The sequence below is a fragment of the Achromobacter sp. Root83 genome, from assembly GCF_001428845.1.
Lineage (GTDB): Bacteria > Pseudomonadota > Gammaproteobacteria > Burkholderiales > Burkholderiaceae_B > Achromobacter.
In genome coordinates, this window is the sequence record NZ_LMIU01000023.1 from 1 (window position 1) to 57671 (window position 57671).

Annotated in this window: 51 protein-coding genes and 3 tRNA genes (1 of these 54 running past the window's edge); 21 read left to right on the top strand and 33 right to left on the bottom strand. The window is 63.0% G+C overall.

Annotated features, from left to right (window positions below):
* The 12 genes from ASE30_RS19600 to ASE30_RS19655 all read right to left on the bottom strand — a co-directional run.
* Positions 1-98 (bottom strand): GTP-binding protein (locus ASE30_RS19600; protein WP_033453371.1); only part of this gene is annotated, 98 nt, incomplete at its 3' end.
* Positions 99-154: 56 nt separating this feature from the next.
* Positions 155-229, bottom strand: a tRNA-Thr gene (locus ASE30_RS19605).
* 12 nt (positions 230-241) lie between these two features.
* Positions 242-315, bottom strand: a tRNA-Gly gene (locus tag ASE30_RS19610).
* Between the two features lie 146 nt (positions 316-461).
* Positions 462-548 (bottom strand) — tRNA-Tyr (locus ASE30_RS19615).
* Positions 549-658: 110 nt separating this feature from the next.
* Positions 659-1822 (bottom strand): iron-containing alcohol dehydrogenase, encoded by a 1164-nt coding sequence (locus tag ASE30_RS19620; RefSeq protein WP_057285959.1) that lies wholly within the window; start codon positions 1820-1822, stop codon positions 659-661.
* Between the two features lie 24 nt (positions 1823-1846).
* The gene (locus ASE30_RS19625) at positions 1847-3235 is read right to left on the bottom strand and encodes an aldehyde dehydrogenase family protein (protein WP_057285960.1); all 1389 of its coding nucleotides are present in this window, start codon (positions 3233-3235) and stop codon (positions 1847-1849) included.
* A gap of 30 nt (positions 3236-3265) precedes the next feature.
* The gene (locus ASE30_RS19630) at positions 3266-4651 is read right to left on the bottom strand and encodes a glutamine synthetase family protein (RefSeq protein ID WP_057285961.1); all 1386 of its coding nucleotides are present in this window, start codon (positions 4649-4651) and stop codon (positions 3266-3268) included.
* 57 nt (positions 4652-4708) lie between these two features.
* Positions 4709-5515 carry a histidinol-phosphatase gene (gene hisN / locus ASE30_RS19635; protein WP_057285962.1) on the bottom strand — a complete coding sequence of 269 codons (807 nt, stop codon included), beginning with the start codon at positions 5513-5515 and terminating at the stop codon, positions 4709-4711.
* Positions 5516-5646: 131 nt separating this feature from the next.
* Positions 5647-6648 (bottom strand): tripartite tricarboxylate transporter substrate binding protein, encoded by a 1002-nt coding sequence (locus tag ASE30_RS19640; protein ID WP_057285963.1) that lies wholly within the window; start codon positions 6646-6648, stop codon positions 5647-5649.
* 152 nt (positions 6649-6800) lie between these two features.
* Positions 6801-8399, bottom strand: a complete 1599-nt coding sequence (locus tag ASE30_RS19645; protein ID WP_057285964.1) for a rhodanese-like domain-containing protein — start codon at positions 8397-8399, stop codon at positions 6801-6803.
* Complete coding sequence (gene metC / locus ASE30_RS19650; protein ID WP_057285965.1) at positions 8396-9586, bottom strand: cystathionine beta-lyase; 1191 nt, start codon at positions 9584-9586, stop codon at positions 8396-8398. Before metC ends, ASE30_RS19645 begins: the two co-directional genes overlap by 4 nt.
* 2 nt (positions 9587-9588) lie before the next feature.
* Positions 9589-10176: a cysteine dioxygenase family protein gene (locus ASE30_RS19655; RefSeq protein ID WP_057285966.1), complete on the bottom strand. Its 588-nt coding sequence runs from the start codon at positions 10174-10176 to the stop codon at positions 9589-9591.
* A gap of 153 nt (positions 10177-10329) precedes the next feature.
* Here ASE30_RS19655 and ASE30_RS19660 point away from each other — a divergent pair, with 153 nt between their 5' ends.
* On the top strand, positions 10330-11205 hold the full coding sequence (locus ASE30_RS19660; protein WP_057285967.1) for a LysR substrate-binding domain-containing protein: 876 nt from the start codon (positions 10330-10332) through the stop codon (positions 11203-11205).
* 16 nt (positions 11206-11221) lie between these two features.
* Here the strand turns inward: ASE30_RS19660 and ASE30_RS19665 are convergent, their stop codons facing one another.
* From ASE30_RS19665 to ASE30_RS19700, 8 genes are all read right to left on the bottom strand, one after another.
* Positions 11222-12226 carry an asparaginase gene (locus ASE30_RS19665; protein ID WP_057285968.1) on the bottom strand — a complete coding sequence of 335 codons (1005 nt, stop codon included), beginning with the start codon at positions 12224-12226 and terminating at the stop codon, positions 11222-11224.
* On the bottom strand, positions 12219-13139 hold the full coding sequence (locus ASE30_RS19670; RefSeq protein ID WP_057285969.1) for a ParB/RepB/Spo0J family partition protein: 921 nt from the start codon (positions 13137-13139) through the stop codon (positions 12219-12221). The genes ASE30_RS19665 and ASE30_RS19670 overlap by 8 nt, the downstream gene beginning before the upstream one ends.
* A gap of 43 nt (positions 13140-13182) precedes the next feature.
* Positions 13183-14007 (bottom strand): N-acetyltransferase, encoded by an 825-nt coding sequence (locus ASE30_RS19675; RefSeq protein WP_082601653.1) that lies wholly within the window; start codon positions 14005-14007, stop codon positions 13183-13185.
* A gap of 10 nt (positions 14008-14017) precedes the next feature.
* Positions 14018-14818: a ParA family protein gene (locus tag ASE30_RS19680; RefSeq protein ID WP_057285970.1), complete on the bottom strand. Its 801-nt coding sequence runs from the start codon at positions 14816-14818 to the stop codon at positions 14018-14020.
* Positions 14815-15504, bottom strand: coding sequence for a 16S rRNA (guanine(527)-N(7))-methyltransferase RsmG (gene rsmG / locus ASE30_RS19685; RefSeq protein WP_057285971.1), 690 nt, complete (start codon positions 15502-15504; stop codon positions 14815-14817). Before rsmG ends, ASE30_RS19680 begins: the two co-directional genes overlap by 4 nt.
* A complete protein-coding gene (gene mnmG / locus ASE30_RS19690; RefSeq protein WP_057285972.1) occupies positions 15501-17420 on the bottom strand; it encodes a tRNA uridine-5-carboxymethylaminomethyl(34) synthesis enzyme MnmG in 1920 nt (639 codons plus the stop codon). The genes rsmG and mnmG overlap by 4 nt, the downstream gene beginning before the upstream one ends.
* A 2664-nt stretch (positions 17421-20084) precedes the next feature.
* A complete protein-coding gene (locus ASE30_RS19695) occupies positions 20085-20291 on the bottom strand; it encodes a cold-shock protein (RefSeq protein WP_008157480.1) in 207 nt (68 codons plus the stop codon).
* A gap of 223 nt (positions 20292-20514) precedes the next feature.
* On the bottom strand, positions 20515-21549 hold the full coding sequence (locus ASE30_RS19700) for an AbrB family transcriptional regulator (RefSeq protein ID WP_057285973.1): 1035 nt from the start codon (positions 21547-21549) through the stop codon (positions 20515-20517).
* Between the two features lie 112 nt (positions 21550-21661).
* Between ASE30_RS19700 and ASE30_RS19705 the strand changes: the two genes are divergently transcribed.
* The gene (locus tag ASE30_RS19705; RefSeq protein ID WP_057285974.1) at positions 21662-22828 is read left to right on the top strand and encodes a pyridoxal phosphate-dependent aminotransferase; all 1167 of its coding nucleotides are present in this window, start codon (positions 21662-21664) and stop codon (positions 22826-22828) included.
* A gap of 153 nt (positions 22829-22981) precedes the next feature.
* Here the strand turns inward: ASE30_RS19705 and ASE30_RS19710 are convergent, their stop codons facing one another.
* From ASE30_RS19710 to ASE30_RS19730, 5 genes are all read right to left on the bottom strand, one after another.
* Positions 22982-24508 (bottom strand): tripartite tricarboxylate transporter permease, encoded by a 1527-nt coding sequence (locus tag ASE30_RS19710; protein WP_057285975.1) that lies wholly within the window; start codon positions 24506-24508, stop codon positions 22982-22984.
* Entirely contained in the window at positions 24505-24942 is a 438-nt protein-coding gene (locus tag ASE30_RS19715) for a tripartite tricarboxylate transporter TctB family protein (RefSeq protein WP_057285976.1), read from the bottom strand. The genes ASE30_RS19710 and ASE30_RS19715 overlap by 4 nt, the downstream gene beginning before the upstream one ends.
* A 117-nt stretch (positions 24943-25059) precedes the next feature.
* The gene (locus tag ASE30_RS19720; RefSeq protein ID WP_057285977.1) at positions 25060-26058 is read right to left on the bottom strand and encodes a tripartite tricarboxylate transporter substrate binding protein; all 999 of its coding nucleotides are present in this window, start codon (positions 26056-26058) and stop codon (positions 25060-25062) included.
* 118 nt (positions 26059-26176) lie between these two features.
* Positions 26177-27661 (bottom strand): sensor histidine kinase, encoded by a 1485-nt coding sequence (locus ASE30_RS19725; protein WP_156407717.1) that lies wholly within the window; start codon positions 27659-27661, stop codon positions 26177-26179.
* Positions 27651-28328 carry a response regulator gene (locus tag ASE30_RS19730; RefSeq protein ID WP_057285978.1) on the bottom strand — a complete coding sequence of 226 codons (678 nt, stop codon included), beginning with the start codon at positions 28326-28328 and terminating at the stop codon, positions 27651-27653. Before ASE30_RS19730 ends, ASE30_RS19725 begins: the two co-directional genes overlap by 11 nt.
* 489 nt (positions 28329-28817) lie before the next feature.
* Between ASE30_RS19730 and ASE30_RS19735 the strand changes: the two genes are divergently transcribed.
* Positions 28818-30194: a ClcB-like voltage-gated chloride channel protein gene (locus ASE30_RS19735; protein WP_057285979.1), complete on the top strand. Its 1377-nt coding sequence runs from the start codon at positions 28818-28820 to the stop codon at positions 30192-30194.
* A 90-nt stretch (positions 30195-30284) separates the two neighbouring features.
* On the opposite strand, the gene ASE30_RS19740 is transcribed toward ASE30_RS19735, so the two are convergent.
* Complete coding sequence (locus ASE30_RS19740) at positions 30285-30755, bottom strand: GNAT family N-acetyltransferase (protein WP_057285980.1); 471 nt, start codon at positions 30753-30755, stop codon at positions 30285-30287.
* 19 nt (positions 30756-30774) lie between these two features.
* Positions 30775-32127: a tRNA uridine-5-carboxymethylaminomethyl(34) synthesis GTPase MnmE gene (mnmE, locus tag ASE30_RS19745; protein ID WP_057285981.1), complete on the bottom strand. Its 1353-nt coding sequence runs from the start codon at positions 32125-32127 to the stop codon at positions 30775-30777.
* Positions 32128-32242: 115 nt separating this feature from the next.
* On the opposite strand from mnmE, the gene ASE30_RS19750 reads away from it, so the two are divergent.
* The 10 genes from ASE30_RS19750 to ASE30_RS19795 all read left to right on the top strand — a co-directional run bounded on the left by ASE30_RS19750 (position 32243) and on the right by ASE30_RS19795 (position 43002).
* The gene (locus ASE30_RS19750) at positions 32243-33829 is read left to right on the top strand and encodes an ABC transporter substrate-binding protein (RefSeq protein ID WP_057285982.1); all 1587 of its coding nucleotides are present in this window, start codon (positions 32243-32245) and stop codon (positions 33827-33829) included.
* A gap of 22 nt (positions 33830-33851) precedes the next feature.
* Positions 33852-34826, top strand: coding sequence for an ABC transporter permease (locus tag ASE30_RS19755; protein ID WP_057285983.1), 975 nt, complete (start codon positions 33852-33854; stop codon positions 34824-34826).
* Positions 34823-35752 (top strand): ABC transporter permease, encoded by a 930-nt coding sequence (locus ASE30_RS19760; RefSeq protein WP_057285984.1) that lies wholly within the window; start codon positions 34823-34825, stop codon positions 35750-35752. The genes ASE30_RS19755 and ASE30_RS19760 overlap by 4 nt, the downstream gene beginning before the upstream one ends.
* 11 nt (positions 35753-35763) lie before the next feature.
* Positions 35764-36774, top strand: a complete 1011-nt coding sequence (locus tag ASE30_RS19765; RefSeq protein ID WP_057285985.1) for an ABC transporter ATP-binding protein — start codon at positions 35764-35766, stop codon at positions 36772-36774.
* Positions 36771-37790 carry an ABC transporter ATP-binding protein gene (locus tag ASE30_RS19770; protein ID WP_057285986.1) on the top strand — a complete coding sequence of 340 codons (1020 nt, stop codon included), beginning with the start codon at positions 36771-36773 and terminating at the stop codon, positions 37788-37790. Before ASE30_RS19765 ends, ASE30_RS19770 begins: the two co-directional genes overlap by 4 nt.
* A gap of 111 nt (positions 37791-37901) precedes the next feature.
* Positions 37902-39101, top strand: a complete 1200-nt coding sequence (locus tag ASE30_RS19775; RefSeq protein ID WP_057285987.1) for a M20 aminoacylase family protein — start codon at positions 37902-37904, stop codon at positions 39099-39101.
* Positions 39102-39278: 177 nt separating this feature from the next.
* Positions 39279-40190 carry a TauD/TfdA family dioxygenase gene (locus tag ASE30_RS19780; RefSeq protein WP_057285988.1) on the top strand — a complete coding sequence of 304 codons (912 nt, stop codon included), beginning with the start codon at positions 39279-39281 and terminating at the stop codon, positions 40188-40190.
* 47 nt (positions 40191-40237) lie between these two features.
* Positions 40238-41281 carry an ABC transporter substrate-binding protein gene (locus ASE30_RS19785; RefSeq protein WP_057285989.1) on the top strand — a complete coding sequence of 348 codons (1044 nt, stop codon included), beginning with the start codon at positions 40238-40240 and terminating at the stop codon, positions 41279-41281.
* A 1-nt stretch (position 41282) separates the two neighbouring features.
* Entirely contained in the window at positions 41283-42113 is an 831-nt protein-coding gene (locus ASE30_RS19790) for an ABC transporter ATP-binding protein (RefSeq protein WP_057285990.1), read from the top strand.
* Between the two features lie 10 nt (positions 42114-42123).
* Positions 42124-43002, top strand: coding sequence for an ABC transporter permease (locus ASE30_RS19795; protein WP_057285991.1), 879 nt, complete (start codon positions 42124-42126; stop codon positions 43000-43002).
* Positions 43003-43085: 83 nt separating this feature from the next.
* Here ASE30_RS19795 and ASE30_RS19800 read toward each other — a convergent pair whose 3' ends face one another.
* From ASE30_RS19800 to rpmH, 5 genes are all read right to left on the bottom strand, one after another.
* Complete coding sequence (locus ASE30_RS19800) at positions 43086-44531, bottom strand: catalase (RefSeq protein WP_057285992.1); 1446 nt, start codon at positions 44529-44531, stop codon at positions 43086-43088.
* Between the two features lie 286 nt (positions 44532-44817).
* Positions 44818-46497 carry a membrane protein insertase YidC gene (gene yidC, locus ASE30_RS19805; RefSeq protein ID WP_057285993.1) on the bottom strand — a complete coding sequence of 560 codons (1680 nt, stop codon included), beginning with the start codon at positions 46495-46497 and terminating at the stop codon, positions 44818-44820.
* Positions 46498-46545: 48 nt separating this feature from the next.
* Entirely contained in the window at positions 46546-46818 is a 273-nt protein-coding gene (gene yidD, locus ASE30_RS19810) for a membrane protein insertion efficiency factor YidD (RefSeq protein ID WP_057285994.1), read from the bottom strand.
* Complete coding sequence (locus tag ASE30_RS19815) at positions 46815-47186, bottom strand: ribonuclease P protein component (protein WP_057285995.1); 372 nt, start codon at positions 47184-47186, stop codon at positions 46815-46817. The genes yidD and ASE30_RS19815 overlap by 4 nt, the downstream gene beginning before the upstream one ends.
* Positions 47187-47296: 110 nt before the next feature.
* Positions 47297-47431, bottom strand: a complete 135-nt coding sequence (rpmH, locus tag ASE30_RS19820; RefSeq protein ID WP_006228069.1) for a 50S ribosomal protein L34 — start codon at positions 47429-47431, stop codon at positions 47297-47299.
* A gap of 472 nt (positions 47432-47903) precedes the next feature.
* Here rpmH and dnaA point away from each other — a divergent pair, with 472 nt between their 5' ends.
* From dnaA to gyrB, 3 genes are all read left to right on the top strand, one after another.
* Positions 47904-49361, top strand: a complete 1458-nt coding sequence (dnaA, locus tag ASE30_RS19825; RefSeq protein ID WP_057285996.1) for a chromosomal replication initiator protein DnaA — start codon at positions 47904-47906, stop codon at positions 49359-49361.
* Positions 49362-49363: 2 nt separating this feature from the next.
* Positions 49364-50473, top strand: a complete 1110-nt coding sequence (dnaN, locus tag ASE30_RS19830; protein ID WP_057286307.1) for a DNA polymerase III subunit beta — start codon at positions 49364-49366, stop codon at positions 50471-50473.
* A gap of 97 nt (positions 50474-50570) precedes the next feature.
* Positions 50571-53018 (top strand): DNA topoisomerase (ATP-hydrolyzing) subunit B, encoded by a 2448-nt coding sequence (gene gyrB, locus ASE30_RS19835; protein WP_057285997.1) that lies wholly within the window; start codon positions 50571-50573, stop codon positions 53016-53018.
* A 97-nt stretch (positions 53019-53115) separates the two neighbouring features.
* Here gyrB and ASE30_RS19840 read toward each other — a convergent pair whose 3' ends face one another.
* Entirely contained in the window at positions 53116-54048 is a 933-nt protein-coding gene (locus ASE30_RS19840; protein ID WP_082601654.1) for a LysR substrate-binding domain-containing protein, read from the bottom strand.
* A 171-nt stretch (positions 54049-54219) separates the two neighbouring features.
* On the opposite strand from ASE30_RS19840, the gene ASE30_RS19845 reads away from it, so the two are divergent.
* The 5 genes from ASE30_RS19845 to ASE30_RS19865 all read left to right on the top strand — a co-directional run.
* Entirely contained in the window at positions 54220-55131 is a 912-nt protein-coding gene (locus ASE30_RS19845; RefSeq protein WP_057285999.1) for an amino acid ABC transporter substrate-binding protein, read from the top strand.
* Positions 55132-55229: 98 nt separating this feature from the next.
* Complete coding sequence (locus ASE30_RS19850) at positions 55230-55997, top strand: amino acid ABC transporter permease (RefSeq protein ID WP_057286000.1); 768 nt, start codon at positions 55230-55232, stop codon at positions 55995-55997.
* Positions 55998-56006: 9 nt separating this feature from the next.
* On the top strand, positions 56007-56696 hold the full coding sequence (locus ASE30_RS19855) for an amino acid ABC transporter permease (protein ID WP_057286001.1): 690 nt from the start codon (positions 56007-56009) through the stop codon (positions 56694-56696).
* Between the two features lie 64 nt (positions 56697-56760).
* Positions 56761-57495: an amino acid ABC transporter ATP-binding protein gene (locus ASE30_RS19860; protein WP_057286002.1), complete on the top strand. Its 735-nt coding sequence runs from the start codon at positions 56761-56763 to the stop codon at positions 57493-57495.
* A gap of 5 nt (positions 57496-57500) precedes the next feature.
* On the top strand, positions 57501-57671 hold the beginning of the coding sequence (locus ASE30_RS19865) for a low specificity L-threonine aldolase (protein ID WP_057286003.1). 888 nt of this gene lie beyond the right edge of the window; 171 of the gene's 1059 nt are visible here — the first part of the coding sequence; the start codon lies at positions 57501-57503; its stop codon lies beyond the right edge, outside the window.

A 57671-nucleotide genomic window follows, 5' to 3' on the forward strand; every position in this document is an offset into this window, starting at 1 on the left:
GTGATAGCTGCCGTCAACGTCGTTTTGCCGTGGTCAACGTGACCAATCGTACCCACGTTCACGTGCGGCTTGGTACGTTCAAACTTGCCTTTTGCCATGGCTGACTCCTGACCTGGATTGCGCTTCAGACTGAAGAAAAGAACTTGGAAATTTGTGGTGCCCATGGCGCGGATCGAACGCGCGACCTCTCCCTTACCAAGGGAGTGCTCTACCACTGAGCCACATGGGCATTTCAAAATCTTGGAGCGGGTGAAGGGAATCGAACCCTCGTCGTAAGCTTGGAAGGCTTCTGCTCTACCATTGAGCTACACCCGCGGCAAACCCTTTCACCTTCTCTTACCCAAACCCTTCGAAACCAAGGCCTGGGGAAACTTACAACCTTCTTTGCGAAGGCCGCCCAGTTCCCTAGGCCTTACATTGCAAATCCAGGCAAACAGCGCCTGGATTTAGGTATGGGTCTCTGGTGGAGGAGGTTGGATTCGAACCAACGTAGGCGCAAGGCCAACAGATTTACAGTCTGCCCCCTTTAACCACTCGGGCACCCCTCCAGCGGAGAACTTGAGATTATGAACACTTTCAAATCCGCTGTCAAACCATTCGGACGAAATCTTCAAAATTTCTGTTCTGCCAACGCGTTTCCGCGCAGAGGGGGCGAAGCTTACAGGTTTCCGTGAACGGCTGCACGAAAAAGCGCAGAATATTTTTCGGCCGTGTATGCCACGGGGTTGGTTCCGGCGGACGCATCCTCGATAGCCATGCGCCCCACCCGCTCCGCCTGGGCCTCGTCGATGCCGATATCGGCCAGCGTATGCGGGATGCCGACGGCCTCGCGCAGGCCGAGCACCCAGTCCAGGACCGCGGCCGGTCCGGTTTGCGGCAAGCCCAGGTAACGGGCCAAGGCCTCCAACCGCGGCGCCACCGCCTGCTGGTTCGCCTTCAACACATACGGCATGAGGATCGCATTGAGCATCCCGTGATGCGCGTCGTAAAGCGCGCCTAGCGGATGCGCCAGCGCGTGCATGGCCCCCAGCCCCCGCTGGAATGCGGTGGCTCCCATGCTGGATGCCACCAGCATCTGCTGGCGGGCCTGCACATCGCGGCCATCGGCCACCGCCTGCGGCAGGTATTCCTTGATCAGGCGCATGCCTTCGACGGCCACGCCAGCCGCCATCGGATGAAAGAACGGCGAACAGTAGGCCTCTAGATTGTGGGATAGCGCATCCATGCCGGTGGCCGCGGTGACCCTCGGCGGCAGGCCGACGGTCAGCTCCGGATCCAGAATGACGATGGAAGGCAGCATGCGCGCGTGGAAGATGATGCGCTTTACCTGGGCGGACTCATCGGTGATGACCGAGGCCCGGCCGACTTCGGAGCCCGTGCCGGCGGTCGTCGGCACGGCGACTACCGGGGCCATGCCGGACTCATTCACGCGAAGGTGGTTGTCGCCGATGTCTTCGAAGTCCCACAGGGGCCGCGTCTGGCCCGCCATCAGGGCGATGGCCTTTGCGGCATCCAGCGCGGACCCGCCGCCGAATGCGATCACGCCGTCATGGCGGCCCTTGCGATAAGCCATCACCCCGTCGTCGACGTTGCGACCCGTGGGATTGCCCTTGATTTCATGAAACGTGCCGCAGTCCAGGCCGGCCTCGCGGCAAGCAAGCACCGCATCGCCCACCATTGGCAGGGAAGCCAGAGCAGGATCCGTGACCAGCAAGGGGCGCGCCATGCCAAGTTGGCGGCACCAATCGGGCAGCTCCCTGACGCGGCCGGGGCCGACCTTGATGGCGGTGGGGTAGTTCCAGTTGACTGAAGGCACGGTCATGGTTTGCTTCCCGAATTCGTCGTTTCAGATATTGCGCAGATGAAAGGACTTGGCTTGCGTGAGCGGCTCGTACCCGACGGCCGACAACGATACGCCCCGCCCCGAGTTCTTGACCCCCGTCCAGGCAAGCGCCGGGTCGAGGTAATCGCAGCGGTTCATAAAGAAGGTTCCAGTTCGGACTTGCCTGCCGATATGCAGCGCGGCCTCCTCGTCCTGCGTGAACGCCGCGGCGGTAAGGCCATACGGGCTGTCGTTCATCAGCGCGATGGCTTCCTCGTCGGTGTCGACCGGCATGATTCCAACCACCGGGCCAAAGCACTCGTCGCTCATGACGCGCATGCGGTGGTCGACTTGCGTCAACACGGCCGGCGCCACATAAAGCGAGCTTTCACTCGCTTCTGTGAAATGTGAAGGATCAATCATGTTCTTGGCGCCGGCCGACACCGCCTGGGCAATGACACCCCGTATCTCGGCGGCGGCGCTCGCGCGCACGACCGGACCCAATGTGGTGTCCGCGTTCAGCGGGTTCCCCAGCACATAGCCTTGAGTCAAGGCGGTCGCGCGTTCGACGAATTCCTCGTACCGCTTGCGCGCCACATAGATGCGCTGGATACCACAGCAAGACTGGCCAGAATTGAAGAACGCACCGTCCACCAGCGTCTCCACGGCATGACCGATCCGGGCGTCGGCTCTGACGTAAGCGGGATCGTTGCCGCCCAATTCAAGGCCCACGCCGATGAAACGCCCGGCGGCGCTTTCCTCGATGACTCGACCACCCCGCACCGAGCCGGTGAACGACACATAACCGATCTCGGGCGCTCGGATGAGCCGCTGCACGGTGTCATGGCTGGCATGCAGATACTGGAACACGCCTTTCGGCGCGCCAGCTTCGCGAAACGCGCGGTCCATCAGTTCCGCGCACAAAGGAGTCTGGTTCGAATGCTTGAGGATGACGGCATTGCCCGCCATCAGGGCGGGCACGACGCTGTTCACAGCGGTCAGCAAGGGGTAGTTCCACGGCGCGATGGTCAGGGCTACGCCAATCGGCTCGCGGCTTATGAAACGCGTGAAGCCCGCCTGCGCGGCCACGGACACAGGCGCGAGCGCTTCGCCCGCGATTGCGATCATGTGGCGCGCTCGCGCCTCGAAGCCGGCCACTTCTCCCGGCGTGTAGCGCAGGGGCCGACCCATCTGGATCGTGATGGCGCGCGCGATCTCGTCCTTGGCGGCCACGAAACGGTCGACGGCCTCCGATACGATGCGCCCCCGTTCGACGACGCCCAGGCCGTGCCAGGCTACCTGAGCGCTCTGCGCGTTGGCCAGCGCTTGCGAGACTTGCGCTTCGCTGGCGTAAGCGCGGCGAACGACCTCGCGGCCGTCGATGGGACTGATGGTGGTAAATTCCTGGGTCATGGCGGCCTGAGCAAGCGGATTGGATGGGATTCAGATGATCTCGAAGTAGCGCGCCAGCTCCCAGTCGGTCACGTGGCGGCGGAATTGCCGTTCTTCCCATTCGCGCGTCGCCACATAATGTTCCACGAAAGCGTCGCCGAACAGGAGGCGGGCAGCCTCGGATTCCCGCAGCCGCTGCGCGGCCTCCCATAGGGTCGTGGGCAGGCGCAAATGCGCGGGAAACTGCTGGGTGTAGGCGTTGCCCTGCACCATCGGTTCGGGCTTCAGGCCCTGCTCGATTCCATACAGGCCGGAAGCCAAGGCGGCGGACAGCGCAAGATAGGGGTTGGCGTCGGCGGAGCCGATGCGCACTTCGACGCGCTGCGACTTGTCGCTACCCGGAATCAGGCGCAACGCCGTGGTGCGGTTCTCCATGCCCCAGGTGGCGTCCAGCGGCGCCCAATATCCCGGCACCAGGCGCGAATAGCTGTTGATGGTCTGGGCATACAGCACCATGAATTCGGACAGATAGCGCTGTACGCCGGCCATGAACGATGCCTGCAGGCCGCTCATCCCGTGAGGTTGCGACGCATCGTGGAAGGCCGATCGGCCCGTTTCGCGGTCCCGCAGCGACAAATGGATATGGCCGCTTTGCCCGGGATGGTCGTGCGACCACTTGGCCATGAATGTTGCCATCAGGCCGTTCTGCTGCGCGAGCGCCTTGGCGAAGGTCTTGAAGAGAAATGCCTTGTCGCCCGCGGCATCCGCCAGATCCACGGCTATCGCCGCCTCCAGGACGCCTGGCCCGGTCTCGGTATGCAGGCTCTCGATGGGCATGTCCATGCGTTCGCACATGTCCAGGAGCTTGCGGTAGAAGTCGCCTTCGACCGTGCTGCGCAGCATCGAATATCCGAAATTTCCCGGCGTCCAGTTCTCCATGTTGCGATAGTGCTTCGCGCGCACCGAATGTGGCGTCTCGCGAAACATGAAGAACTCGTACTCCAGCGCGGCGTAGACGTCATAGCCCATGCCGGCGGCGCGATCTATCGTCCGGTGCAGCAGACGGCGCGGACAGATGGCGCCCGCATCGCCTTCGAATTCCGCCAGGAACAGCAGCATGTCTTCCCCGCCCGGCCCTTGTTCCAGCGGCAACCGGCGGCCGCTCTGCGGCACGATCCTGAGCTTGGCGTCGGGGTATGCGGTGTGCCAGCCGGTGTACTTGGTGTTGTCGTAGAGCTGGTCGTCGAGGTCCCAGCCGAACACGACATCGCAGAACGCCAGCCCCGAGCGCAGGGCGCCGAGGAATTTGTCGCGCCGCAGATACTTGCCCAACATGACGCCGTCCACATCGGACAGGCCCACCTTGATATGCGAGAGCGGGCTGGCTTGCACCAGACGCTCCGCGTCTTCCACCGTTGCTACCCCTAGTGCATGCATGCTCGTTCACCTTGTGACTGAAGCGTTGCGTTGAACTGCGGGCAGGCGGCGCGCGATTCAAGTCATGGCCGCCCCCAGCACCCGCATCGCCTGGCGATGCAACTGCGGCGTGGCGGCCGCGACCACGCGGCCCTGCGATTCGAGGCTGAGCGGCTGCCCCGACCAGTCAGTAATGATCCCGCCCGCGCCTTCGACCACGGGCATCAGCGCCAGATAGTCGTACGGCTGCAGCCCGGCCTCGACGACGAGATCCACATGGCCGCTGGCCAGCAGCCCATAGCTATAGCAGTCCCCGCCGTAGCGGCGCATGCGGACCGCGCGGGTCAGGGCGTCGAACGCGGCCAGTTCCGCGCCTTCGAAGATATCGGGGGACGTGGCATACAGGATGGCCTGGCGCAATTCGGCACAGGCACTGACGTGGCATGCTTCCCCGCCGAGCCGCGAGGGGGAGTCCGCGGCGCCGAGCCAGCGCTCATCCAGCATGGGGATATCGATCACGCCCAGCACCGGCTTGCCCCGATGCAGCAGCGCCAGCAAGGTGCCCCACAGCGGATTGCCGGAGATGAACGCGCGAGTACCGTCGATGGGATCCAGCGACCAGACGAACTCGGCCTCGGCATGAGAGGCGCCGAACTCTTCGCCGAAGATGCCGTGATCGGGGTAGTGCGAGGCGATGGCCCCGCGCAAGGCCGACTCGACCTCCCGGTCCGCCTGTGTAACGGGGCTGGCGTCCGCCTTGGTGTCCACCGCGAGCGGATGCCGGAACCATTTGCGCGACAGGGGCCGCACGCGGTCCGCCATCGTCTGCGCGAACGAGGAAAACGCAGCCAGTTGCTGTCTGGTCAAGGCCGAAGAAGTTTGCATGGATGCACTCCCGGGATTTTTCCAGTCTAGACACCTTGCCGCGAATTTACAAACATAGCCGGAACCGCGGTCCAGGCCGGGCCCTACGGCCGCGGGCGGTAGCGGGGAGCGTCGCGCCCCCGCTTTCTCCGTCAATCCAGCGAGACGCCGGCGATCTTCACCATCTCCGCCCAATACGCCGTGTCCTGCTGCAGGCGGGCCTTGAATTCGGCCGGGGGACTGCCCACCGGACGACTGCCGCCGCTGTTGATCTTGGCGATCACGGCGGGCGACTTCATCGCCTGGTCCACGGCCTGCGCCAGATAAGCGATGCGGTCGGCAGGCGTGCCCGCGGGCGCGAACAGTCCATACCAGTCATCCGACGTGATGCCTTCCATGCCAGCCTGCTGCAGCGTCGGAGCCTCCTTGAAGATGCCCACGCCGCCGCCATGACTCATCGCAAGAATGCGCAGCTTGCCGGCGGTCACCATGGGTTCGGCCGACGCGGGCGAGGTGATCAGCATGTCGACGGTGCCCCCCATCAGATCGGTGATGGCCGGCGCGGCGCCGCGGTAGGGCACATGCACAAGCTTGACCCCCGTCTTCTGCGACACGAGCGCGCCCGTCAGATGGCTCATGGTGCCGTTGCCGGGAGTCGCGAAGGTGATGGTGCCCGGCTGCTTGCGCGCCGCCGCCAGATAGTCGTCCAGGGTCTTGTAGGGGCTTTCGGCGCGCGACACCAGCACCAGCGGCGCGGACGTGATCTGCGAGATCGGCGCGAAGTCCTTCAAGGGGTCGAAGCCCACATTCTTGTAAAGACGCGGATTGACGGCCATGACGCTGGTCTGGGACATCACGAGGGTGTAGCCATCGGGTTTGGCGCGCGACACCTGCGCCGTGCCTACGTTGCCGCCCGCGCCCGAGCGATTTTCCACCACGACGCTCTGACCCGTGATGGCGCTGAGCTCCTGTGCGATCAGGCGCGCCGCGCCATCATTGCCGCCCCCGGGCGGAAACGGCGACACCACGGTAATGGCCTGCTTGGGATAGTCTTGCAATGGCGCGAGCGCCTGCGCGTGGGCGGCGCCCCCCCACAGCAGGCCGGCCATCGCCACGGCAGCGGTCCTGCAAGCATTCAATGCATGTTGCTTCATCTGGATTTCCCCTTGTGTCGGCAGCCGGATACTCGGCCGTCCATTCATTCCGGTTCGCCATGAACCGTCCGCACCCCGCCGGCAAATGCCGCCGGGGCGTATTGATCAGGTTGAAGCGTGTGTTGCGCCGCGGGCCAGCCGCAGCGGCATCGTCAGTGCCCGGGGAACCGGTACGCCGCGCGTTCCCGGTCGTCGATCTGCTTGGTCAGGTTGGTCTCCCAGGCCAGATATTGGCGCGCCGCGGCCTTGTTGCCGTCATGGCGGTCGTGCACGAAGAACAGGTAATCGATGCACTCGCCATCGGCCGGGTCGGCGGGCGTGGATTCGAGCGCAATGCCGTGCGCCGACCAGCTTTCCGGCGTGCCGGTATTCGCCTTGATGTCCGTGATCCCCAATGCCCGCAGGTCGCCGGCGGCCCAGGCTGCCAACGTGGCGTCTTCGGCAAGCAGGACGACGGGACGCGCGGCGTCCAGCGTCAGGCGGTCCAGGCGCGGGCGTATGGACCAGCGCGCGCCGGCTATGTGCTTGGCGCGATAGCGCATGCTGGGGCGGATGTCGATGGCTTGTGCGCCCTGGGCCAGCGTGTCCGCCAGCGCGGCATCCGACAGCAGGGTCAGGGCCGGCGCTTGCGCAGCTGGCACTTCGTGGGCCAGCGCCGCAAGCACCCCCTCTTGCAAGACGCAGGCGTCCCATCCCATTTGTCTGAGCCAACTGGCGACGACCGGTGCCCGCACGCCTTCGGCGTCGAATACGACAATGCGCGCGCCGCGCACGGCCAGGTATTGGTCGGTTGCCTGCACGAGCTGGCCGCCCGGCGTGTGCTGCGCCCCGGGCAAGGACCCTTGCTCGAACTCTTCGGCGCTGCGGACATCGCAAAGGAAAGTGCTGCGCGCCGTGTCGCGCAGCCAGGCCTGTACCTGGCTGGCGTCGGCCATGGGCACGCCATGGCGTTCGGCCAACCGGGCGGAGCGCCGCGCCAGCTCGGGTATGTCCGCCGACGCAATGTCGTCACCGTAGCGGCGGCGAGCGCCGTGCTCCAGTTGCAGGTCTTCCAGATACCATCCCTGCGTGCCGTTCTCGAGCGCGTAGACGGGGTTGGGGACGCCCAGGTTGATCAACGTCTGTGCGCCGATGATGCTGCGCGTACGGCCCGCGCAATTCACCACGATCGTGGTGTCGGGACTGCTGGCCAGCGTGTGGGCGCGCAGCGCCAGTTCACCGTTGGGGCAGCATACGCCGCCTGGAATGCTCATCTTCTGGTATTCCGCGTAGGGCCTGCCGTCCAGGACGATCAGGTCATCCCCGCGCCGCTGGCGCTCGGCCAATTCGCGGGCGCCAATGCGCGGGGTGTGGAACACTTCCTCGGCCAGTTCGCCGAACGTCTTGCTAGGCACGTTCACACCCGCGAAGACGGCGTAGCCCGCCTGCTGCCATTGCGCAATGCCGCCCGTCAGACGATGCACCTGGCCGTAGCCCAACGCGCTCAGCGCGCCCGCCGCACGCGCCGCCGTGCCGTCGACACCGCCGTTGTCGTAGACCACCACCCGCACGCCGCGGCGCGGCGCCAGGCGCGCGATGTCCAGCTCCAGCCTGCTGTAGGGAACGGGTGCGGCGTAGAACAGGTGCGACTCGCCATATTGGCCATGCTCGCGTACATCCAGAAGCGCGATCTCACTGCCGTCGTGCAGCCATTGCTTGAGCGTATGCGCATCGACGTCGGTGTAGGGGTGTTGGGTGTTGGGGTGCGTCATGAGATTCGAAGGGAACGGAGAGGTTGGGCGAGCGCGGACAGTCCGGACTCGAGGTCGGCAATGAGATCCTCGGGATCTTCCAGGCCCACGTGCAGGCGCAGCATCGGGCCGCGCCGCACGCTGTCCGGCAGGGAGCGCGACGTGAGGCAGACCGGGATCACCAGGCTTTCGAAGCCGCCCCACGATGCGCCGATGCCAAAGAGCCGCAGGCTGTCGATCAGGCGTTCGGCATCGGACTCGGTATAGGCATCGGCCAACTCGACCGTCAGCAAGCCGTTCGCGCCGCTGCAGTCACGCAGCCAGATCGCGTGAGACGGATCGCCGGGCAATGCGGGGCAAAGCACGCGGGACACTTCGGGACGCGCCAGCAGCCAGTGGGCAAGCTGCAGGGCGCTACGGGCATGCTGCGCCATGCGCAGCGGCAGCGAACGCATGCCTCGCAGCACCAGGAAGGCATCGTCGGCGCCGACCGTCTGACCGAAATCGATCGTGGCGCGCTCCAGCGGACGCCAGGCGCGTTCATTGGAGACGACCGCCCCCATCATCACATCGGCATGCCCGCTGAGGTATTTGGTTGCCGCCAGGATGGAGATATCGGCCCCGAGCGCGAGCGGGTTGTGTACCAATCCGGACGCCCAGGTGTTATCCACAGCCAGCCAGCAATCGTGTTCGCGCGCGACTGTGGATAACTTGGGGAGGTCCGGCATCTCATAGGTCATCGATCCCGGAGACTCGGCGTAGATCATCCGCGTGTTGGGCCGGATCAAGGCCTCAATGCCGGTGCCGTCGGGCGGGTAGTACGTATGCTCGATACCCAATCGGACCAGATGTTCCGCGCAGAACCGGCGCACCGGCTCGTAGACGGCATCGGTAAGCAGCACATGGTCGCCCGCGCGCAAGTAGGCGAGCAGGACGGTGGCTATGGCGGCCTGCCCCGTTGGGTACAGCTTGGCGCGAAAGCCCTGCTCCAGCTCGATGAGCGCATCTTCCAGCGCATGCGTGCTGTCGGTGCCGCGGGCGCCGTAGGACGGCAGCCGCTCATGCTCGCGGCGCGCCCGCGTGTCGCGCCAGGCCTCCACGCTTTCATAGACATAGGTGCTGGCGCGCGTAACCGGGGTGTTGACCCAGCCTTTATGAGGGCGCCCTGCACGCAGCAGGCGCGTCGCGGACCGATAGGGCTTGTTCATGATCAGCGGCGCGTCTGTACGCCAATGGGCATGACCTTGCACGTGCCGGTCTCCAGGTCGAAACCCAGACGCTCGTTCAGTGTTTCCAGCGCGCGCCCGTACATATGCAGGTGGCGGATGACGCTGTCGCCCTGGATCTCGACGGCATGGATGTCGTCCGGCATCAGCGCGATGCCGGCGCCGGGGCCCACCACGACGGTGCCGGTCTTTTCCAGCTTGCCCACGCCGGGCACGGAGCCGTCATCGGTACGGTCGTAGACATAGTTGTATTCCACGCCCTCGACGGCGGCGATACAGGCCCAGGTGGTGTGATTGTGCGGCACGATCTTTTTGCCCGGACGCATCACGTTCAGGTAGAGCGCATAGCTTTTGTCTGCGTCTTCGGCGATGAGGTAACGCGCCTGGCGCTCTTCCCCCTCCGGCGCCGGATAGCGGTCGGCGGCCCACCATGCGGTGTTGCCGGCCAAGGCCACGAGTTCATCCAGAACCGTTTGGAGGCTGTCGCGGTTCAGGCCCTTATTTCCTACAGTTTTTTTAATATTTCCAACCGCGCTGTCGATGCCGGCCTGTTGGGGATGTGCTGTGCTCATTCTGTGTTTCCCTCGTGATTCATGAGTTATTGCACTTACTTTATCGCCCGGGCCCTACGCCAACAATTTAAATTGGCTTAACATTCCATTAGCATTACTAATATTTTGGGTATTCCCTTAGCCGCTTTCCTCGGCCTTTATTGAGTGTCTGGCATGCGTAATCTGGATCTGGACCTGCTCCGCACGCTGACGGCGATCGCCCAGCATGAAACGTTTTCCGAGGCCGCCAACCGCTTGCACAAGACGCAGTCGGCCATCACCCAGCAGATGCAGCGGCTGGAATCCATGATTGGCCTGCCCCTGTTCGAGAAACAGGGGCGTAACAAGCTGCTGTCGTCGCATGGGCGGCGACTGGTCGAGTACGCGCGCCATATGCTGGCCATCAACGATGAAGCGCTTCGCGCCTTGCAGGACGGGCAACTGGAGGGGGATCTTCGGCTAGGCGCCCCGCTGGACGTGGCAGACACCATACTGCCCACCCTGCTCACCCACATCGCGCGCTCTGCCCCGCGCGTGAAACTGGAAATTCGCGTGGACCGCAGCCCCTTCCTGATGGATGCGCTGCGCGCCGGGGAAATCGACCTGACCATTTCCACCCGCTTCGACCAAGACTTCGAAGGCGTCGCGCTACGCACTTCGCCCACGGTGTGGTTGGCGTCGGCCGACTATGTGCATGACATGCATGCGCCGGTCCCGCTGGTGCTGGCCGATGACCCCAGCATCTTCCGCCGCCTGGCGCTCAACGCACTGGAGCAGGCGCGCGTACGCTGGCACACCAACTACGTGGCGCCCAATCTGGTGGGGATAAAGGCCGCGTTGCGGGCCGGTCTGGGTGTGACGGCCCGCAGCGTGGAGCTGCTGGGACCGGAAATGCGCGTGCTTGGAGAAAAGGAAGGGCTGCCGCCGCTTCCGGACGTGACGTACTTCCTGTGGATAAGGCGCGACCTGATCAATCCGCTGACGCGGCAGGTCTACGACATGCTCAGGACCAACCTAGGGCTGGCACAGCAAGGCGACGCGACGGCATAGCCGTCACGGCAGGCTTTCAATAGCGGTCGAAGATCTGCTGCAGCGCGGTGGGATCGCGCGTGACGGACAATGCCAGCATCAGCAGGATCCGCGCCTTCTGCGGATTCAGGTCGCGCGCGGCCACAAAGCCCAGGCCGGCATCGTCCAGTTCGACATCCCGTGCGACAAACCCGCTGCCGGTACGGCTGGAGCGCACCACGGCCACGCCATCGTCGGCCGCGCGGCGCAACCCCTCGATGGCCAGGTCCGTGGCATTGCCGTCGCCCACGCCAGCCAGCACGATGCCGTCGGCGGTGCTGGCCAGGAAATCGATCAGGTCCGCTTGCAGATTGGCGTAGGCATAGACGATGTCGACGCGCGGCCAGCCGGCCTTTTCCAGCAATGCGAGTGAAAACTCGCTTTGAGCGGTGTGCGTGGTGGTGTTGCGGGAGTAGAAGCATGGCGCGCCGCCATGCATGACGCCGGCGCGGCCACGGTTGGGCGAAGCGAAGGCGCACAGACCCGCGCTGGCAATCTTCTGGATCTCGCGCGCGTAATGCACGTCCTCGTTCATGACGACCAAGGGACCGCGCCCACGCGCATCCGGGTGGCTCGCGAGCGCTACCGCGTTGTACAGATTGGCGGGACCCTCGGCGCCCAGCGCGGTGGCGGGACGCATGGCGCCCACCAGCACGACGGGCTTGTCGTGACGGATCACGAGGCTCAGAAAATACGCCGTTTCTTCAAGCGTATCCGTCCCGTGCGTGATCACGATGCCGGCCACCGACGCGTCCTGGCAGAGCATGTCGACACGGATAGCAAGCGCGTGCCATACGTCGTGCGTCATGTTCTGGCTGCCAACATTTGCGACCTGCTCGGCGCGGATCTCGGCGATGCCCGTCAATTGCGGCACCGCCGCAAGCAGGTCGTTCACGGAAAATGAACCCGCCTTGTAGCCTGCGGCCGTGGCGTCGGACTGGGCGCCCGCGATCGTGCCGCCCGTGGCAAGCACCGCGACAACGGGCAGGCCGCGTTCAGGCATCCACGACTCCGGACAGTCCTTGGCGCTCCAGCAGGGAATTCAGGTGTTCCCAGCCGTGGAAGTCGATCACGATCTGGCCTTTTTCCTTGGCGCCGACCTTCAGCGCCACACGCGTGCCCAGATGGTCGGACAGGGCCTCTTCAAGTCGGGTGAGGTCGCGCGAGACACCGTTGGCCTTCTTGCGGGGCGACGCGGCGGACTCGGCTTCTTTGGCGGTCTTGGCGACAAGTTTCTCGGCCTCGCGTACCGACAGGCGGCGCGCGATGATCTGATTGGCCAACTGGATCTGCGTTGCGGCATCCACGGCCAGCAGCGCTCGTGCGTGGCCCATGTCGACATCGCCGGCCAGCAGCATGGTCTGCACCGGTGCGGCCAGATTCAAGAGGCGCAGCAGGTTGCTGGTGGCCGACCGCGAGCGGCCGATGGCCTGCGCGGCCTGTTCGTGCGTCAGGCCGAACTCATCGAGCAGGCGGCGCACGCCGTGCGCTTCTTCCAGCGGATTCAGGTCTTCGCGCTGGATGTTTTCAATCAGCGCCATGACAGCCGCGTTTTCGTCGGCCACTTCACGCACCAGTACCGGCACTTCCTTCAGGCCGGCCAACTGGGCGGCGCGAAAACGCCGTTCGCCCGCGATGATCTCGTAGTGGCCTGGTGTGGCGTCGCCAAGCGCGCGCACAAGAATCGGCTGCATGATGCCTTGCGTGCGTATCGATTCGGCCAGTTCGCCCAAGGCGCCCTCGTCCATGCGCGTGCGCGGCTGGTACTTGCCTGCGCGCATCTTCGAGATGGGCAAGGTGGATGGCGGACCCTCGGGCTTGGCCGCGGCCTTGCCTATGTTGTCGATGACAGGCGCGTCCGCGCCCAGCAAGGCGTCCAGTCCGCGACCCAATCCCTTGGGTTTCTTGGTGGCCATAGTTAAATCCTCTTTCCTTCTGTTTTTGTATCCCGAGCCAGGCTCAGGCGTCCGTCTGCTCGGCGGGCAGACGGTACCAATACGCGTAACAGTCTTTGAAACCGTAGCGGCCATACAAAGCACGCGCGGCGGTGTTTTCCGGCTCGACCTGCAAATAGGCCGTCTTGGCTCCGCCGGCGGCACCTTCGGCCAATAGGTGTTCCACCAGGACGGCGGCGTAGCCTTTGCGCCGCTGTCCCGGGTCGGTGACGATATCGAACAAGCCAAGCAGGTCGTCGTCGCGAACGGCCAGGCCCGCGGCAACGCACTGCCCTGCCGCGTCAATGGCAAGCACCGGCTGGATATCCACAGCCAGTCCCAGCAGACGCGCCTGGTGTTCACCGATGTGCCCGGCCGACGAACCGCGCATGGCCCCGACCGCCGCCGCGAAGCGTCCGGCATCGACATTCTTGAAATGCAGATCGCCCCTGGCGCAGGTCCGGGGGGCGAGCGGCGTGCTCATGACTCGGGTCTCACCGGTGAAGGTATAACCGCGGGACTCCAGCTCGGCGTCGAGCGAAAAATCGGGGCCGATGGAGGTAATGCGCAACACCATGGGCAAGCCATGGCGCGCATACAACGATGAACAATACGCCAGGCGCTCGTCCAAAGGACGTGTGGATAACCCCAGCACATTTACACTGCGCACGCGCCTGGCAGGCGACGGCGCGAAGCGCACCAGCCAGCCATCATAAAGCACCTGCGCGTTGACCGCCGTAGCGTTCAGCGCGGCCTCTTCGAGGCGCGCGCGCAGGGCGTCGCGCGCCTCGGCCTGCGGCGTGCTGCTAGCGTGCGTTTGTGTCGGGGAAAAGAGCGCGGTGACGGACATGAGTTACGGCTTACTTCAAGTCCTTTCTGACGCGCTCTATCATTTCAGCGCCGAACGAGATATACGCCTGGGCGCCGCGTGACGCGCGGTCATACACGACACCCGGCATACCGTAACTGGGTGCTTCCGCAAGGCGCACATTGCGCGGCACCACCGTCTTGAAGACCTTGTCGCCAAAGTGAGATTCGAGCTGCGCGGACACTTGCTGTTGCAGCGTCATACGCGGGTCGAACATCACGCGCAGCAATCCGATGACGCGCAGGTCGTCGTTGATGTTGCGATGGACGCGCTTGATGGTGTTGACCAGATCGGAAAGCCCTTCCAGCGCGAAATACTCGCACTGCATCGGGATGATCACACCGTGGGCCGCGGCAAGGCCGTTAAGCGTCAGCAGCGACAACGTGGGCGGACAATCGATCAGCACGAAGTCGTATTGGCTGGCGATGGTGTCGAGCGCGGTCTTCAGTTGGCGTTCGCGCTGATCCATCTGCACCAGGTCGATCTCGGCGCCTGACAGCTCGCGGTTGGCGGGCAACACATCGTAGCCGCCCGACTCCGATTTCACGCGCGCCTGTTCGATCGACGATTCGCCAATCAGCACCTGGTACAGATTCGACTCCAGCGAGTTCTTGTCGATACCGCTGCCCATCGTGGCGTTGCCCTGCGGGTCCAGGTCCACCAGCAACACGCGTTGGTTATGCGTGGCAAGGCCTGCCGCCAGATTGATGGCGGTTGTCGTCTTGCCTACTCCACCCTTCTGGTTGGCGATGCAGAACACGCGAGCGGATGTGCTGGGGGGTATGTTATTCATAGGGTTCCTTGACTGCGGCGCATCCAGATCAGACAGCGTTCTGCTTGCAGCTCCGGCACGTGGAGCGGCTGAATATGGTCGACTTCCCATTCCCCGCGCGCATGCAGCGCCTGAATTTCTTCTTCGGGGACCTTGCCCTTCATGGCGACGAGGGTACCATTCTTGGCTACGTGGCGACCCGCGAGTTGCGCAAAATCATCTAATGATGCAAAGGCTCGCGACGTGACAATGTTGCACTCGGCTAAATCCAGCGTTTCGATGCGAGCATGCCGCGCGTGAAGATTGGGCAAGGTCAAGGCACCGCTCATCTGTCGCACGAATGCGGTTTTCTTTTCGACGGCGTCGATACAAGTCACCGACCAGAGGGGCCGCATGATCGCCAGGACGACCCCAGGAAGGCCCCCACCCGATCCCACGTCGTAGACCTTGGCCGCCGTATCGGGCGCAGCCAGCGCGTCGCTGAAGGGCTTCACGGCAGCCATGCTGTCGAACAGATGCTGGACCAGCATCTGCTGAGGATCCCGTATGGCGGTCAGGTTGTAGGTGCGATTCCAGCGCTGCATCTGCGCCAGATAATTGAGCAGCTTGGCCATCGATGCATCGTCGGCGTGCAGGCCCAGTTGCTCGCATGCGCGAGTGAGTCGGCCGGCCATGTCCGCGCCGGCCTGATTGGCGGGTGCGCTCATGCCGCTTGTTTGCGCGAGCCGTAATGCAGGCGCTTCAGGTGGATAAGCAGCAACGAAATTGCAGCGGGGGTGACACCGGAAATCCGCGCCGCCTGACCGACGGTCTCGGGACGGTGCGTCTTGAGCTTCTGGCGCACTTCAAAAGAGAGGCTCGTCACGGCGTCGTAGTCGACATCCGCCGGAATGGCCTGCTGTTCGTGGGCGATTTGCTTTTGCACCTCGTCCTGCTGACGCGCGATGTAACCGGCGTACTTGACCTGTATTTCGACCTGTTCGGCCAAGACCTCGTCCGCCGTCACGCCTGGACCGGCAAGCAGCGAACCATCCGCATTGCGGGTAGTCATCAGAGCTTCATATGAAACATTGGGGCGTTTCAGCAGATCTGCTAGTGAGTACTCACGTTCAATTGCTTTGCCCAACAACGGTTCCGCGACTTCCTGCGGCAGCAGGCGTGGATTCACCCATGACGTTTTCAGGCGCTCAACTTCGGCGGCGACGGCGTCGCGTTTACGATTGAAGGCGTCCCAGCGCGCGTTGTCCACGATGCCAAGTTGCCGGCCGATCTCGGTCAACCGCAGATCGGCGTTGTCTTCCCGCAGGCTCAGACGATATTCCGCGCGCGACGTGAACATGCGATAGGGTTCCGTCACGCCACGCGTAGCCAAGTCGTCCACCAAAACACCCAGGTAGGCTTCGTCGCGCCGAGGAGTCCAGGGTTCGCGTCCCAGGGATTGCAGCGCGGCATTGACACCGGCCAGCAGCCCTTGGGCTGCGGCTTCCTCGTAGCCCGTGGTGCCATTGATCTGACCGGCGAAGAACAGGCCGTTGATGGCCTTGGTCTCCAGCGTGCTTTTCAATCCACGTGGATCAAAGTAGTCGTATTCGATGGCATAGCCGGGGCGCATGATGTGCGCGTTCTCCAAACCCGGCAGGGAATGGATCAGGTCCAACTGAACGTCGAATGGCAGGCTCGTCGATACGCCATTCGGGTAGACCTCGTGCGTGTCCAGCCCTTCGGGTTCCAGGAAGACCTGGTGCGATTCCTTGTCGGCGAAGCGATGGATCTTGTCTTCGATGGAGGGGCAGTAACGCGGGCCGACGCCTTCGATGACGCCGCTGTACATCGGCGAACGATCCAGGCCACCACGGATGATGTCGTGCGTACGGGCGTTCGTGTGGGTAATCCAGCACGGAAGCTGGCGCGGGTGCATGCCGGCGTTGCCCATGTAAGAAAACACCGGAATCGGATCCAGATCGCCGGGCTGTTCTTCCAGGATGCTGTAGTTGATCGTGCGGCCGTCGATGCGCGGGGGGGTGCCCGTCTTAAGGCGCCCTTGCGGAAGCTGCAGTTCCTTCAGGCGCTGTCCCAGGGATATCGAAGGGGGATCGCCGGCACGGCCGCCGGAATAGTTTTGCAGACCCACGTGAATCAGGCCATTGAGGAAGGTGCCTGCCGTCAACACCACGGTCTTGGCCCGGAACTTCAAACCAACCTGTGTCACAGCACCGACCACCCGGTCGCCCTCCACCGTCAGATCCTCGACGGCCTGCTGAAACAGCCAAAGATTAGGCTGATTTTCCAGACGGCCGCGGATCGCCTGTCGATAAAGCACACGGTCTGCCTGCGCGCGAGTCGCACGCACAGCGGGCCCCTTCGAGCCATTCAGAATGCGGAACTGTATCCCCGCTTCGTCCGTCGCCAAGGCCATCGCGCCACCCAGGGCATCGACCTCTTTAACAAGGTGGCCCTTGCCAATTCCGCCGATGGACGGATTGCAAGACATTTGGCCTAGGGTCTCGATGTTGTGCGTCAGCAGCAGCGTCCGGGCGCCTGCACGGGCTGCGGCCAACGCCGCCTCGGTGCCGGCGTGGCCGCCACCAACGACGATGACATCGAATTCGCGGGGATAGTCCATGATTGGGGGGAAGTAGAAGAGAGCGTTCGGTGCTCATTATAGAGGCAGGGATTGCATGTTTCACGTGAAACATGTTCCGTTGCGGCATCTAGGTCAAAGATCGAATTCCCTTGTTGAGATTTGACCGTGCCACCGGCGGCTGGGGGTCCAATATGTCGGCATCTGCCGCTGTTTCGGGGTTCATGTTTCACGTGGAACATGGTTATTGTTGACCGGACCAAAGACGGCGAAGGGGGATGTTTCACGTGGAACATTACGCGTAACGTTCGTTGGCGAGACGTGCGCAGGTAGTCGGGTGCGGGTGCGGGTGCGGGTGCGGGTGCGGGTGCGGGTGCGGGTGCGGGTGCGGGTGCGGTTATCGGTGTGCCGCTGTCGTGACGGCATACTCCGGCGCCTCTTGGGCGCCGCTAGCCGTCGTGGGTACGCACGATTCCCAACGAACGCCCGGATGGCTCAAGCCATCAAGCGATTCCAAGGCTGTGTCATTGCTGGGCTAATGGCCAATACAGCTTCAGAAAATGCCCTCTACCCTCGCGCCGCACATGTTTCACGTGGAACAACGCAACTTCCGATTGTCAATTTTTTCCTCACGGAGGTCCTTCTAGGGGCACATGTTTCACGTGAAACGTCACATGAGCATCGCCAACCCACCGAGTTCGCTACTAACAATTCGCCTACGGCCTGTTCGCCCAAGTGTGGAAACCTTAGGCATCGCACTGGACGACGACAAATACCGTGCGGCGTACACTCAGCACGCCCGCAACGCGCAGCCCGTCCACAGACGCTACGTTTGCCTGGGAGAAACGGCCTCACTCCAAAAGACTTCACCCCCGAACATACAGCCTGACCAGGGCGGGTCATCCCAGCCGATTCTTCTATCGTCCATAGGAGAAGGCCTCGGCGGGCGACAACGGAGGCGGCATGTTTCACGTGGAACATCATCCTCGGTGAATGAGAAATTGTGCGTTCACGGAAACGGCTTTGCGACGTTTCACGTGAAACACACCACAACCAACCTCGCTTCAATGGCTTCGAGCGGAGGGGTAGCGCTATTTCCGCACGGTTCGTCTCGAAAGGCTCTCACTTTCTTCCTTAATCCGACAACAGCCCCATTTTCAGAGAAAGGTAAAAATTGAGAAAAATATCGATTTATTCCACCCTACCCTACCCTATGCCCAAAAAAAGACCTTTTTCTTTCTAGGTGGGGCGAAGAGAGCAAAGGTTGGACCATCACTTTTCGAGATTCACCCCAATCAACTGATTGCGATAAGTACGCGAACAGTACTCCGGTGCGCAAGCGGGCCAAATAACCCCGTCCCAGTATGAGTTCCGCTGCATAGAAAGTGATCAGATGGCCACCACGTCAGCAACCGTTCCGACGTCACTCTCTTTACTGAACACCGGGCTTATCCACAGATTCAGCAGGGATGGCAGTCATAGGGAAAACTGGCGATTTTGGGATAGCGTGTGGAAGTTACGCACACATTTATCAACAGAGACCCACCACCCCACGGATTTGTCAGGTCCGGACGTTTCACGTGGAACAACTCTGGGGATAAGTTAAGCGATCACTGAAGCAGAGCCATGCAACGTAATCCATGCTGCAACACTCGACTTCAAAAGCCCTTAGCGGAACACGCAGAAATGCTGCTCGCCATCCAGCGTGCGTTAGTGGTGAAACGAGATATCCACAACGCTGTGCACCCGGAGTTGAAATCAGGTGTGGGGAGTCCATCGCCTCAAGCCGCGCGAACGGCGCGTTCATGCCGGGGGCCACTGATCCCGGGGGAACTCCATATCCGTGACTGAGTCAAACCGCCCACGAAAAGGGCTGGGACATTATCCACAGTGTTGTTCCGTCAACTGACCGCACTGTCGCTCGCCAGATCTGAATAAGCGGTTTGCTTGACCCAACAATTATCTTCCTCGGACTGCCGCCGACGCGCCATCATCCATATGGCCGAGGAAGGCGCCGTATTGGTAAACCCTGTGGAAAAGTGGTGGGCGGGTGGCGGGTACGCCATGGGCGTAAAACAACTGACAGCCGGCCGCTACGTCCATCAGCGCTCCCGCGATTGGACAAATGCCGCGACCCGAAAGATGGATCTTGGCCGTCTATCCCCATTTCTATCCACAGGCACAGTCCCCTTATTTTGACTACTCAAGGGTGTAATTCTGTGCATAACCGGGGTGGGGATATCTTTGTGAACAACAACGCCCAACGCGCCTTGAAGCAGCCTGAAAATCACCGTAAGCATCTGCCGCCCGCTTAGGAAGAGCGCGTAGGAAAAGCGCCAAAACAGGCGCTTTTAGCTAGTTTTCCCTGGGAAAAGCGATCTTTCTACTAAAACCGGACAGGTATATCCAATATCGCCGGGCACGACTGGATCATTAAGAAAGGGAGTTTGGATAAGCAGGAAAACTGTGCAAAACTCGCCATCGACGGGGACATATGCTTCATTATTGCGCATCAAAATCCACGGCCTTGGAAATAATTGTCCACAGACTTATCCAAGGCTGGAGAGTGTGTTAGTAAGCACTAACTTTCATCTCGCACCAGCTGAAAATAATGGCGGCCCAAACGACACAACGCCCCAGACCCGAAGGTCTTGGGGCGTTGTAGCCAGGTCTAACCTGGCTGACGGGAAATTGGGATTTCCCGATTTAGAGCGGGCGAATTTCGGCCGCTTGAGGTCCTTTCGGACCATCTTTAACTTCGAATTCGACTTCCTGGCCTTCGTTCAGGCTGCGATAGCCGCGGCCCTGGATGGCGGAAAAGTGTGCGAAAACATCGGTGCCACCAACATCCGGCGTAATGAAACCGAAACCCTTGTCAGCGTTGAACCACTTAACTTTGCCCTTCTGAGCCATTTTTTCTAGCGTCCTGTAATTAACTCGAGATGCAATGAATCAAGGACGCCGTGCGAACTGAACGATCGGTGCAAAACCTATGTTCCCGCTTGCCGCCAGTGCGGCAGACCGGGTCTGCGCGCTGCTTGAATCACCTGCGGAATCAGCATACTCATCCGGCATTACAGACTCATATAGTTGTTTACCCCAATGTCGTATTTTTCAGACTGGAATCGCAATACCGCTAGGCGGAATTCCCCTGCCGGCGCGCCAGAAAGCCGTAGATGGGACCAGTGACGATCACCACGAAAACCATGCGCGTGACGTGGAACGCGGTCACTACCGGAACGCCCAGCTGAAGCACTTTCGCGGTGATTGCCATCTCCGCGATCCCGCCTGGCGTCGTCCCCAGAATCAAGGTGGGAATGGGCGCCGCCGACCACCAGGACAGAACTGCCCCTACCCCAAACGCCAGCGTCAATGCCAGGACCGTGAACCCCGCCACGGCGGCAATGAAGCGCGGCGCCGAATGGAAGAAATCCGGCCGGTAGCGATCGCCTAGCGACCAGCCGATCAAGAGCTGGCCAATCTTTGGAACGTAGTCGGGCAAGGCGGATAGCTCAATGCTGGACGCCGTCAGGACCATGGCGACAAGCATGGGTCCGAGCACCCACGGGTTCGGCAGGCGCAGCCTCATGAAGGCCATGCCGCCGACGCAGGTCAGCGCAATCAGCGCAGCCAGTCCCAAGCCATGCACGTCCTTTGGACCCGGCACCGTGGGATCCAGCCCGGCCACGCCCCACCATTGAAAGATGAACGGGACGGTCACCACCACCAGCAGCACCCGCACACTGTGCGCCGTCGCCACGCGATCGATGCGCGCCCCATGGCGTTCCGCCAGGCTGGCCATCTCGCTTGCACCGCCGATCGCGGAAGAGAACCACGCCGTCTTGAAGTCGACATCGGTGTACCGGCGCAGGATCGCGGTTCCCATGAACGCCAGCGCGACCGCGAAGAACATGCCAACAAGAATCGGGCCGGCGTTGCTGCCGATATGGCCGATCACCTGCGGCGTGAAATACAGACCCAGCGACGTGCCGATCACCCACTGCCCGCCATTGCGCGCGGGCCTTGGACACGCCGTGCCCAGCCCGCCGATCCGCGTGGCGGCGGTCAGAAGCAGCGCCCCCAGCATCCAGGGCAAGGGCATGTTCACCCACACCGCCAGCAACGCGCCAATCAGCGCAATCCCGAAACCGCCCGCCACCCGCACCAGCATGTTCTGAACCACAATCCCGTCCGTGTTGGAACCACATGAAAAACGAATTATGAGTTAGTGGGATACTTACGAGAACTTTCCTTGCCCATCAGCGTTCACCTTCGCATCCAACATGATCCGATCCAAACTCCCCGACGTCGGCACCACCATCTTCACCGTGATGAGCCGCCTGGCCATCGAGCACAAGGCCATCAACCTGGGACAGGGCTTTCCAGACTTTGATCCGGATCCCGCACTGTGCGCGCTGGTGACCAAGGCCATGGCCGAAGGCCACAACCAGTATCCGTACATGCCAGGCGTCGCGCCGCTGCGCGAAGCCATCGCCGCCAAGACGCGCGAACTCTACGGCCACGCCTACGACCCCGAGACCGAAATCACGGTCACCAGCGGCGCCACCGAGGCGCTGATGGCCACGGTATTGGCCGCGGTCGGCGGCGGCGATGAAGTCGTCGTCATCGAACCCTGCTACGACTCTTATCTGCCCGCGATACGCCTGGCGGGTGGCACGGCTGTGCCAGTGCCGCTGCGCGCCCCCACCGAGGCTGATCCCTACTACCGCATCGACTGGCAGCGGGTACGCGACGCCATCACGTCCAAGACGCGCCTTCTGATGCTGAATTTCCCGCACAATCCGACTGGCGCCGTACTGGAAGAAAGCGACCTGGACGCGCTGGAGGCGATTGTCCGCGACACCGGCGTGCTACTCGTGTCCGATGAAGTCTATGAACACATCGTGTTCGACGGCAAGCCGCACGCCAGCGTGGCGCGCCGCCCGCTGCTGGCCGAACACGCGTTCGTGATCTCGTCGTTCGGAAAAACCTATCACACCACGGGCTGGAAGATCGGCTACTGCTGCGCCCCGCGCCACCTGAGCGCCGAGCTACGCAAGGTTCACCAATTCATGGTGTTCACGGTTCCTTCGCCGATGCAGTTTGCGTTGGCTGAATTCATGCGTGATCCCAAACCTTATCAGGATCTGCCGGCCTTCTACCAAGCCAAGCGCGACCGTCTTTCGCAAGGCCTGGCCAAAACACGTTTCCGCCCCCTTCCAAGCCCGGGCACGTTCTTCCTGCTGGCCGACTACAGCCACATATCAAAGCAGAACGAAGCCGATTTCGCGCGGGATCTGACCGTCAAGCATGGGGTGACGGTCATTCCTGTATCAGCGTTCTATCGGCAGCCCGATGCGCCGGAGTCGAATCATCGCATCGTGCGTTTCTGCTTCGCCAAGAAGGACGCAACGCTGGATGCCGCACTTGAAAGACTGAGCCAGGTTTGATGTTGTACAAAAGCGAGTAATCACTCGTATAAAGAAAATTCGTGCCCAAAGGCGGCGCATGAAAAGAGGGGCGCCAGACGGCGCCCCTTGAAGTTTCCGGCGTTGATTCAACATCTGGCCCGCTGCCGCTTTGGCGTCATGGCCAGCACGACATCAAACCGGTCCAGCGGCAACCTTTTTGGCTGCGCGAATCCGGCGCATGATCTGCGGCAGGATCACGACCGCGGCCGCTCCCGACCACAACGCGATCGACACCGGGCTGGCGAACAGCACGCGCACATCGCCATCGGTCATCGACAGCGCCCGGCGCAGGTTCTGCTCCATCATATTTCCCAGCACCACGCCCAGCACCAGCGGCGCCATCGGTACGCCCAACTTGCGCAGGAAATAGCCGATCGTTCCTATGCCGGCGACCAGCAACAGGTCGAATGTGCCCGCATTGATGGCATACACGCCGATGTAGCTGATGCACAGAATTCCCGGCACCATCAACCAGCCCGGCACCGACAACACTTTGGAAAAGAACCGCACCAGCGGCACGTTCATGACGAACAGCAGAACGTTGGCCACGAACAGCGATGCAATCAGGCCCCACACCAGTTCGGGCTTGGTTTCAAAGAGCACCGGGCCCGGCGTGATGTTGTAGAGCGTCAGCGCGCCCATCATCACCGCGGTGGTGCCTGAACCCGGCACGCCCAGCGTCAGCATCGGCACAAAAGAGCCGATCGCCGAAGCGGTTGCCGCCGCTTCCGGCGCGACCAGGCCGCGCATGTCGCCCTTTCCGAATTTGGCTTCGGGATCCTTGGCTTCGATGATGCGTTTTTCCTGCGAGTACGCCACGGCCGCGGCCACGCTGGCGCCGGCTCCGGGCAGCACGCCCACGCCGAAGCCCACCAGCGCGCTGCGCACGACGCTCCACCAGGTGAACGCCATCTCTTTCAGGTTGAACAGCTTGCGGCCACTGGGCTTGACCTCGACGCTGTGGCCCCCCATCACCTTCTCGAGCATTTCCAGCATCTCGCTGACCGCGAACAACGCGATCACCACCACGACGAAATCGATGCCGTCAGCCAGATGGACGGACTCGAAGGTGTAGCGATACACGCCCGAGTTCGCATCCACGCCGACCACGGATATCGACAGACCGATCATCGCCGCCAGCACGCCCTTCACGGGCTGTTTGCCCAGCAGGCTGGTGAGGCAGCAGAACGCGAATATCATCAGCACGAAATACTCGGCGGGACCAAAGGCCAACGCCCATTTCGCCAGCATCGGCGCCAGCAGAATGATGCCCACGACCGAGACAATCGCGCCGAAGAACGCCGACCAAGCCGACAACGACAGCGCCACGTTGGCGAGCCCCTGGCGGGCCAGCGGATAGCCGTCCAACGTGGTCATGATGGCGCTGGCCTCGCCGGGCACGTTCAGCAGGATGGCCGTGATGCGGCCGCCGTACTCCGCTCCCACGTACACGGCCGCCAGCAGGATCAAGGCGGTTTCGGGTGGCAGGTTCATGGCGAAGGCAATCGGTATCAGCATGGCCACGCCGTTGACCGGCCCCAGCCCAGGCAGCACCCCCACCATCGTCCCGATGAACGAACCGATCGCCGCCACCAGGATGTTCGTGAACGAAAAGGCGACGCCAAAGCCAATCGACAGATGATCAAGAATGCCGCTCATATCAGGTTCTCCAGCATTCCGCCCGGCAGGACCACGTCCAGCACCTTGTCGAAAAGCACGAAAAAGAAAAGGCTCATGACGACGCCACCGATGGCGCATTTGACCCAGCCACCCCCGAACAGGCGGCCCACAAAGACCGTCATCAGGGAAGTGGCGATGACAAAGCCCAGCCACTGGAACAAGAAGGCATACGCCGCCGCGAACGCAACCATCAGCGCGATGCGCGCGTTGGCGCCCGGCGGATTGGCTTCGACAGCATGGCCGCCCTTGTAGACCAGCCACAGCCCGCACAAGCCGATGATCAGCGCCAGCAGCAGCGGGAAGGCGCGCGGGCCAACGGGTTCATAGGCGAACGGGGCTTCGATTCCCCATCCGGCCACCGTCATGAAGGCGGATAACGCCAGGGCCGCAATGCCCAAGATTCGATCGTTCATGATCCACTTTTCCGTTGTAGTCGCGCCGTGCGGCGCAGCGATCCCTGTCCGCCGCCGGCACGGCCGGCGGCGGACAGGCCCAGGTGGGCGAGAGATCGAGAGGGACAGCCTTGAGGCTTACTTCTTCACCAGGCCGAACGAGTCTGCCAGTTCGCCGTACTGCTTGACCTGGTTTTTCACGTAGGCGTCGAGTTCGGGGCCCGTCTTGTTGAACGGGAACAGACCCTGTTGCTGACGCAATTTTTCGAACTCGGGCGCGGAGGTGGCCTTGTTGAAGGCGTCGACCCAGAACTGATAGTCGCTATCGGACACCTTGGGACCCACGTAGAAGCCGCGGATGATGGGCCATACGATGTCGTAGCCTTGTTCCTTCGCGGTGGGCACCGACCCCAGCTTGCCCGGCAGGCGCTGGTCGTTGAACACGGCCAGCACGCGGATGGGCGCACCGCCTTCCAGCATCGTGAATGCTTCCGCCGCATCGCCCATGTAGGCCTGGATATGCCCGCCGCGCAGCGCGGTCACGGCCTCGCCGCCGCCTTCGAACGCCACGAACCGCATTTTCTTGAAGTCCACGCCCGCAGCCTTGGCGGTCAGCGCAGCCTTCATCCAGTCCTGGCTGCCCACGGTGCCGCCGGCGCCAAGCACGATCTTGGTGGGATCCTGCTTGAAGGCGTCCATCAGGCTCTTCAAATCGGTATACGGGGAATCGTTGCGCACGACGGCCACGCCGTAGTCCGTACCGATGGCGGCCAGCCAGCGCACGTCGTTGACGTTGTACTTGCCGAATTTGCCCTGGGCGAGGTTGAGCAGTGAGCCACCCGAAAACGCGACGATCGTGCCCGGTTCGTTGGGATGCTGGGCGACGATGTTGTTGTAGGCGACGGCGCCGATGCCGCCGGGCATGTAGACGATGCGCATGGCGTTCTTGAGCGCGCCGCTCTGCTTCAGGCCTTCGGTGGCCAGGCGGCAGGTCAGGTCGAATCCACCACCCGGCTGTGCCGGCGCGATGCATTCCGGACGGCGGGGCTCCTCGGCGGCGTGGGCCGCGCCCAGGGACAGGGTAATCGCGCCAAGCGCCGCGACAGCGGCCAGGCGCAGCTTCAGACTCGTCTGCATTTTTGCGTCTCCAGGATTTATAGGTCTAGGTATGGCTGGAAGCGCCCTCAGGGCAATCCGTGCGCGTCGGCGGCTCCAGTGGACGCAACCGTACAAAATCAAAGCTTTCCACAACCTTTCAATTTCGGCCGTTTTCGTGACGCGCCGCAGCATTCCGCTCCAAACCCAGGGTAAACACCAACGCTGCTCGCAGCCCCGGTAGCGGAACCCGGTTCTCCAGGACCAGGCGGGCGCCCAGCATTTCGGCAATGGTGCCCACGATCGCCAGGCCCAGGCCAGCGCCCGGCTTGTTCTTGCCTGCCGCGCCCCGGCGGAACCGGACGCAGGCCCGGGCGATATCCTCGGCGGACATGCCGGGGCCGTCATCCTCTACGACCAGCCGCGCTTCCCCGGCTGCGACCTGGATCCTTACGGTGACCACCCCGCCCGTGGACGCATAGCGGATGGCGTTATCGACCAGGTTGCTGACCGCTTCCCGCAGCAGCCACTCGGCTCCACTGACCGCCACGGGTCGCTGATCGGCTTCCAGGCCGATATCGAGTTGCCGGCCGCGGGCGCTGGGAAGCAGTCCCCGGATGACCCCGTCAGCCAGGTCCACCAGATCCACGGGTTCGGGGGTGAATCCACCTTCGGCCAGGGAAGCGTCCTTGGCGCGCGCCAGGGCGAGCATCTGGTTGGTGGTGCGTACGGCCCTGTCCAACCCCTCTTGCATCGCCAGAAGGGCTGTACGGACCTCCTGGGGGTCTGTTTCGCGCAGGGCATATGCCGTCTGGGTCCGCAAAACCGACAATGGCGTGCGCAACTGATGCGATGCGTCGTCCAGGAACTGGCTTTGAACCCTCCCCAACGCCGCAAAACGGGCCATATGGAGATTTACGGCGGCAACCAGGGGTAGGACCTCACCTGGCATGTCGGAAGCGCTCACGGGGCTTAAATCGTCCGCGGAACGTCCTTCGACCTCCTGGCGGAGCCGGACGAGGGGACGCAAGGCCATGAAAACGCCCAGCACGATCACCAGAACGCTGATCAGGATCACTGCCAGGTCGCGTTCCACGGAACGCACCAGCACCTTGTGGAGAAACGCCTGACGGCTTTCCAGCCCTTCGGCCACCTGCACGATGACCCGTCCCCCTTTGTTCGCGTACAGCGGCGGATCCATGGGCCGAGCCAGGGCGGCAACCCTGACCGGCGACCCCTGGTAAGTCGCGTAGAAAAACCGCGGTTCGCCGGAGACCAGCGGCTGGTCCGGCATGGGCAGGTCGGCGTGGCCGATTTCGGCCAGCCCGTCCTCTGTCGCGACCCGGTAGAAAACGCTGCCATTGGCCGTGAGCTCGAAAAATTCCAGCATCAGGTATGGCTGCTCCATGGCTAATCCACCGCTGGCTGTGGATATGTTGTGGTCGATCGCGCGCAGCGCTCCAGAGAGCGACCGGTCGTACGCACTGTCGACCTGGTTGCGCAATTGGTGGTTCGACAGCCACAGGGCGCCCATCATCACGAAGACGAGCGTAGGAATCAGCCACCAGAGCAACTGGCTTTTCAGCGTCCGATTTCGTTTTTTCGTCGCAAAAAAAGCGTTTTTTTTCGGACTTCTAGTTGTCAACAAGGTTCTCCAGGCAGTAGCCCATGCCTCGCATGGTCACGATCTGAACGCCGGTTTCCGCCAATTTTTTGCGCAATCGGTGAACCAGGACCTCGATGGCTTCCAGGTTGATGTCCGCATCGTGGGTAAGGATGCGGTCAAGAATCTGCTGTTTGTTGATGGGTTCCCCGCTTTTCTGAATGAGAACCCGAAGCACCGCATGTTCACGTGGGGATAACTGCAAAGGCTGTCCGCTGACCGTGAATTTCTGCGCGGAGGTTTCAAAAACCAGGTTTCCCAGCGCAAGGCGCGGATGTTCACGCCCGCGACTGCGGCGAATGAGCGCAATCAGCCGGGCCTCGAGTTCTTCCAGGACAAACGGTTTTGGCAGGAAATCGTCCGCTCCCTGGTGAAGCGTTCCGATTCTTTCGGCCAATGAATCGCGCGCGGTCAGGACCAGCACCGGCGTACGGTCGTCTCGCGCGCGAATCTTCGCCAGCAAGGTATGGCCGTCCATGCCCGGAAGTCCGAGATCCAGGATGACCGCGTCGAATTCTTCAATTGCCAGCCGTCTTTCGGCAACCAGTCCGTCATCGGCCCATTCGACGACAAAGCCGGCATGCCTGGCCAGGCTTCGGGCAAGCCAAAGGGCGAGTTCGGCTTCGTCTTCGATCAGAAGGATACGCATGGACGCAGTCCGGGGGGCAGTGGCTGGGCGGAATGGGAAAGCATGTTTGGCTTTTCCTTTATTTCTCTTTATATAAAGACTAATGATTAATAAGGCCTGTGGATAACTACCTTAACCTTGAAAACCTCTTTTTTTTCATCAGCTTGCGAAGCTTTTTGCCTGTGCACGAACTCTGTGTGGGAAAAAAGCTGAAGTTGGACAAGATTTTGGACCCTATCCAAAACCCCCGCTTGTTCAACTAGGCTCCACAACATGTGCACAACCTGCCGCCTTAGGAGTTATCCACAGGCCATTTCTGGGGAACGGGGCTTCGAAGCGGCACTTTTACCCCAAAAATCGACGCTGCGCCCACCCTGTTTTTTGCCCTTTCAGAGGGTCCTGGAGGGCCTGTGAGGCGTTGTCAAAACCAGGTATTGGAGGGGAAGCCAACTCGGTTTGTTTACAGGGGACTGAACAAAAAATGATCACAATCCGCCGTAGAATCCGTCCATGGCAAGAGATATCGGAATCGGGAAATTCGGGTGGGCTACCCGGTTGAGAAGCGGTTTGCTGGCCGACAAGCTGCCCGTCACGTTGTGCATGGCGGCCTTGATGGGCCTGACGGGGGCGCTGGCCACCGTGGTGTTCCGGGAACTGCTGGGCTGGACGCAAATGCTGCTGAGCGGAGGCGACATTCCCCGTGGAATGGTGTCGCTGGCCCGCGGCCTGGACCCCTGGCAGCGCTTCGTGATGCCGGCGGCGGGAGGCGCAATCGCCGGCATCATTCTGCAAATGGCGGCCCGATGGCTGCCCAGGCGAGGCGCGGCCGACTATATGGAGGCTATTTCGATTGGCCGGGGCGTGATCGGCTTTCGCCAGACCGTTGCGCGCAGCCTGTCGTCGATTTTTTCCATTGGATCAGGCGCTTCAATCGGGCGCGAAGGCCCAATGGTCCAACTGGCGGCCATGTGTTCGTCGCTGACGGGCCGCTACCTGGTGCTGCCTCCCCGGCAACTGCGGTTGTTGGTGGCCTGCGGTGCAACGGCGGGCATTACCGCCGCCTACAACGCGCCCATTGCGGGAGCGCTGTTCATCTCCGAGATCGTGTACGGCGTCATTTCGTCGGCCACGCTGGTTCCGCTGGCCGTGGCGTCGGTGGTCGCCAACATCGTCACCCGTCAGATCCTGCACTACGACGCTGTCTTCCATATGCCGCACTTTGAATTCGTGTCGGGCTGGGAAGTGATCAATTATCTTGGGCTGGGTCTGATCGCGGGCCTGGCCGCGCCGCAATTCCTGCGGTTCCTGGACCTGTCGCGCGCCGCGTTTCTGCGGCTGCCTTTTCCGCTGTGGGTAAGGATGACGGCGGGAGGACTGGTGGTCGGCGCGCTTTCAGTGCTGAATCCCGAGGTCTGGGGTAACGGCTACAGCGTGGTCAACAGTATGTTGCACACGCAATGGGCCTGGCAGGCGGTGGCCGCGATTCTGCTGTTGAAGACGCTGGCTACGGCCGCCAGCGTGGGATCCGGCGCCGTCGGCGGGGTGTTCACGCCGACGTTGTTCGTGGGCGCCGCGTTGGGCGCACTGTACGGAACGGGTTTGCACGGACTGTTTCCCGCAGGGGGCTTGTCCGCGGTATCCAGCTATGCCGTGGTGGGTATGGGGGCGCTGCTGGCCGCAACCACTTATGCGCCGCTGATGTCCATTCTGATGATCTTCGAGATGACGCTCAGCTACGAGATCATGCTGCCGTTGATGCTGGCGTGCATGACCGGCTATGTGGTCGCGCAGCGCATACGGCCTGACTCGGTCTACGCGAAATCGCTGGCAAGCAACCGGCTTGCGCGGCGTGTTCTGTCAAAGGAGGATAGGCGCGAAAAATATTGAGTAAAAGCTCATATATTTGCCGAAGTCAGGATCCGGGGCGCTGGGCTCAACGATGTAAGCCGTTCGGGCGAGTGGCGCAAATCCATCCCATTATAAAAGGGGCTTTCGCATGAATACTCGATCAAGTCCGATCTCTCTTGCCCTGTGGGTCTCGATGTACCCGTATCGCCGATAAATGGCGATGTTCTCTGTCATCAACTCCTGGGTGTAAAGACGGATGTGGGCAAAGCCGGCCTGGCGCGTCACGTCCTCGGCCCATCGCAGCATTTCCCGGCCGTACCCCTTTCCCTGCGCCAAGGTTGATACCGCGATGTTGTCCAGCAGCATGCACCCGGCGTCAGGCTCGGGAATCAGCACTATCACGCCTTGGATTCCATCCTGGGAATCCAGCACATGAACCACGCCCTGCGCCACGCGGGCCGGATAGTCGTCCAGCAGCGGACCGGGCGTGGCGCCGATCCGGGCAATGTAATGCGTGTAGGCGTCCTTGACGATGCGTTCGATCGCGCCCACGTCGCCGGGCGTCGCGGGCCGGATCCAATGGGGGCGGTTGGTGGTCATTGCCGCGGACGACTCCCGGCTATTTGCCGATGCAGAAACTGGAAAAAATCTCGCCCAGCAGATCGTCGCTGGTGAACTTCCCGGTGATGCTGGACAGGCTGTCGTGCGCGATCCGCAGTTCTTCGGCAAACAGATCCAGCACGCGGTCGTCCTGGCCTGCGTGCTCGGCGGCCAGTTCCAGGTGTTCCGCCGCGTCCTGCAGGGCATGCAGATGGCGCTCGCGCGCAAGCCATGGCGATTCGGCGCCGGGATTCCAGCCCGCGATCCGCAGCAGTTCGGCGCGCAGCGCATCGAGGCCGGCGCCGCGCTTGGCCGAGACCCCCAGTTCACCTGGCCGGGCGGCAAAGGGAGCGGACAACAGGTCGAGCTTGTTGAATACCTTCAGCACCGGCGTGCGCGGCGGCAGGCGCGCGGTGATCTGGGCGTCGAGTTCATCGCCGGGCTGGGTGGCGTCCTGCAGATGCAGGATGACGTCGGCCCTTTCGATTTCCTGCCACGTGCGCGCGATACCGATGCTCTCTACGGTGTCCTGAGTTTCCCGTAGTCCGGCCGTGTCGACAATGTGCAGGGGAACGCCATCTATATGGATTTCTTGCACGACTTTGTCGCGTGTCGTTCCGGCAATCGGCGTGACGATCGCGATATCGTCGCCCGCCAGCGCATTGAGCAGGCTGGATTTTCCTACATTGGGCTGGCCCGCGAGAACGACGTGCAGTCCCTCGCGCAGGATGACCCCCTGGCGCGCCTGCGCGATCAGCGCGTACAGGTCCGCGGACAGCGCATCGAGCGTGGGGCGGGCCTGATATTTCTCAAGGAAGTCGATTTCCTCTTCGGGAAAGTCCAGCGTCGCTTCAACCAGCATGCGCAGGTGAATGATGCGATCCGACAGATCGTTGACATGCGCCGAAAATTCGCCGGACAGGGATGCCATGGCGCCTCGCGCGGCAGCCACCGACGAGGCTTCGATCAGGTCCGCGACAGCCTCGGCCTGGGCCAGGTCCATGCGGTCGTTCAGGAATGCGCGGCGCGTGAATTCACCGGGTTCGGCCAGCCTCAGGCCCAGGTCGCGGCCCGCGGCCAGACAACTGTCGAGAACGCGGCGCAGCACTGCCGGGCCGCCGTGGCCCTGCAGTTCCAGCACGTCCTCGCCGGTATAGGAATGCGGCGCGCGAAAGTAGAGCGCGATGCCCTCATCCAGCAATTCTCCGGCTACGGATTTGAACGGCAGGTAGTGCGCATGGCGCGGTTTCAGATCGCGTTGGAACAGGCGGCGCACCAATTCGGACAGGTCCGCACCAGAAACGCGCACCACGCCGATGCCACCTCTTCCGGGGGCGGTGGCAATGGCGGCAATGGGGGCGTAGGCGGACATATCAGGGCGACGGCGATGCGAGAACAATAGGGGAATATAACTGTTGCGCGGCACGTTGTTTGCTGGTTACTGTGGCCCCGAGGTTCAAAACCCGAAACAACTCTGGGAGATCACGATGGCATCTCGGTTTTCGCGTGTCTTGGCCTGCGGCTCGGCCGCGGTGATATTGGCCTTTGGCACATTCAGTTCGGCCATGGCCCGCGATCTCGTGATCGCCTTGAAGACCGAGCCATCCTCGATGGATCCGCAGTATCACGCGCTGACGCCCAACACGCAGATCTCCCAGACCATCTTCGATACGCTGGTTGCCACGGACGCGCAGTTGAAGCCGCAGCCTTCGCTTGCGGAATCCTGGACCGTGGACGGCAAGATCTGGACGTTCAAGCTGCGTCCGAACGTGAAGTTTTCGGACGGCACGCCGTTTACCGCGGAAGACGTGGTCTTCACTTATCACCGCGTGCCCAAGGTGCCCAACAGCCCGTCGCCGTTCACCCTGTACCTGGGGTCCGTCGAAAAGACCGAAGCGGTCGATCCGATGACCGTTCGTATCACGACCAAGAGCGTCGCGCCGAATCTTCTGGTGAACCTGGCGCAATTGCCCATCATGTCCAAGAAGGCCGCGTCCGGCCCGGCGGCCGAGGGCAAGACCACCATGGAATTGAACAGCGGCGACGGCCTGATCGGCACGGGGCCGTACAAATTCGTGTCCTGGAAGCGCGGCGCCGAATTCGTGCTGGCCCGCAATGACAACTACTGGGGAAAAAAGCCCGAGTGGGACCGCGTGGTCTACCGTCCGATCAGCAACGCCGCCGCGCGCGTGGCCGCGTTGCTGGCCGGCGACGTCGACATGATCGAGGATCCCCCAACCGACGACCTGCCCAAGCTCAAGGGCGACAAGAAGCTCTTCGTCGAGGAAACACCGTCGGTGCGTGTCGTCTATGTGGCGCTCGACCAGTATGCCGAGCCCTCGCCCGGCGTCCAGGGCACCGAAAAGAACCCGATGAAGGACAAGCGGGTGCGCGAGGCGCTGTCGCTGGCCATCAATCGCGACGCGCTGGTGGAACGCGTGATGGGAGGCGTGGCGCTGCCCGCGGGCAATCTGTTGCCCTATCCCATGTTCGGGTCCAGCAAGGAACATTCGAAGGCGCCAAAAGCGGACGTGGAAAAGGCCAAGGCGCTTCTGAAGGAAGCCGGCTACCCCAACGGGTTTTCGATCACGCTGGGCTCGCCGTCCGGCCGCTACGTCAACGATTCGAAGGTTGCGCAGGCGATCGCATCGATGTGGACACGCATCGGCGTGAAGACCAGCGTGGATGCCATGGCGCCACCCGTGTTTTTCAAGAATCGTGACAGCTATGCGTTCTCGGCCTATCTGGCGGGATGGTCCGTGACCAGCGGAGAAATGTCGAATGCGTTGACGTCCCTGCTGATGACGCGCAATCCCGAAGCCGGCCAGGGCACCACCAACCGCAGCCGTTATTCCAATCCCAAGATGGACGAACTGGTGAAGGAAGCCTCGTCCACCATGGATGACGCCAAGCGTGCCGAGCTGCTTTCCACGGCCAGCAACATCGCGATGGATGACTTCGCCATGTTGCCGGTGCATTTCGAGCTCTCGGTCTGGGCCATGAAGAACGACATCCGCTATCAGGGCCGTCCCGACCAGGTCACGCTTGCGCAGTTTGCAACGCTGAAGAAGTAACGCGCACAGCAGGCGGTATCTTGTGCTTGCAACGATAGTAAGAAGGCTCCTGCAGACCATCGTCGTCATGCTCGTCATGTCGGCGCTGGTCTTTGCGGGCATCTACATGGTGGGCGATCCGGTATCCATGCTGGCCAGCCCGGAGGCCACGGAAGCGCAGCGCGCCGCCATCAGCGCGTCGCTGGGGCTGGATCAGCCGTTGTGGCGCCAATACCTGATCTTCATGAGCCAGGCGGTGCGCGGTGACTTCGGCAACAGTTTCCTGACCGGCGAGCCGGCCATGCACCTCATCCTGGAACGCATGCCCGCCACGGTGGAGCTGGCCTGCGTCGCCATGCTGCTGTCGGTGCTGATCGGTGTGCCGCTGGGCATTCTGGCGGGCCTCAAACCCAAGGCGGCGGGGTCGCGGGCGATCATGACCGGTTCCGTTCTGGGCTTTTCGCTTCCCAACTTCTGGGTGGGCCTGATGCTCATCATGGTGTTCGCCGTGATCCTGGGATGGGTGCCGGCGGGTGGGCGCGGACAGACAGTCAGCATCGGTTCCCTGCAACTGAGCGTGCTGACGCTGGACGGCTGGTTGAGCCTGGCCCTGCCGGCCGCCACGATCGCCTTCGCCAAGTGCGCCATGATCATCCGCGTGACGCGGGCGGCGACGCGTGAAGCCTTGCCCATGGACTACATCAAGTTCGCGCGCGCCAAGGGATTGTCCGAAAGACGCGTGCTGGGCGTGCATCTGCTGAAGAACATCCTGATTCCCGTGGTGACCGTGGCAGGCCTGGAATTTGGCCAGGTCATGGCGTTCGCGGTGGTGACCGAGACCGTGTTTTCCTGGCCGGGAATGGGCAAGCTGCTGATCGATTCCATCATCAACCTGGATCGTCCGGTAGTGGTGGCGTATCTGCTGCTGATTGTCTTTTTCCTGGTCATGTTGAACCTTGTGGTGGACATCATCTATACGGTGCTGGACCCGCGCGTACGTTTGGACAGCCGCCGATGAACACGCCCGCCACCCCCGCCACCGCTGCCGCGCCGCCTTCTTCCGCCAAGGAACAATCGCCCTGGCGCCGTTTCGTCGCCGATTTCTTTGCCAGCAAGCTGGCCACGCTGGGCCTGGTGATGTTGGTCGCGATCGTGGGCGCCGCGCTGCTGGCGCCATGGATCGCGCCGCAGAATCCCTATGATCTGGCCAGTCTGGACATCATGGATTCCAAGCTCAAGCCGGGCAGCGAAAGCGGCGACGGCTCCATGCGCCACTGGCTGGGCACCGATGGCCAGGCGCGGGATCTGTTGTCTGCCATTCTTTACGGCATGCGCACGAGCCTGATGGTGGCCACCGTGTCCGTGCTGGCTGCCTTTGGCATCGGCGCCACGGTGGGGCTGATAGCGGCGTATTTTGGCGGGCGCATCGATGCCTTGCTGATGCGGGTTGTGGATATCCAGTTGTCGTTCCCCGCCATTCTTGTCGCCCTGATGCTGCTGGCTATCCTGGGCAAGGGTGTGGATAAGGTGATCATCGCGCTGATCGTCGTGCAATGGGCCTACTTTGCCCGCGCGGCGCGCGGTGCGGCGCTGGTCGAGCGCGGCAAGGAATACGTGGAGGCGGCGCGCTGCATGTCGCTATCCTGGGGGCGCGTGCTGTTCCGCCATGTGCTGCCGAACTGTATGCCGCCCCTGATCGTGATCGCCACGATCGACCTGGCCCACGCTATCGCACTCGAAGCCACCCTTTCGTTCCTGGGGGTGGGCGTGCCGGTGACCGAGCCGTCGCTCGGCATGCTCATCTACAACGGCTTCGAGTACCTGCTGTCTGGCCAATACTGGATTTCCTTCTTCCCCGGCATTGCGCTGGCGCTGGCCATCATTGCCATCAATCTGGTGGGCGACCATCTGCGCGATGTGCTCAACCCGCGCCACGCGAACTGAGGACGGGCGCGATGCAGACAAATCCTGTGGAAAAGTCCCTGGCTGCGCCTTCGCCGATTCTTGAGGTGCATGGGTTGAAGACGCACTTCTTCACGCGCAACGGCGTAGTGAAGGCGGTGGACGGCGTGGACCTGATGTTGGCCGAAGGCGAAATCCTGGGGCTGGTGGGCGAGTCCGGGTCGGGCAAGAGCATCACCGGTTTTTCGCTGATGGGGCTGCTCGACGAGCCCGGCCGCATCGTCGACGGCCATCTGCTGCTGAACGGCGAAGACCTGCGCGGTGCATCGCCGGCGCGGTGGCGGCAACTGCGGGGCCAGGAGATCGCGATGATCTTCCAGGATCCGATGATGACGTTGAATCCCGTGTTGCGCGTGGACACGCAGATGATCGAGGCGGTACAGGCGCACGGCAAGGCGTCGCGCGAACAGGCTCGCCAACGCGCCCTGCAGACCCTGACCATGGTGGGCATACCGTCGCCTCAAGAACGCCTGCGGGCCTATCCGCACCAGCTTTCGGGCGGCATGCGGCAGCGCGTGGCAATCGCGATCGCGCTGCTCAATTCGCCGCGCCTCATCATCGCCGACGAGCCCACCACCGCGCTCGATGTCACGATACAAGGCCAGATCCTCTTCGAAGTGCAGAAACTCTGCCGCGAAACGGGAACCGGGCTGATCTGGATCACGCACGACCTGGCGGTCGTGGCGGGCCTGGCGGACCGCGTGTCCGTCATGTACGCGGGCCGCATCGTGGAAACCGGCAGCACCGAGGCAGTCATCAGCCATCCCATGCACCCATACACGCACGGGCTGATCGCTTCCATCCCGACGCCGGAGTCTCGCGGAAGACCGCTGGTTCCGATTCCAGGCATGACCCCCTCGCTATTGAACTTGCCGCAAGGCTGTGCGTTCCGCGGCCGCTGTCCGCGCGCCACGGAGGCCTGTCTGGCCGAGCCGCAGCCCGTGGAAGTCCGCCCGGCGCAATGGGTGCGCTGCTGGCACGCTGGAGGTCCGGACATCAAATGAGCGTAGCCGATCATTCCGCCGTTACTCCCATCCTTGCGTTGCGCGGGGTCGAACTGCGCTTCGTGCAGCCGGTGGATCTGGCCGGACGCATCGCGAACCTGCTGGGCGCGGGCTTGAAGACCCAGGTGGTGCATGCCGTGGCCGGCGTGGACCTGGAAGTGCAGCCGGGCGAGGTGATCGGTATCGTCGGCGAATCGGGCTGTGGAAAATCCACGCTCGGCCGCATTGTGTCTGGCATCTTGCCGCCGACAACGGGCGACGTCTTCTATCAGGGCAAGGCTGTTCGCGCCATGAGCGGCCAGGAGCGGCGCGCCTATGAGCTGGGCGTGCAGATGATCTTCCAGGATCCGTACGCATCGCTGAACCCGCGCATGCGCGTGCGCGAGATCATCGGCGAGGCGCCCGTGGCGCACGGCCTGATCCCGTCGCGGGACAAGGCGGATTATGTGGCCGGCCTGATGCGCCAGGTTGGGCTGGATCCGAGTTTCGCACAGCGTTATCCCCATCAATTCTCGGGCGGCCAGAGGCAGCGCATCGGTATTGCGCGCGCGCTGGCGCTCAAGCCTTCGGTGATCGTCTGCGACGAGGCCGTCGCCGCGCTGGACGTGTCCATCCAGGCCCAGGTGCTGAATCTGTTCGAGCAGCTTCGCGCGGATCTGGACCTGACCTATCTATTCATCAGCCATAACCTCAGCGTGGTCAGCCATATCTCGGACCGCGTGGCGATCATGTATCTGGGACGCGTGGTTGAACTTGCGCCGACCGACACGGTGTTCCAGCGGGCCAATCATCCGTATACCCAGGCCTTGCTGAAAGAGCTGCCTACGCTGGTGCCAGGACGGCGCGCGTATCAGCCGATCAAGGGCGAGCTGCCCTCGCCGCTGGATCCTCCGCCCGGTTGTGCGTTCCACCCGCGTTGTCCACACGCCATGCCGCGGTGCAAGACGGAACGTCCCCTGCTGCGGGAGATCGCGCCTGGGCAGTTCAGCGCGTGCCATTTGAACGATGCCGGCTGACCCTGATCCGAAAAAGGGCTGGACGCGGGATGGGGGGAGCGCGAGAATTCCCGCACGAGCAGGCCATTCCCGCGTGCGCCATCCATCAACCTTCACTGCTTATCCACAGCCATGAAAACCATAGCCGAAATCGAACGCGTACACGGAGACCTCACCGCATTGCGCCGGGATATCCATGCGCATCCTGAACTGGCGTTCCAGGAAACGCGCACCTCCACGCTGGTGGCCGAGCGTTTGCGCGGCTGGGGGCTGGAAGTGCATACGGGGCTGGGGAAAACCGGCGTGGTGGGCGTGTTGCGGTCAGGCAGCGGCAAGAAGACCATCGGGCTGCGCGCCGACATGGACGCGCTGCCGATGCCCGAACACAACCGCTTCGCGCATAAGTCCACGATCAGCGGCCGCATGCATGGCTGCGGCCATGACGGGCACACGACGATGCTGCTGGGCGCCGCCCAGTACCTGTCCACGCACCGGAACTTCGACGGCACGGTCGTGTTCATCTTCCAGCCCGCCGAAGAAGGCGGCAACGCCGGCGCCCGCGCCATGATGCAGGACGGCCTGTTCGACAAGTTTCCCTGCGATGCGGTGTTCGGCATCCACAACATGCCCGGCATGCCCGTCAACCAGTTCGGCTTCCGTTCCGGCCCGACGATGGCATCCAGCAATCGCTGGGACATTGTCATCAAGGGCGTCGGCGGCCACGCGGCGCAACCTCATGCGTCCGTCGATCCCATCATCGTCGCGGCCGACATGGTGCATGCGCTTCAGACCGTGATCTCGCGCAGCAAGAATCCGCTGGATCAAGCGGTGCTGTCGATCACGCAGATCCACGCGGGCGACGCGTATAACGTGATTCCCGGCGAAGCGGTGCTGCGCGGCACGGTACGCACGTATTCGGTTGAAACGCTGGACAAGATAGAAGCCGACATGCGGCGCATCGCCACCACCTTGCCGCAGGTCTATGGCGGCACGGGCGAACTGGATTTCGTCCGCGCCTATCCGCCCCTGGTGAACTGGGAAAAGGAAACGGCTTTCGCGGCGCAGGTTGCCGAAGACGCCTTCGGCGCCGAGAATGTGCTGCGCGACATGCCGCCCTTCATGGGCGCCGAGGACTTCTCGTTCTTCCTGGAAGCGATTCCGGGCGCCTATCTGTTCCTGGGCAATGGCGACGGCGACCATCGCATGGAGAGCTATCACGGCATGGGGCCCTGCCAGCTTCACAACCCCAATTACGACTTCAACGATGCCCTGCTGCCGGTGGGGGCGAGCTATTGGGTGAAGCTTGTCGAAGCGTTCATGCCGGCGCCGTAAGGACCGATACGCTATTTGCTTATACGTGTTTTGCGATAAAGCCGCGGGCGTTCCCCGCGGCTTCGTTCCTTATGACGAGAAGCTCTGTTCAAACGCCGATAACTTCGTTTGAGATACAAGGCGCGCTTTTCATAATCGACCGTTCCAGACATGCCGCAAGGCGAACCGGAGCGATCGATGTCCCAGAGCAACGCCTTGCGGCGCGAAGTAGACGCCGCCCCTTTCGTACCCCAGGACCAGTCCTTTGAACTGCGCCCCCTGCCTGGCCCCGTGGGCGCCGAGATCATCGGCCTGGACCTGTCGCGCGAACTGACGCCCGCCGACTTCGCGCGGGTTCATCGGGCGCATCTGGATCATCACCTGCTGGTGTTCCGCGACCAGCGCATCACGCCCCAGCAACATATCGATTTCAGCCGCCGCTTCGGCCGCCTGATGGTCCATGTGCTGCACCAGTTTCATCTGGCGGGTCACCCCGAGATCCTGATCGTCTCCAACATCCTGGAGGACGGCAAGCCGATAGGCTTGGGGGACGCGGGCAAGTATTGGCATTCGGACATTTCGTACAAGGAACTGCCCAGCCTGGGGTCCTTGCTGCATGCGCAGGAACTGCCGGCGGAAGGCGGCGACACCCTGTTCGCCAACATGCACCTGGCCTACGACACCTTGCCCGCCGCCCTGCGACATGCGGTGCAGGGCAAACGTGGCGTGCATTCCTATCTGGCCCAGTACGGGCAGTTGCAGAAGGAAGGAAACTGGCGCCCCAACTTGAGCGCGCAGCAGATCGCGCAGGTGCAGGAGGTGGTGCATCCGGTGGTGCGCACGCATCCGGAGAATGGCCGCCGCGCGCTGTTCGTGAGCGAAGGATTCACGACCCGCATCGAAGGCCTGCCGGAAGACGAAAGCCGCGCCCTGCTGGGCGAATTGTTCGCGCACAGCATCCGCCCCGAACACATCTACCGCCATCGCTGGCAGCCGCATGACCTGGTGTTCTGGGACAACCGTTCGCTGATCCATCTGGCGGGCGGCACGCCGGATCATCTGCGCCGCAAGCTCTACCGCACGACGATCGAAGGCGATACGCCTTTCTGAAAATGTGGCCGCCCACGGCGCCCCACCACTTATCCACAAGGAACGCCATGCGTTTGTCCTCTGCATTACGGGATCGACTGGTCCAAACCGCCACAGGCGCTGGCCTGGCGCTGATTCTTGCCGTGCTGGCGTTGGCCTCGCCCACGCCCGCGATGGCCGAAGGGCGCATCCGCATCGCCGAGCAATACGGCATTGTGTATTTGCTGCTGAATGTGGCGCGCGATCAGCAGCTCATCGAAAAGCACGGCAAGGCCGAAGGTGTGGATATCTCGGTGGAGTGGGCGAAGTTGTCCGGCGGCTCGGCGGTGAACGATGCGTTGCTGTCGGGCGCCGTGGATATCGCCGGCGCCGGCGTGGGACCGCTGCTGACCATCTGGGACCGGACGCACGGCAAGCAGAATGTGAAGGGCGTGGCGTCGCTGGGCAATTTTCCCTATTACCTGGTCAGCAACAACCCGAACGTGAAGACGATCGCGGACTTCACGGACAAGGACCGCATCGCGGTGCCGGCGGTGGGCGTATCGGTGCAGTCGCGCGTGCTGCAGCTAGCCTCGGCCAAGCTGTGGGGCGACGCCCAGTTCAACAAGCTGGACAAGATCTCGGTGGCGTTGCCGCATCCGGACGCCGCCGCGGCGATCATCGCGGGCGGCACGGAGATCACGGGTCATTTCGGCAACCCGCCCTTCCAGGAGCAGGAACTGGCCGAGAACCCGAAGGCGCGCATCGTGCTCAATTCCTATGACGTGCTGGGCGGCCCCAGCTCGTCCACCGTGTTGTTCGCCACCGAGAAATTCCGCCGCGACAATCCCAAGACCTACAAGGCCTTCCAGGAAGCGCTGAAAGAAGCCGCGGCATTTGCCGCCGCCGATCCCGAGAAGGCGGCGGATATCTATCTGCGCGTCACGGGCGCCAGGCAGGACCGCGACTTCCTGATCAAGGTGATCAAGAATCCCGACGTGCAGTTCAAGCTGCAACCCCAGAACACGTTCGCGCTGGCCGAGTTCATGCACAAGGTGGGCGCGATCAAGAATGCGCCGGCTAGCTGGCGCGACTACTTCTTCGACGATCCCCTCACCGCGCAGGGAAGCTGATATGGGCCTGAGCGCCGCCGCCCCTGTGGATAAGGTTGAAAAGGCCAGGCCCTTGCTGGCTGTGGATAAGGTGTCCATCGAATATAAGACGCGTGAACGGCGCGTTCGCGCGACCCATCAGGTGAGCTTCGATGTGCACGGCGCCGAGCGCTTCATCCTGCTGGGACCGTCCGGCTGCGGGAAGTCGACGCTGCTCAAGGCGATCGCCGGATTCATCGAACCGACCGAAGGGCGCATCGCGATCGACGGCAAGCGCGTCCAGGGGCCGGGCCCGGACCGCATCGTGGTGTTCCAGGAATTCGATCAGCTTCCTCCCTGGAAGACCCTGCGCCAGAACGTCGCGTTTCCGCTGCTGGCCTCGCGCAAGCTGAGCCGGCGCGAGGCCGACGAACGCGCGATGCACTATCTGGACAAGGTGGGCCTGTCCGCGTTCGCCGACGCCTACCCCCACACCCTTTCCGGCGGCATGAAGCAGCGCGTGGCCATTGCCCGGGCGCTGGCCATGCAGCCGCGCGTGCTGTTGATGGACGAGCCCTTCGCGGCACTGGACGCATTGACGCGCCGGCGCATGCAGGAAGAACTGATGGCCTTGTGGGAAGACGTGCGCTTCACCCTCTTGTTCGTCACCCATTCGATCGAAGAGGCGCTGGTGCTGGGCAGCCGCGTGCTGCTGCTGTCGCCGCATCCCGGGCGCGTGCGCGCCGAATTGAACGCGCATGGCTTCGACCTGCACAGCCAGGGCTCGGCGGCCTTCCAGGCAGCCGCAAGACGCATCCACGACCTGTTGTTCGATGCGCCCTCGCCCGCGCATGCCGAACGCGTGGCCGCTTGAAGGAAAACGCATGAACAGCACTTACGCCGGGTCGGCCCTGGTCCGCCCCGAGGTGGAATACGACCTTCCGCCCTTGCCCGCGCAGGCCGCCGAAACGCCGTTGCCGTGGCTCGAACGCCTGTGGCAGCATGCCAGCCTGCGCAAACTCGTCATCCTGGCACTGCTGGCCGGCCTGTGGGAACTGGCAGCGCGCTATACCGACAATGACCTGCTGCTGCCCGGCGCCTGGCAGACCGCGCAGGCCTTCGTGCAGGGTATCGCCAGCGGCGAACTGCTGGCGCGCGCCGGACAGTCGCTGCGCGTGCTGGTGCAGGGGTATGTAGCCGGCGTGGCGCTGGCTTTCGTACTGACCACGCTGGCGGTGTCGACGCGGTTCGGGCGCGACCTGCTGTCCACCCTGACCGCCATGTTCAACCCCTTGCCGGCCATCGCCTTGCTGCCGCTGGCGCTGCTGTGGTTCGGCCTGGGCGAAGGCAGCCTGGTCTTCGTGCTGATCCACTCGGTGCTATGGGCGCTGGCGCTGAACACCTATGCGGGCTTTCTTGGGGTATCCGAGACCCTGCGCATGGCGGGGCGCAACTATGGGCTGACGGGGCTGCGGTATGTCCTGCAGATCCTGGTGCCGGCGGCGCTGCCGGCCATCCTGGCGGGCCTGCGGATAGGCTGGGCATTTGCCTGGCGCACGCTGATCGCCGCCGAACTGGTGTTCGGCGCGTCCAGCGGCAAGGGCGGGCTGGGCTGGTACATCTTTCAGAACCGCAACGAGTTATACACAGACCGGGTGTTCGCGGGCCTGGCGGCCGTGGTGATCATCGGCCTGCTTGTGGAAAACCTGGGATTCGATACCTTGGAGCGCCTGACTGTCCGGCGGTGGGGCATGCTGCGCTGACGCCCATGGCGGGGCATTGCACGGCGGGAAAAAAAAGGGGCGATCCAAGGAACGCCCCTTTTCTCATCCGCGCGGCCTGAGGGCTACAGGGTCAATCCCAGCGCGCGGGCCACGCCCGCGGCGTAGGCGGGATCGGCCTTTCTGAAGTGCTCGAGCTGACGACGCTGGATTTCCTCGGGCACGCCGGCCATGTGGCGGCCGATATTGCCGAACAGCAGTTCCTGCTGCGCCGGCGTCATCAGACGGAACAAGGCGCCGGGCTGCGAGTAGTAGTCGCCATCGACCCGGTGGTTCCAGCGGGCGGCGGCCTGGCCGTCGAGCGCCAGGGGCGGTTCGCCCGCCGACGGCGTTTCCTTCCATTCGCCCGCGCTGTTGGGCTCGTAGTTCAGCGTGCGGCCCGCATTGCCATCCACGCGGCCGGCGCCGTCGCGGTGGAAACTGTGGACCGGGCATCGCGGCGCATTCACCGGAATCTGGTGGTGGTTGATGCCGAGGCGGTAGCGGTGCGTGTCGCCATAGGAGAACAGGCGGCCCTGCAGCATCTTGTCCGGCGAAAAGCCGATGCCGGGGACCACGTTCGCGGGGGTGAACGCGGCCTGTTCGACTTCCGCGAAGTAATTCTCGGGGTTTCTGTTCAGTTCGAGCACGCCGACCTCGATCAGCGGATAGTCGCCGTGAGGCCAGACTTTGGTCAGGTCGAAGGGGTTGATGTGATAGGTCGCGGCCTCGGCTTCGGGCATGACCTGCACGTTCAGCGTCCACTTCGGGAAGTTGCCCTGCTCGATGTTGTCGAAGAGGTCGCGCTGCGAACTCTCGCGATCGTGGGCGACCACTTGCGCGGCTTCCTCGTCGCTCAGACAGGCGATGCCCTGCTGCGACTTGAAGTGGAACTTCACGTAAAAGCGCTCGCCGTCACCGTTGATGAAGCTGAAGGTATGCGAGCCAAAACCGTGCTGCTGGCGCAGATTGGCGGGAATGCCGCGGTCGCTCATGAGCGTGGTGACCTGATGCAGCGATTCTGGATTGAGCGACCAGAAGTCCCAGGCGGCGGTGGCGTTGCGCAGGTTGGTTCTGGGGTCGCGCTTCTGGGTGTGGATAAAGTCGGGAAACTTCAGCGGGTCGCGGATGAAGAAGACGGGCGTGTTGTTGCCCACCAGGTCCCAATTGCCTTCGTCGGTGTAGAACTTGATGGCGAAGCCGCGAACGTCGCGTTCGGCGTCGGCCGCGCCGCGTTCACCGGCCACGGTGGAAAAGCGAAGAAACAGCGGGGTCTGCTTGCCAACCTGGGAAAACAGGCGGGCACGGGTGTAGCGTGAGATGTCGTGGGTGACGGTGAATGTGCCGTAGGCGCCGGAGCCCTTGGCATGCACGACGCGCTCGGGAATGCGTTCGCGGTCGAAATGGGCAAGTTTTTCAATCAGCCAGAAGTCTTCCAGCAGCGCGGGGCCGCGCGGGCCGGCAGTCAGCGTGTTGTTGTTGTCCGGCACCGGCGCGCCCGAGGCGGTGGTCAGAGGCTTCTTGTCGGTCATTGGCACACTCCCTATGTCATTCCTGGATTGCGCGGGCCGCTGGTGGGGCCGCGCGGCGTTGCAGTTACCGTCCGGGCTGAACAGAGCCGCCGAACGGTGAACGCAAGGCCATGATAGGAGCGGCGAGAGGCAATGTGAAGTTGATTGATCTGCCAAAGACAATTAATAATAACTATCAAAGCCTGTCTTGGGCATAGAAAATGCTGAGCAGGCCATTCCCCTTTTTTGTGGACGGGCGCAAAAAAAAACCGGCCCAGGAGGCCGGTTTTTCGTACGGGGGCGCCGATCAGCGATTGGCCGCCGCCTCCGCCTTGCGCTGCATGGCGCGCGTGATGGACCACTGCTGTGCGATCGACAGGGTGTTGTTGACGCACCAGTAGAGCACCAGGCCGGCCGGGAAGAAGAACATCATCCCGCCGAACACCAGGGGCATGATCATCATGACCTTGGCCTGGATGGGATCCGGGGGCGTGGGGTTCAGTTTGATCTGCAGGAACATGGTGGCCATCATGATGGCGGGCAGAATGAAGAACGGGTCGCGGACCGACAGGTCATGGACCCACAGGATCCACGGCGCGCCGCGCATTTCCACGCTGGCCAGCAGCACCCAGTACAGCGAGATGAACACCGGGATCTGGACCACCATGGGCAGGCAGCCGCCCAGCGGGTTGATCTTCTCGGTGCGGTACATCTCCATCATGGCCGCGTTGAGCTTCTGCTTGTCGTCGCCGTACTTTTCCTTCAAGGCCTGCAGGCGCGGAGCCACCTGCTTCATGCGGGCCATGGAGCGGTAGCTGGCGGCGGCCAGGGGGTAGAACACGGCCTTGATCAGCACGGTCAGCGCCACGATCGTCCAGCCCCAGTTGCCCAGGATGGAATGCAGCCAGGTCATCAGCGTGAACAGCGGCTTGGCGATGATGGTCAGCCAGCCATAGTCGACGACCAGTTCCAGGCCGGGGGCGAGCGCCGCCATGGCCTTCTGGTCTTGCGGGCCGACCCACAGGTGCGAATCGACGCGCGCGGCGGCGCCGGGGGCGATCTCGCCGACGGCTTCGATGCTGCGGGCGGCGTACAGGTTCTTCTGGACTTCCAGCAGTTCGTTCGTGCGCGGCTTGCCTTGCGGCGGCACCCAGGCCGTGGCGAAGTAGTGCTGAACCACGGCGATCCAGCCGTTGTCCGTCTGCTTGATGTAGTTGGCCTTCTTCTTTTCGATGTCGCTGAACGTGCTCTTCTGGAACTTGTCCTGTTCCGAGTAGACGGCGAAACCGGTGAACGTGTGATAGAAGCTGGACGTGTCGGCCGGGTCGTTGCCGTCGCGCTCGAGCTGCAGGTACAGCGAGGGCGTCACGGGTGCCGCGCCGAGGTTGGCCAGGTCATGGCGCACGTCGATGTCATAGCGGCCGCGATGCAGCGTGAACGTCTTGGTGACCTTCACGCCGCCCGATTCGCCTTCGAACGTGACGACGAGGTTGTCGCCGGTGAGTTCACGTTCTTGGGACACGAGACGGAAAGGCGTCTGGTGCGTCGGGAAGGTCTGGCCATTGGGGGCGCCGACCACACCGGTCTGCACCACATAGTTCAGGCCCGCCGAGCGGTCCAGCAGCACCGTGGGCTTGTCCGGCTGGCCGGTCGCCGGGTACTTCAGCAACTCGGCGCGCACCAGTTGGGCGCCCATGGTGTCGAACGTCAGGCGCAGCACGTCGGTCGTGATGACGATCTCTTCCGAGCGTGCGGCAGCGGGGGTGGCGGCGCCGGGCACCGCGGAGGGGGCGCTGGCCGCGGCTGCGGGCGCGCTGGGCACCGAAGGCGTCGCGTTGTTCGCGCCAGCCTGCGATTCGCTCGTGCTGGCCGTGGGCGCGGGGCCCCCGAACAGCGACGGCTTGCCGTTATGGATTTGCCAGTTGTTCCAAAGGAGCAACAGCGAAAAGGAAAAAATCATCCAGAGGACGGTTCGTCGGATATCCATGGTGCCTACTGAAGTGAATACGGGCCAGCAAAGCCCGCCAGTTTAGCGTCAATCGTGCTCGGTGCGGTGGCTGTGGGAGCAGCACGGGGCGTCATTGGTTCCCTTGGCCGGCGGAACCGGATCCAACCCGCCGGGCGACCACGGATGGCAACGGCCGATGCGCCGGACCGCCAGCCAGAGGCCGCGCCAGGCGCCATGGCCTTCGATCGCCTCGATCGCGTAAGCCGAGCAAGTGGGAGTAAAGCGGCATTGCCTGCCGATCCAGGGACTCAGGAAAAACCTGTAGAACCGGATCGGGGCAATGAGTAGAGCCTTGATCATCGCGCGATCCGCTCAAAGTGAGCGTCCACTTCGGCTCGTGCCGAGCGTTTCAGCGCGGTGAGCGTGGCGGGGGTGACCTTGCTATGCAGGCGCACGACGTAATCTTTTGCCGGCAACGCCAGGCGCCGATGGCGAAACGCTTCGCGGATGACCCGCTTCAGCGCGTTACGCGTACTGGCGTGGGCAGCGAACCGCTTGGCGATCACCAGCCCCAGGCGGGCACAGGCATCCTGGCCGGGAGGCAGATCATTGGGAGCCGAGCTCACAATGAAGAACGCCCCTCGGGCAAGACGCCGGCCTTTGAGGGCGGCGGCGAACTCGGAGGGGCGATGCAGCCGCGCCTCCGGTGGAAGCGTGGAGCGCGGCATGGACTGCGGGTCAGGCGTTTGCGCGGAACCGGAACAGGATTGCGAGAGGTCTTGCAATATGGCCGGTCCGTGCAGATAGTCAGGTTTCCGGAAAACCGGAAAACCAGGACTTAGACGGCCAGACGCTTGCGGCCCTTGGCGCGACGGGCGCTCAGGATGGCGCGGCCAGCGCGGGTTTTCATGCGCACGCGAAAGCCATGGGTGCGCTTGCGGCGGGTAACGGAAGGTTGGTAGGTACGTTTCATGGACGATCCACAAAAAGAACAAAAGTCAGAAGGGACCTGCCCGGAGGGTTCCAGGTCGCGAAGTTCAGAAGCGGGTATCTAAAGAGCAACTTTTGCGTAGCATTCTTGCGTCAGGTGCAAAAAACAACCTGTGCGAAAACAACCGGTGCAAAAAACAACTCGTGTAGACGGGGCTCTGGACCGAGAATTTCTTCTCGGTGCTCTGAGAATTTCTTCCCAGGCGACCTATTCAGCAAAGCTAAAAACCGGACAATTGACCAGCGAGGCATCAATGAAGACACCACTTTCTGGCAAGCCCGGCTAAGCTCTCTGTGAAACCTTCTGACAGACAGAATTCGGAAAAGCCCACCATTTCAGCAAGTTTTCCCTGTCTTGTCAAACAGTTAAGCCAGGCAAGTGTAGACGCTTGCGCCCTACCCTGTGGATAACCCGTGCCCAGGCAAGGTAGAATCGAGGTTTGAATAAGAGCGACATGAAAGAATTCTGGCAGACCTGCGTCAGTCGTCTTGAGCAGGAACTCCCCCCCCAACAAATCAGCGCGTGGATACGGCCGCTGGTCCCGCTTGCGTACGACGAAACGCAGGCGGTGCTGCGCGTTGCCGCGCCCAACCGCTTCAAGCTGGATTGGGTGCGGAAGAACTTTTCCCACCAGATCGAGGCGTTGGCCGCGGAGTGGTTCAAGCGACCGGTACAGGTCCTGTTCGAGTTGCCTTCCCATGGAGCCGCGCCGCGCATGCCCGTCGCGCCCGTGCGTGCGCAGCAGCCCGAGCAAACCCACCTGTCCGCTGCATCACCCTCGGGCGGCGCGCCGCCAGTGAACGTCACGGTATCGTCCGCCCCGCCCCCTCCCGCGACCACCGTCGCGGCGCAGGCAGTGAACGCGGATGCGGCCAATATCGTGTACGAGCGCTCGCGCCTGAACACCGACCTGACGTTCGAGAACTTCGTGACGGGTAAGGCCAACCAGCTCGCGCGCGCCGCCGCGCTGCAAGTGGCCGAGAACCCGGGCACCTCCTACAACCCGCTGTTCCTGTACGGGGGCGTGGGGCTGGGCAAGACTCACTTGATCCACGCCATCGGCAATGCGATGGTGGCGGCGGGTACCGGGGTGCGCGTGCGCTATGTGCATGCCGACCAGTACGTGTCCGACGTGGTCAAGGCGTACCAGCGCAAGGCGTTCGACGATTTCAAGCGCTACTACCATTCGCTGGACCTGCTGCTGATCGACGATATCCAGTTCTTCTCCGGCAAGAACCGCACGCAGGAAGAGTTCTTCTACGCGTTCGAAGCGATGGTGGCGCAGCGCAAGCAGATCATCATCACCAGCGATACGTATCCGAAGGAACTGTCGGGCATCGACAGCCGCCTGATCTCGCGCTTTGATTCCGGTCTGACGGTGGCCATCGAGCCGCCGGAACTGGAAATGCGCGTGGCGATTCTGCTGCGCAAGGCGGAATCCGAAGGCGTGCCCATGCCCGAGGAAGTGGCGTTCTTCATCGCCAAGCATCTGCGCAGCAACGTGCGCGAACTGGAAGGCGCGTTGCGCAAGGTGTTGGCCTACGCCCGCTTCCACGGCCGCGATGTGCTGACGGTCGATGTCTGCAAGGAAGCCCTGAAAGACCTGTTGTCGGTCTCCAACGGCCAGATCACCGTGGAAAACATCCAGAAGACGGTGGCGGATTTCTACAAGATCAAGGTGGCCGACATGTACTCGAAACGCCGGCCGGCCAATATCGCGTTGCCGCGCCAGGTTGCGATGTACCTGGCGAAGGAGCTGACCCAGAAAAGCCTTCCGGAAATCGGCGATTTATTCGGCGGCCGTGATCACACCACGGTGCTGCACGCCGTCCGCAAGATTTCCGACGCCCGCGCAAAGCAGGCGGAGCTCAACCATACCCTGCACGTGTTGGAACAAACTCTAAAAGGATGAACATGCAACTCGTACAAACCACACGCGATGCATTGCTGAAACCGCTATCGACTGTGGCGGGCATCGTCGAAAGACGCCATACCCTGCCCATTCTTGCGAACATCCTGATGCGCAAGGAAGGCAATAAGGTTGCCTTCATTGCGACCGACCTGGAAGTGCAGATCACCACTCATGCCGACTTCGGCGTGGGCCAGGACAACGAGTCCACCACGGTCGCGGCTCGCAAGTTGCTGGACATCCTGAAGGCGCTGCCGGACACGGGCGACGTGCGCCTGGCGCTGGCGAGCAACAAGCTGTCGGTGCAGTCGGCCAAGAGCCGCTTCGCGCTGCAGACGCTGGCCGCCAGCGAGTTCCCCACCGTGGCCCAGCCCGAGCAGTGGGACGTCTCGCTGACGATGCCGCAACGCACGTTGCGCCACCTGTTCAACATGGTGCACTTCGCCATGGCCCAACAGGACATCCGTTATTACCTGAACGGCATGCTGCTGGTGTTTGAACCCGGCCGCGTGCGCGCCGTCGCCACCGATGGCCACCGCCTGGCGCACTGCTCGACGGAAGCCGACGGCATCGCCGAACGCCATGAAGTGATCGTGCCGCGCAAGACCGTGCTGGAAATGCAGCGCCTGCTGGAAGACTCCGACGAGGTGGTCTCCATCGATGTGGCGCCGGGCCAGATCCGCTTCCGCTTTGGCGACGTCGAACTGGTGTCCAAGCTGGTTGAAGGCAAGTTCCCCGATTTCACGCGTGTGATTCCCACGAACTACACGCGCCACTTCCTGGTTGGGCGCGAAGCGCTCCAGGGCAGCCTGCAGCGCGCCGCCATCCTGACCACGGACAAGTTCAAGGGTGTGCGCCTGCAGTTGGCGCAGAACCAGATGAAGATCTCGTCTTCCAACGCCGAGCAGGAAGAGGCGCAGGAAGAAATCGACATCGACTACAGCCATGAAGCACTGGATGTGGGCTTTAACGTGGGCTATTTGCTTGACGTGCTGGCCAACGTGAAAGTCGACAATATCCAGTGGTCGGTCATGCCCGACGCCAACGCGTCGGCGCTCATCACCCTGCCCGAAGACGACCAGTTCAAGTACGTCGTCATGCCCATGCGGATTTGATCCGCGCCCAATTTGTGGGTTTGTGCCGCTTGCGGGCCTGATGGCTCGTGGGCGGTCCGGCCGCCAGGCCGTTCTTTGAAGCGTTATCGATACAGACATGTCAGATCAGCAGAACACCACTCCCGAGACCAGCGGCTACGGCGCTGACTCGATCAAGATGCTCAAGGGGCTGGAGGCCGTGCGCAAGCGCCCCGGCATGTATATCGGCGACACGTCCGACGGCACAGGCTTGCACCACATGGTGTTCGAAGTCGTGGATAACGCCATCGACGAAGCCCTGGCCGGCCATTGCGACGATATCGTCGTGACGATCCACACCGACAATTCCATTTCGGTCACCGATAACGGCCGGGGCATCCCGACCGATATCCACAAGGAAGACGAATTCCACCGCAGCGCGGCCGAAATCGTCATGACCGAGCTGCACGCCGGCGGCAAGTTCGACCAGAACTCCTACAAGGTGTCCGGCGGCCTGCACGGCGTGGGCGTGTCCTGCGTGAACGCCCTGTCCGAATGGCTGCGCCTGACCATCCGCCGCAACGGCGAAGTGCACCAGATGGAATTCCGCCAAGGCGAGCGCGTCGCGCCCCTGGCAGTGACCGGCACGACCGACAAGCGCGGCACCGAAGTGCGCTTCCTGGCCGACCCGCTGATCTTCAACAATATCGAATACCACTACGAGATCCTCTCCAAGCGCCTGCGCGAGCTCTCGTTCCTGAACAACGGCGTGAAAATCCGCCTGGTTGATCAGCGCCAGGGCAAGGAAGAGAACTTTGCGTTCTCGGGCGGCGTGAAGGGTTTCGTCGAATACATCAACCGCGCCAAGACCGTGCTGCATCCGAACGTGTTCTCGGTCAGCACCGAGTCCGCGGCCGGCGGCGTGTCGGTCGGCGTGGAAGTGGCGATGCAGTGGAACGACAGCTACAGCGAAAGCGTGCTGTGCTTCACCAACAACATTCCGCAGCGCGACGGCGGCTCGCACTTGACGGGCCTGCGCGCGGCCATGACGCGCATCCTGAACAAGTACATCGCCGACAACGAGCTGGCCAAGAAGGCCCGGGTCGAGACGTCCGGCGACGACATGCGCGAAGGCCTGGCCTGCGTGCTGTCGGTGAAGGTGCCCGAGCCCAAGTTCAGCAGCCAGACCAAGGACAAGCTGGTTTCCAGCGAAGTTCGTCCGGCCGTTGAAGAGGCCGTGGCCCGCACGCTGGAAACCTGGCTGCTGGAACACCCGAACGACGCCAAGGCGCTCTGCAACAAGATCGTCGAAGCCGCCCGCGCCCGCGAGGCCGCGCGCAAGGCGCGCGAGATGACGCGCCGCAAGAGCGTGCTGGAAGGCGCCGGCCTGCCCGGCAAGCTGGCCGATTGCCAGGAAAAAGATCCGGCGCTGTGCGAGCTGTACATCGTCGAGGGCGACTCCGCAGGCGGCTCGGCCAAGCAAGGCCGCGACCGCAAGTTCCAGGCCATCCTGCCGCTGCGCGGCAAGGTGCTGAACGTCGAGAAGGCGCGCTTTGACCGCCTGATCGCCAGCGAGCAGATCGCCACGCTGATCACGGCGCTGGGCACCAGCATCGGCCCCGATTTCAACGTGGACAAGCTGCGCTATCACCGCCTGATCATCATGACCGACGCGGACGTGGACGGCGCGCACATCCGCACCCTGCTGCTGACGCTGCTGTATCGCCAGATGCCCGAACTGGTGCAGCGAGGCTATGTGTATATCGCCCAGCCGCCGCTGTACAAGGTCAAGGTCGGCCGCGACGAACGCTATCTGAAGGACGACCAGGAAGAAGCGCAGTTCATGCTGCAGCTGGCGCTGAAGGATGCCGAGATTATCTCGGGTGGCAACATCATCCGCGGCGAAGAACTGACCGATCTGGCCAGCCAATACGTGGCGGCTGACGGCGTCATCGCACGTTTGGCGAAGGTATTTGACGTGGGCGCGCTGTCGGCCATGGCCGAAGGCGTTGAGATCAACCTGGAATCGGCTGAATCCACCGCCGACTCCGCCAAGCGCTTGGCTGACGCCATGCGTGACCCGGTCAGCGGCAACGGCGTGGAAGTGGTGCCGCAGTTCGACGAGGCCACCGAACGCCATCGCCTGTCGGTGCAGCGCATGCACCACGGCAACGTGCGCGTCAGCATCATCGACGCCGACTTCGTCAACGGTTCGGACTACGCCGTCCTGTCCAAGGCGGCCAAGAGCTTCCTGGGCAAGGTCGGTTCGCGTTCGCTGGCCGCGCGCGGCGAAGGCGAAAAGCGCAAGGAACAGACGGTGTCGGATTTCCGCGAAGCCATGCAATGGCTGCGCAGCGAAGCCGACCGCAGCATCTCGAAGCAACGCTACAAGGGCCTGGGTGAAATGAACCCGGAACAGCTGTGGGAAACCACGATGGACCCGAAGGTGCGCCGCCTGCTGCGCGTGCAGATCGAGGACGCCATTGCGGCCGACGAGGTCTTCACCACCCTGATGGGCGATGACGTCGAACCGCGCCGCGCGTTCATTGAAGCGCACGCGCTGTCGGCGGGCAATATCGACGCCTGATCGCGAGCATCGCGTTCTTCGAAGGCCAGCCCGATCGGGCTGGCCTTCGCGTTTCTGGGTCTTGCCATGGGCCTTGCCACGGGCCTAGGCAGGGCCTTCAGCGCTGCGGCCGCGCCTTCAGGTCCGCCATTTCTTCCTGCATGAGTTGATGGGCGTAGCGCGAGAAGACGCTGACCAGACGCGTGCGCGTGTGGTACGGCGGGTATAGCAGCGCGACCGTGACCGCCACGGCCGGGCTGAATGGCCGGACTTCGACTCCGTTGGCCTCGTATTCCTCGCGCGCGGCCAGCGGATTGATCAGCGCCACGCCCAGGCCCGCGCCGACCAGGGCGCAGACCGATGAGCCCAGCCCGGCCTCGGCCACCGTATGGCGTTCCACCTTGGCGGACTTGAAGACCGCGTCGATCCGTTCGCGCAGCGGCGTGCCGCTGGGGAAGGCGATGAAGGGCTCACCCGCAAAGTCCGCCGGCTTGAGTTTTTTCAGCTTGGTCAGGCGGTGTCCCTTGGGCAGCACGGCCACGCAATTCATCGTCAGCACGGGCTCGACCTGGATGCCAGGCGTCTCGCCCGAAAGCATGGCCAGTCCGGTGTCGCAGAACCCTGAACTGATCCAGTTGTGCACGGTGCTGGCGTTGCCGGAATGGATGGAGACCATGACGTCCGGGTATTCCGTCTTGAAGGCCGCGACGATGCGCGCCAGCAGGCCGCCGGCCAGGCGCGGCATGGCGGCCACGCTCAGGCGGCTGGCGCTGAAGGAGCGGATGCTGGCCGCGGCCGATTCCAGGCCGGCCAGGCCGATGAACGTCTTTTCCACTTCCTGAAAGAAGCGCGATCCGTCCTGCGTGGGGCTCAGGCGGCTGCCGTTGCGGTCGAACAGGGGGAACTGGGTGATGGCTTCCAATTGCGCAATTAAGCGGCTAACGTGCGGCTGCGAGGTATGCACGCGGCGCGCGGCGGCGGTCATGGAACCGGTCATCATGACGGCGCGGAACGCTTCGATGTGTCTTAAGCCCATCCGTGGAATGGCCATATCAAATCCGTATAGAGGAATACCCGATTGGAACTGGATAAAACCATACTGCTAGTTGATACTTTTTGCCAGCCGCGGGGCTCATCGCGGGACGCGGCGGTTATCCAACAGTCTGGAGCCGCCGATCGTGAACATAAACACGCGCCGCACGCACGGCGCCAAGGGAATCAGATGAAAGCACTAGCCGCGATGTCCGTCGCCGCCGCCCTGCTGGGCAGCGCCGCGTCCGCTCACGCCGAAGGTCCCAGCCGCCTGGACAAGATCCGGGAAACCGGCGTCATCACCCTGGGCCACCCCGAAACCTCGGTTCCGTTCGCCTATCTGGACGGCAACCAGAAGCCGATCGGGTACACGGTGGAGATCTGCCAGGAAGTCGCCCAATACGTGAAAGCCGCGCTGAAGCTGCCCAAGCTTGAAGTCCGCTACAACCCGACGACGTCCGCCACGCGCATCCCGCTGCTGGCCAACGGTACGATCGACCTGGAATGCGGCAACACCACCAACAACGAAGCCCGCCACAAGCTGGTGTCCTTCGCGCCCACGACCTTCGTGGCGCAAGTGGTGCTGGTGGCGCGCAAGGACGGCGGCGTGGACCCCAACGACCTGAGCTCCTTCCGCGGCAAATCCATCGCCGCGCAAGCGGGCGGACAGACGTTCAAGCTGATCTCGCAACTCAACGCGCAAGGCAATCTGGGCATCTCGATGGCGCCCACCAAGGACACGGCCGAAACCATCCTGATGGTGGAATCGGGCCGCGCCGCGGGCTCGGCCAACGATGACGGCATCGCCTACGGCGCCGTGGCGTCGTCCAAGAACCCCGATGCTTTCGTGATCGGCACCAAAGGCCTGGAAATGGCGCCGTACGGCATCATGGAGCCCAAGGACGACCCCGCCTTCAAGAAGGTGGTGGACGACGCCGTGCTGGACCTGATCAAGACCGGCAAGGTTGCGGCGCTGTACGACAAGTACTTCAATTCGCCGATTCCGCCCAAGCAGATCAACCTGAAGTACCCGATGAGCGACGCCCTGAAGCGCGCGCTGGCCAAGCCGACCGATTCGGGCGACCCCAAGGTGTACGAGTAACGCTGGGTTTGCGCGGGGCGCGGGGCGCTCCGCGGCGCACATCGGGGTAAGGACACCGGCTGCCTGGCGCGGCCGGTGCCGCGATCAAGGGCACGGGCATGAATTACAACTGGAGTTGGAGCGTCTTCCTGGAGATGTCGCCGGACGGCGTGCATACCTTCCTGGAAACGATCCTGATCGGCGTGGGATGGACGCTGGCGCTGGCCCTGACGGCCTGGGTCTTTTCGCTGTTGCTGGGATCCTGGCTGGCCGTGATGCGCACGGCGCAGTCCCGTCCGATGAACGCCATCGGCGCCACGTACGTGGAGATATTCCGCAATGTGCCGCTGCTGGTTCAGATGTTCCTGTGGTATTTCGTGCTGCCCGAACTGCTTCCGCACGCGTGGGGCCTGGCCATGAAGCAGATGCCGCAGCCGTGGGGGCAGTTCGTGCCCGCCGTGCTGTGCCTGGGGTTTTATGGGGCGGCGCGGGTGGCAGAGCAGGTGCGCGCCGGCATACAGTCCTTGCCGCGCGGCCAGTTCCAGGCGGGCACCGCGCTGGGCCTGACCGAGGCGCAGGTCTACCGCCACATCATCCTGCCTGAAGCCTTCCGCATCGTGCTCCCGCCCTTGACGTCCGAATTCATGGGCACCATCAAGTATTCGTCGGTGGCGCTGACGATCGGCCTGCTCGAACTGACCGGACAGGCGCGCTCCATGCAGGAGTTCAGTTTCCACATTTTCGAGGCGTTCTCGGCCGCGACGGTCATCTATCTGATCCTCAACGGCATCGTCGTGCTGGGCATGCGCATGCTCGAACGCCACGTCGCGGTTCCCGGATTGATCGGTTCGGCGGCCAGGAATGGCCCTGCCGGCCAGGGACGCTAGGGAACCGGCATGGGCAAATTCGATTTCGACGTTATCTGGACCGCGCTGCCGTACCTGTTCCAGACGGGCATGACGTTCACGCTGACGCTGACCGCGCTGGCGGCGGTGATGGGGCTGGCGTTGGGCACGCTGCTGGCGATGATGCGGCTGTCGCGCTTCAAGGTGCTGTCGGTGCCCGCGGGCATCTACGTGAATGTGATGCGGTCGATCCCGTTGCTGTTGGTGATCTTCTGGTTCTACTTCCTGGTGCCTTACATCGCCGCGTGGATCGTGGGTTCACCCACGCCGCTGCGGGTGGGGGCGTTCAATTCCGCGGTCATCACCTTCACGCTGTTCGAGGCCGCGTACTTCTGCGAAATCATGCGCGCGGGCATTCAGTCGATCGCGCGCGGCCAGGTGTCGGCCAGCATGGCGCTCGGCCTGAACCACTGGCAGGGCATGCGCTACGTGGTGCTGCCGCAGGCCTTCCGCAACATGGTGCCGGCGCTGCTGACGCGCGTCATCATCCTGTTCCAGGACACCTCGCTGGTCTATGTGCTGTCGTTGACGGACTTCCTGGGCGCGGCGTCCAAGATCGGCCAGCGCGACGGGCGGCTGGTGGAGCTTTATCTCTTCGTGGCGGTGGTGTATTTCGTGATTTGCTTCACGGCATCGCGTCTGGTCAAACGGCTGGAAAAGCGCACGCGGGTGCTGCGCTGAGCCGCCCGTTGCGGCCCCCTAGTCATACACAGGTTCAACGATGCAACTCTCTTCGAATCCCCCGATGATCGAGATCCGGCAGGTCAGCAAGTGGTACGGCGACTTCCAGGTGCTGGACGAATGCTCGGCCACCGTGCGCCGTGGCGAGGTCGTCGTGGTGTGCGGGCCGTCCGGTTCCGGCAAGTCCACGCTGATCAAGACCGTGAATGCCCTGGAACCCTTCCAGAAGGGCGATATCGTGGTCAACGGCGTTTCGGTGGGCGACCCGCGCACCAACCTGCCCAAGCTGCGCGCGGTGGCCGGCATGGTGTTCCAGCACTTCGAGCTGTTTCCCCATCTGTCCGTGACCGAGAATCTGTGCCTCGGCCAGGTCAAGGTGCTCAAGCGCGGCAAGGACGAAGCGCGCCAGCGCGCGCTGGCGCTGCTCGAGCGCGTGGGCCTGTCGGCGCACAAGGACAAGCACCCGGGCGAGCTCTCGGGCGGCCAGCAGCAGCGGGTGGCGATTGCCCGCGCGCTGTCGATGGACCCGGTCGTGATGCTGTTCGACGAACCCACGTCGGCGCTGGACCCCGAGATGGTCAACGAAGTGCTGGATGTGATGACCGACCTGGCTGGCGAAGGCATGACGATGATGGTCGTCACCCACGAGATGGGATTCGCCCGCCGCGTCGCCGACCGTGTGATCTTCATGGACGGCGGCAAGATTGTGGAGGACTGCCCCAAGGAGCAGTTCTTCGGCAATGTAGAGGAGCGTGCCCCGCGTACGCGCCAGTTTCTTTCCAAAATTCTGCAGCATTGAAAGCCATGACCCAGCGGAACCCCGCCGCCCTCCCAAGCCCGCCCGTCGACCTGCGCAGCGATACGGTCACCCACCCCACCGCGGCCATGTACGAGCGCATGCGCACCGCGCCGATTGGCGACGACGGCCTGGATGGCGACCCCACCGTGCGCGCGTTGGAAACCCACGTGGCAGCC

Bases quoted from the DNA above. Each gene is read 5' to 3' on its own strand.
- ASE30_RS19715 (WP_057285976.1), bottom strand. From the start codon at position 24,942: ATGAACGATCGAATCTTGGGCATTGCGGCCCTGGCGTTATCCGCCTTC.
- rsmG (WP_057285971.1), bottom strand. From the start codon at position 15,504: ATGAGCGCACCCGCCAATCAGGCCGGCGCGGACATGGCCGGCCGACTC.
- ASE30_RS19860 (WP_057286002.1), top strand. From the start codon at position 56,761: ATGATCGAGATCCGGCAGGTCAGCAAGTGGTACGGCGACTTCCAGGTG.
- rpmH (WP_006228069.1), bottom strand. From the start codon at position 47,431: ATGAAACGTACCTACCAACCTTCCGTTACCCGCCGCAAGCGCACCCAT.
- ASE30_RS19720 (WP_057285977.1), bottom strand. From the start codon at position 26,058: ATGCAGACGAGTCTGAAGCTGCGCCTGGCCGCTGTCGCGGCGCTTGGC.
- ASE30_RS19760 (WP_057285984.1), top strand. From the start codon at position 34,823: ATGAACACGCCCGCCACCCCCGCCACCGCTGCCGCGCCGCCTTCTTCC.
- ASE30_RS19700 (WP_057285973.1), bottom strand. From the start codon at position 21,549: ATGCTGGTGCGGGTGGCGGGCGGTTTCGGGATTGCGCTGATTGGCGCG.
- ASE30_RS19840 (WP_082601654.1), bottom strand. From the start codon at position 54,048: ATGGCCATTCCACGGATGGGCTTAAGACACATCGAAGCGTTCCGCGCC.
- ASE30_RS19675 (WP_082601653.1), bottom strand. From the start codon at position 14,007: ATGTCCGTCACCGCGCTCTTTTCCCCGACACAAACGCACGCTAGCAGC.
- ASE30_RS19660 (WP_057285967.1), top strand. From the start codon at position 10,330: ATGCGTAATCTGGATCTGGACCTGCTCCGCACGCTGACGGCGATCGCC.
- ASE30_RS19855 (WP_057286001.1), top strand. From the start codon at position 56,007: ATGGGCAAATTCGATTTCGACGTTATCTGGACCGCGCTGCCGTACCTG.
- ASE30_RS19785 (WP_057285989.1), top strand. From the start codon at position 40,238: ATGCGTTTGTCCTCTGCATTACGGGATCGACTGGTCCAAACCGCCACA.
- ASE30_RS19815 (WP_057285995.1), bottom strand. From the start codon at position 47,186: ATGCCGCGCTCCACGCTTCCACCGGAGGCGCGGCTGCATCGCCCCTCC.
- ASE30_RS19770 (WP_057285986.1), top strand. From the start codon at position 36,771: ATGAGCGTAGCCGATCATTCCGCCGTTACTCCCATCCTTGCGTTGCGC.
- ASE30_RS19710 (WP_057285975.1), bottom strand. From the start codon at position 24,508: ATGAGCGGCATTCTTGATCATCTGTCGATTGGCTTTGGCGTCGCCTTT.
- ASE30_RS19795 (WP_057285991.1), top strand. From the start codon at position 42,124: ATGAACAGCACTTACGCCGGGTCGGCCCTGGTCCGCCCCGAGGTGGAA.
- ASE30_RS19790 (WP_057285990.1), top strand. From the start codon at position 41,283: ATGGGCCTGAGCGCCGCCGCCCCTGTGGATAAGGTTGAAAAGGCCAGG.
- ASE30_RS19765 (WP_057285985.1), top strand. From the start codon at position 35,764: ATGCAGACAAATCCTGTGGAAAAGTCCCTGGCTGCGCCTTCGCCGATT.
- ASE30_RS19735 (WP_057285979.1), top strand. From the start codon at position 28,818: ATGGCAAGAGATATCGGAATCGGGAAATTCGGGTGGGCTACCCGGTTG.
- ASE30_RS19705 (WP_057285974.1), top strand. From the start codon at position 21,662: ATGATCCGATCCAAACTCCCCGACGTCGGCACCACCATCTTCACCGTG.
- yidC (WP_057285993.1), bottom strand. From the start codon at position 46,497: ATGGATATCCGACGAACCGTCCTCTGGATGATTTTTTCCTTTTCGCTG.
- ASE30_RS19775 (WP_057285987.1), top strand. From the start codon at position 37,902: ATGAAAACCATAGCCGAAATCGAACGCGTACACGGAGACCTCACCGCA.
- ASE30_RS19630 (WP_057285961.1), bottom strand. From the start codon at position 4,651: ATGCATGCACTAGGGGTAGCAACGGTGGAAGACGCGGAGCGTCTGGTG.
- mnmG (WP_057285972.1), bottom strand. From the start codon at position 17,420: ATGGACTATCCCCGCGAATTCGATGTCATCGTCGTTGGTGGCGGCCAC.
- ASE30_RS19680 (WP_057285970.1), bottom strand. From the start codon at position 14,818: ATGAATAACATACCCCCCAGCACATCCGCTCGCGTGTTCTGCATCGCC.
- ASE30_RS19645 (WP_057285964.1), bottom strand. From the start codon at position 8,399: ATGACGCACCCCAACACCCAACACCCCTACACCGACGTCGATGCGCAT.
- ASE30_RS19800 (WP_057285992.1), bottom strand. From the start codon at position 44,531: ATGACCGACAAGAAGCCTCTGACCACCGCCTCGGGCGCGCCGGTGCCG.
- gyrB (WP_057285997.1), top strand. From the start codon at position 50,571: ATGTCAGATCAGCAGAACACCACTCCCGAGACCAGCGGCTACGGCGCT.
- ASE30_RS19730 (WP_057285978.1), bottom strand. From the start codon at position 28,328: ATGCGTATCCTTCTGATCGAAGACGAAGCCGAACTCGCCCTTTGGCTT.
- ASE30_RS19780 (WP_057285988.1), top strand. From the start codon at position 39,279: ATGTCCCAGAGCAACGCCTTGCGGCGCGAAGTAGACGCCGCCCCTTTC.
- ASE30_RS19665 (WP_057285968.1), bottom strand. From the start codon at position 12,226: ATGCCTGAACGCGGCCTGCCCGTTGTCGCGGTGCTTGCCACGGGCGGC.
- ASE30_RS19695 (WP_008157480.1), bottom strand. From the start codon at position 20,291: ATGGCTCAGAAGGGCAAAGTTAAGTGGTTCAACGCTGACAAGGGTTTC.
- ASE30_RS19620 (WP_057285959.1), bottom strand. From the start codon at position 1,822: ATGACCGTGCCTTCAGTCAACTGGAACTACCCCACCGCCATCAAGGTC.
- ASE30_RS19740 (WP_057285980.1), bottom strand. From the start codon at position 30,755: ATGACCACCAACCGCCCCCATTGGATCCGGCCCGCGACGCCCGGCGAC.
- ASE30_RS19655 (WP_057285966.1), bottom strand. From the start codon at position 10,176: ATGAGCACAGCACATCCCCAACAGGCCGGCATCGACAGCGCGGTTGGA.
- mnmE (WP_057285981.1), bottom strand. From the start codon at position 32,127: ATGTCCGCCTACGCCCCCATTGCCGCCATTGCCACCGCCCCCGGAAGA.
- ASE30_RS19750 (WP_057285982.1), top strand. From the start codon at position 32,243: ATGGCATCTCGGTTTTCGCGTGTCTTGGCCTGCGGCTCGGCCGCGGTG.
- dnaA (WP_057285996.1), top strand. From the start codon at position 47,904: ATGAAAGAATTCTGGCAGACCTGCGTCAGTCGTCTTGAGCAGGAACTC.
- ASE30_RS19625 (WP_057285960.1), bottom strand. From the start codon at position 3,235: ATGACCCAGGAATTTACCACCATCAGTCCCATCGACGGCCGCGAGGTC.
- ASE30_RS19670 (WP_057285969.1), bottom strand. From the start codon at position 13,139: ATGGCCACCAAGAAACCCAAGGGATTGGGTCGCGGACTGGACGCCTTG.
- hisN (WP_057285962.1), bottom strand. From the start codon at position 5,515: ATGCAAACTTCTTCGGCCTTGACCAGACAGCAACTGGCTGCGTTTTCC.
- yidD (WP_057285994.1), bottom strand. From the start codon at position 46,818: ATGATCAAGGCTCTACTCATTGCCCCGATCCGGTTCTACAGGTTTTTC.
- ASE30_RS19850 (WP_057286000.1), top strand. From the start codon at position 55,230: ATGAATTACAACTGGAGTTGGAGCGTCTTCCTGGAGATGTCGCCGGAC.
- ASE30_RS19845 (WP_057285999.1), top strand. From the start codon at position 54,220: ATGAAAGCACTAGCCGCGATGTCCGTCGCCGCCGCCCTGCTGGGCAGC.
- ASE30_RS19640 (WP_057285963.1), bottom strand. From the start codon at position 6,648: ATGAAGCAACATGCATTGAATGCTTGCAGGACCGCTGCCGTGGCGATG.
- dnaN (WP_057286307.1), top strand. From the start codon at position 49,364: ATGCAACTCGTACAAACCACACGCGATGCATTGCTGAAACCGCTATCG.
- metC (WP_057285965.1), bottom strand. From the start codon at position 9,586: ATGAACAAGCCCTATCGGTCCGCGACGCGCCTGCTGCGTGCAGGGCGC.